The sequence below is a fragment of the Nostoc sp. genome (genome assembly GCF_036916575.1).
Taxonomy (GTDB): Bacteria; Cyanobacteriota; Cyanobacteriia; order Cyanobacteriales; family Nostocaceae; genus Nostoc.
The window spans coordinates 1-56945 of sequence record NZ_JBALGC010000104.1 but is presented as its reverse complement, the minus strand read 5'-3'; the positions used below and the strand labels follow the sequence as shown (position 1 = coordinate 56945).

At 42.4% G+C, this 56945-nt stretch carries 62 protein-coding genes, 1 tRNA gene and 4 pseudogenes (1 of these 67 running past the window's edge); 51 read left to right on the top strand and 16 right to left on the bottom strand.

Features of this window, described 5'->3' with window-relative positions:
• From rpsC to V7L29_RS21430, 32 genes and pseudogenes are all read left to right on the top strand, one after another.
• Positions 1 to 425, top strand: partial view of a 30S ribosomal protein S3 gene (gene rpsC / locus V7L29_RS21585; RefSeq protein ID WP_334690013.1) — the 3' portion only. 352 nt of this gene lie to the left of the window's left edge; 425 of the gene's 777 nt are visible here — the last part of the coding sequence; its start codon lies beyond the left edge, outside the window; its stop codon occupies positions 423 to 425.
• 104 nt (positions 426 to 529) lie between these two features.
• Positions 530 to 955 carry a 50S ribosomal protein L16 gene (gene rplP, locus V7L29_RS21580; protein WP_334690014.1) on the top strand — a complete coding sequence of 142 codons (426 nt, stop codon included), beginning with the start codon at positions 530 to 532 and terminating at the stop codon, positions 953 to 955.
• A gap of 3 nt (positions 956 to 958) precedes the next feature.
• Positions 959 to 1186 carry a 50S ribosomal protein L29 gene (gene rpmC / locus V7L29_RS21575; protein WP_334690015.1) on the top strand — a complete coding sequence of 76 codons (228 nt, stop codon included), beginning with the start codon at positions 959 to 961 and terminating at the stop codon, positions 1184 to 1186.
• 6 nt (positions 1187 to 1192) lie between these two features.
• Positions 1193 to 1441, top strand: a complete 249-nt coding sequence (gene rpsQ, locus V7L29_RS21570; RefSeq protein WP_100901244.1) for a 30S ribosomal protein S17 — start codon at positions 1193 to 1195, stop codon at positions 1439 to 1441.
• Between the two features lie 46 nt (positions 1442 to 1487).
• Entirely contained in the window at positions 1488 to 1856 is a 369-nt protein-coding gene (gene rplN, locus V7L29_RS21565; RefSeq protein WP_334690016.1) for a 50S ribosomal protein L14, read from the top strand.
• The gene (rplX, locus tag V7L29_RS21560; RefSeq protein WP_334690017.1) at positions 1856 to 2209 is read left to right on the top strand and encodes a 50S ribosomal protein L24; all 354 of its coding nucleotides are present in this window, start codon (positions 1856 to 1858) and stop codon (positions 2207 to 2209) included. Before rplN ends, rplX begins: the two co-directional genes overlap by 1 nt.
• 97 nt (positions 2210 to 2306) lie before the next feature.
• Positions 2307 to 2852: a 50S ribosomal protein L5 gene (gene rplE, locus V7L29_RS21555; protein WP_334690018.1), complete on the top strand. Its 546-nt coding sequence runs from the start codon at positions 2307 to 2309 to the stop codon at positions 2850 to 2852.
• Between the two features lie 23 nt (positions 2853 to 2875).
• Positions 2876 to 3277 carry a 30S ribosomal protein S8 gene (gene rpsH, locus V7L29_RS21550; RefSeq protein WP_109011927.1) on the top strand — a complete coding sequence of 134 codons (402 nt, stop codon included), beginning with the start codon at positions 2876 to 2878 and terminating at the stop codon, positions 3275 to 3277.
• Between the two features lie 186 nt (positions 3278 to 3463).
• On the top strand, positions 3464 to 4012 hold the full coding sequence (gene rplF / locus V7L29_RS21545) for a 50S ribosomal protein L6 (protein WP_334690019.1): 549 nt from the start codon (positions 3464 to 3466) through the stop codon (positions 4010 to 4012).
• Between the two features lie 2 nt (positions 4013 to 4014).
• Positions 4015 to 4377 carry a 50S ribosomal protein L18 gene (gene rplR, locus V7L29_RS21540; protein ID WP_334690020.1) on the top strand — a complete coding sequence of 121 codons (363 nt, stop codon included), beginning with the start codon at positions 4015 to 4017 and terminating at the stop codon, positions 4375 to 4377.
• Between the two features lie 160 nt (positions 4378 to 4537).
• On the top strand, positions 4538 to 5065 hold the full coding sequence (gene rpsE / locus V7L29_RS21535) for a 30S ribosomal protein S5 (protein WP_334690021.1): 528 nt from the start codon (positions 4538 to 4540) through the stop codon (positions 5063 to 5065).
• Positions 5066 to 5113: 48 nt separating this feature from the next.
• Positions 5114 to 5557, top strand: coding sequence for a 50S ribosomal protein L15 (gene rplO / locus V7L29_RS21530; protein WP_334690022.1), 444 nt, complete (start codon positions 5114 to 5116; stop codon positions 5555 to 5557).
• Positions 5558 to 5631: 74 nt separating this feature from the next.
• Positions 5632 to 6945 carry a preprotein translocase subunit SecY gene (gene secY / locus V7L29_RS21525; RefSeq protein ID WP_334690023.1) on the top strand — a complete coding sequence of 438 codons (1314 nt, stop codon included), beginning with the start codon at positions 5632 to 5634 and terminating at the stop codon, positions 6943 to 6945.
• Positions 6945 to 7496: an adenylate kinase gene (locus V7L29_RS21520; protein ID WP_334690024.1), complete on the top strand. Its 552-nt coding sequence runs from the start codon at positions 6945 to 6947 to the stop codon at positions 7494 to 7496. Before secY ends, V7L29_RS21520 begins: the two co-directional genes overlap by 1 nt.
• A 215-nt stretch (positions 7497 to 7711) precedes the next feature.
• Positions 7712 to 7936, top strand: coding sequence for a translation initiation factor IF-1 (gene infA, locus V7L29_RS21515; RefSeq protein WP_006276978.1), 225 nt, complete (start codon positions 7712 to 7714; stop codon positions 7934 to 7936).
• A 126-nt stretch (positions 7937 to 8062) separates the two neighbouring features.
• Positions 8063 to 8236 carry a translation initiation factor IF-1 gene (gene infA, locus V7L29_RS21510; RefSeq protein WP_334690032.1) on the top strand — a complete coding sequence of 58 codons (174 nt, stop codon included), beginning with the start codon at positions 8063 to 8065 and terminating at the stop codon, positions 8234 to 8236.
• Positions 8237 to 8353: 117 nt separating this feature from the next.
• On the top strand, positions 8354 to 8467 hold the full coding sequence (gene rpmJ / locus V7L29_RS21505; protein WP_015129703.1) for a 50S ribosomal protein L36: 114 nt from the start codon (positions 8354 to 8356) through the stop codon (positions 8465 to 8467).
• Positions 8468 to 8582: 115 nt separating this feature from the next.
• Positions 8583 to 8963 (top strand): 30S ribosomal protein S13, encoded by a 381-nt coding sequence (gene rpsM, locus V7L29_RS21500; RefSeq protein WP_069070762.1) that lies wholly within the window; start codon positions 8583 to 8585, stop codon positions 8961 to 8963.
• Between the two features lie 54 nt (positions 8964 to 9017).
• Positions 9018 to 9413, top strand: a complete 396-nt coding sequence (gene rpsK, locus V7L29_RS21495) for a 30S ribosomal protein S11 (protein WP_012410703.1) — start codon at positions 9018 to 9020, stop codon at positions 9411 to 9413.
• A gap of 400 nt (positions 9414 to 9813) precedes the next feature.
• Positions 9814 to 10761 (top strand): DNA-directed RNA polymerase subunit alpha, encoded by a 948-nt coding sequence (locus tag V7L29_RS21490; RefSeq protein ID WP_334690025.1) that lies wholly within the window; start codon positions 9814 to 9816, stop codon positions 10759 to 10761.
• Between the two features lie 31 nt (positions 10762 to 10792).
• Positions 10793 to 11143 (top strand): 50S ribosomal protein L17, encoded by a 351-nt coding sequence (gene rplQ / locus V7L29_RS21485; RefSeq protein ID WP_334690026.1) that lies wholly within the window; start codon positions 10793 to 10795, stop codon positions 11141 to 11143.
• Between the two features lie 145 nt (positions 11144 to 11288).
• Positions 11289 to 12137 (top strand): tRNA pseudouridine(38-40) synthase TruA, encoded by an 849-nt coding sequence (truA, locus tag V7L29_RS21480; RefSeq protein ID WP_334690027.1) that lies wholly within the window; start codon positions 11289 to 11291, stop codon positions 12135 to 12137.
• Positions 12138 to 12267: 130 nt separating this feature from the next.
• Positions 12268 to 12729: a 50S ribosomal protein L13 gene (rplM, locus tag V7L29_RS21475; protein WP_334690028.1), complete on the top strand. Its 462-nt coding sequence runs from the start codon at positions 12268 to 12270 to the stop codon at positions 12727 to 12729.
• Positions 12729 to 13145 (top strand): 30S ribosomal protein S9, encoded by a 417-nt coding sequence (rpsI, locus tag V7L29_RS21470; RefSeq protein ID WP_334690029.1) that lies wholly within the window; start codon positions 12729 to 12731, stop codon positions 13143 to 13145. Before rplM ends, rpsI begins: the two co-directional genes overlap by 1 nt.
• A gap of 163 nt (positions 13146 to 13308) precedes the next feature.
• On the top strand, positions 13309 to 13551 hold the full coding sequence (gene rpmE, locus V7L29_RS21465; RefSeq protein WP_334690030.1) for a 50S ribosomal protein L31: 243 nt from the start codon (positions 13309 to 13311) through the stop codon (positions 13549 to 13551).
• Between the two features lie 103 nt (positions 13552 to 13654).
• On the top strand, positions 13655 to 14752 hold the full coding sequence (gene prfA / locus V7L29_RS21460) for a peptide chain release factor 1 (RefSeq protein WP_334736757.1): 1098 nt from the start codon (positions 13655 to 13657) through the stop codon (positions 14750 to 14752).
• 393 nt (positions 14753 to 15145) lie between these two features.
• A pseudogene (locus tag V7L29_RS21455) lies at positions 15146 to 16153 on the top strand (IS982 family transposase).
• 127 nt (positions 16154 to 16280) lie between these two features.
• On the top strand, positions 16281 to 16667 hold the full coding sequence (locus V7L29_RS21450; RefSeq protein WP_334736756.1) for an Rpn family recombination-promoting nuclease/putative transposase: 387 nt from the start codon (positions 16281 to 16283) through the stop codon (positions 16665 to 16667).
• Positions 16668 to 16823: 156 nt separating this feature from the next.
• Complete coding sequence (locus V7L29_RS21445) at positions 16824 to 18518, top strand: ABC-F family ATP-binding cassette domain-containing protein (RefSeq protein ID WP_334736755.1); 1695 nt, start codon at positions 16824 to 16826, stop codon at positions 18516 to 18518.
• 221 nt (positions 18519 to 18739) lie between these two features.
• On the top strand, positions 18740 to 20338 hold the full coding sequence (gene gpmI, locus V7L29_RS21440; protein WP_334736754.1) for a 2,3-bisphosphoglycerate-independent phosphoglycerate mutase: 1599 nt from the start codon (positions 18740 to 18742) through the stop codon (positions 20336 to 20338).
• Between the two features lie 129 nt (positions 20339 to 20467).
• Positions 20468 to 20701 carry a preprotein translocase subunit SecG gene (gene secG, locus V7L29_RS21435; RefSeq protein WP_334692822.1) on the top strand — a complete coding sequence of 78 codons (234 nt, stop codon included), beginning with the start codon at positions 20468 to 20470 and terminating at the stop codon, positions 20699 to 20701.
• A 10-nt stretch (positions 20702 to 20711) separates the two neighbouring features.
• Positions 20712 to 21575 (top strand): peptidase, encoded by an 864-nt coding sequence (locus V7L29_RS21430; RefSeq protein ID WP_334736753.1) that lies wholly within the window; start codon positions 20712 to 20714, stop codon positions 21573 to 21575.
• Positions 21576 to 22211: 636 nt separating this feature from the next.
• On the opposite strand, the gene V7L29_RS21425 is transcribed toward V7L29_RS21430, so the two are convergent.
• The 5 genes from V7L29_RS21425 to V7L29_RS21405 all read right to left on the bottom strand — a co-directional run bounded on the left by V7L29_RS21425 (position 22212) and on the right by V7L29_RS21405 (position 28425).
• On the bottom strand, positions 22212 to 23357 hold the full coding sequence (locus V7L29_RS21425) for a glycosyltransferase family 4 protein (RefSeq protein ID WP_334692820.1): 1146 nt from the start codon (positions 23355 to 23357) through the stop codon (positions 22212 to 22214).
• Positions 23358 to 23711: 354 nt separating this feature from the next.
• Positions 23712 to 25352: an MFS transporter gene (locus V7L29_RS21420; protein ID WP_334692826.1), complete on the bottom strand. Its 1641-nt coding sequence runs from the start codon at positions 25350 to 25352 to the stop codon at positions 23712 to 23714.
• Positions 25339 to 26268, bottom strand: a complete 930-nt coding sequence (gene recO, locus V7L29_RS21415) for a DNA repair protein RecO (RefSeq protein ID WP_334692819.1) — start codon at positions 26266 to 26268, stop codon at positions 25339 to 25341. The genes V7L29_RS21420 and recO overlap by 14 nt, the downstream gene beginning before the upstream one ends.
• Before the next feature lie 127 nt (positions 26269 to 26395).
• Complete coding sequence (gene deoC, locus V7L29_RS21410; RefSeq protein ID WP_334692818.1) at positions 26396 to 27076, bottom strand: deoxyribose-phosphate aldolase; 681 nt, start codon at positions 27074 to 27076, stop codon at positions 26396 to 26398.
• A 170-nt stretch (positions 27077 to 27246) separates the two neighbouring features.
• The gene (locus tag V7L29_RS21405) at positions 27247 to 28425 is read right to left on the bottom strand and encodes a DNA cytosine methyltransferase (protein ID WP_334736752.1); all 1179 of its coding nucleotides are present in this window, start codon (positions 28423 to 28425) and stop codon (positions 27247 to 27249) included.
• Between the two features lie 286 nt (positions 28426 to 28711).
• Here V7L29_RS21405 and V7L29_RS21400 point away from each other — a divergent pair, with 286 nt between their 5' ends.
• Positions 28712 to 29983, top strand: coding sequence for a glycosyltransferase family 4 protein (locus V7L29_RS21400; protein ID WP_334736751.1), 1272 nt, complete (start codon positions 28712 to 28714; stop codon positions 29981 to 29983).
• 148 nt (positions 29984 to 30131) lie between these two features.
• Here V7L29_RS21400 and V7L29_RS21395 read toward each other — a convergent pair whose 3' ends face one another.
• Positions 30132 to 30401 carry a hypothetical protein gene (locus V7L29_RS21395; RefSeq protein WP_334736750.1) on the bottom strand — a complete coding sequence of 90 codons (270 nt, stop codon included), beginning with the start codon at positions 30399 to 30401 and terminating at the stop codon, positions 30132 to 30134.
• A 596-nt stretch (positions 30402 to 30997) separates the two neighbouring features.
• Between V7L29_RS21395 and rsfS the strand changes: the two genes are divergently transcribed.
• The 5 genes from rsfS (at position 30998) to V7L29_RS21370 (ending at position 34679) form a co-directional block, all read left to right on the top strand.
• Positions 30998 to 31456, top strand: a complete 459-nt coding sequence (rsfS, locus tag V7L29_RS21390) for a ribosome silencing factor (RefSeq protein WP_334736749.1) — start codon at positions 30998 to 31000, stop codon at positions 31454 to 31456.
• Positions 31453 to 31953 (top strand): CGLD27 family protein, encoded by a 501-nt coding sequence (locus V7L29_RS21385; protein ID WP_334692813.1) that lies wholly within the window; start codon positions 31453 to 31455, stop codon positions 31951 to 31953. Before rsfS ends, V7L29_RS21385 begins: the two co-directional genes overlap by 4 nt.
• 86 nt (positions 31954 to 32039) lie before the next feature.
• A complete protein-coding gene (locus tag V7L29_RS21380; RefSeq protein ID WP_334736748.1) occupies positions 32040 to 32993 on the top strand; it encodes an asparaginase in 954 nt (317 codons plus the stop codon).
• Positions 32994 to 33040: 47 nt separating this feature from the next.
• A tRNA-Met gene (locus V7L29_RS21375) sits at positions 33041 to 33117 on the top strand.
• 104 nt (positions 33118 to 33221) lie between these two features.
• On the top strand, positions 33222 to 34679 hold the full coding sequence (locus V7L29_RS21370; protein ID WP_334736747.1) for a YcjF family protein: 1458 nt from the start codon (positions 33222 to 33224) through the stop codon (positions 34677 to 34679).
• Between the two features lie 349 nt (positions 34680 to 35028).
• Here V7L29_RS21370 and V7L29_RS21365 read toward each other — a convergent pair whose 3' ends face one another.
• Positions 35029 to 36078, bottom strand: coding sequence for an anti-sigma factor antagonist (locus V7L29_RS21365; RefSeq protein ID WP_334692810.1), 1050 nt, complete (start codon positions 36076 to 36078; stop codon positions 35029 to 35031).
• A gap of 198 nt (positions 36079 to 36276) precedes the next feature.
• Between V7L29_RS21365 and V7L29_RS21360 the strand changes: the two genes are divergently transcribed.
• On the top strand, positions 36277 to 37074 hold the full coding sequence (locus V7L29_RS21360) for a 7-carboxy-7-deazaguanine synthase QueE (RefSeq protein WP_334692809.1): 798 nt from the start codon (positions 36277 to 36279) through the stop codon (positions 37072 to 37074).
• A 100-nt stretch (positions 37075 to 37174) separates the two neighbouring features.
• Here V7L29_RS21360 and V7L29_RS21355 read toward each other — a convergent pair whose 3' ends face one another.
• Together V7L29_RS21355 and V7L29_RS21350 are read right to left on the bottom strand one after the other, a co-directional pair.
• Complete coding sequence (locus V7L29_RS21355; protein ID WP_334692808.1) at positions 37175 to 37819, bottom strand: DUF3318 domain-containing protein; 645 nt, start codon at positions 37817 to 37819, stop codon at positions 37175 to 37177.
• Positions 37820 to 37896: 77 nt separating this feature from the next.
• Complete coding sequence (locus V7L29_RS21350) at positions 37897 to 38454, bottom strand: hypothetical protein (protein ID WP_334692807.1); 558 nt, start codon at positions 38452 to 38454, stop codon at positions 37897 to 37899.
• A gap of 706 nt (positions 38455 to 39160) precedes the next feature.
• Here V7L29_RS21350 and V7L29_RS21345 point away from each other — a divergent pair.
• The 4 genes and pseudogenes from V7L29_RS21345 to V7L29_RS21330 all read left to right on the top strand — a co-directional run.
• Positions 39161 to 39454: pseudogene (locus V7L29_RS21345) on the top strand (ABC transporter permease subunit); the annotation flags it as partial.
• Between the two features lie 14 nt (positions 39455 to 39468).
• Positions 39469 to 39666, top strand: a complete 198-nt coding sequence (locus V7L29_RS21340; RefSeq protein ID WP_334736746.1) for a hypothetical protein — start codon at positions 39469 to 39471, stop codon at positions 39664 to 39666.
• A 116-nt stretch (positions 39667 to 39782) separates the two neighbouring features.
• Positions 39783 to 40255 (top strand): annotated as a pseudogene (locus V7L29_RS21335) (hypothetical protein); the annotation flags it as partial.
• A 302-nt stretch (positions 40256 to 40557) separates the two neighbouring features.
• On the top strand, positions 40558 to 41442 hold the full coding sequence (locus tag V7L29_RS21330; RefSeq protein WP_334736745.1) for a LysR family transcriptional regulator: 885 nt from the start codon (positions 40558 to 40560) through the stop codon (positions 41440 to 41442).
• Between the two features lie 4 nt (positions 41443 to 41446).
• Here the strand turns inward: V7L29_RS21330 and V7L29_RS21325 are convergent, their stop codons facing one another.
• Positions 41447 to 42073, bottom strand: coding sequence for a retropepsin-like domain-containing protein (locus tag V7L29_RS21325; protein WP_334692805.1), 627 nt, complete (start codon positions 42071 to 42073; stop codon positions 41447 to 41449).
• Positions 42074 to 42296: 223 nt separating this feature from the next.
• Here V7L29_RS21325 and V7L29_RS21320 point away from each other — a divergent pair, with 223 nt between their 5' ends.
• From V7L29_RS21320 to V7L29_RS21305, 4 genes and pseudogenes are all read left to right on the top strand, one after another.
• Positions 42297 to 42512 carry a hypothetical protein gene (locus tag V7L29_RS21320; protein WP_334736744.1) on the top strand — a complete coding sequence of 72 codons (216 nt, stop codon included), beginning with the start codon at positions 42297 to 42299 and terminating at the stop codon, positions 42510 to 42512.
• A 73-nt stretch (positions 42513 to 42585) separates the two neighbouring features.
• Entirely contained in the window at positions 42586 to 43188 is a 603-nt protein-coding gene (locus V7L29_RS21315; RefSeq protein WP_334736743.1) for a helix-turn-helix domain-containing protein, read from the top strand.
• The gene (locus tag V7L29_RS21310) at positions 43107 to 43790 is read left to right on the top strand and encodes an IS630 family transposase (protein WP_442944230.1); all 684 of its coding nucleotides are present in this window, start codon (positions 43107 to 43109) and stop codon (positions 43788 to 43790) included. Before V7L29_RS21315 ends, V7L29_RS21310 begins: the two co-directional genes overlap by 82 nt.
• A 26-nt stretch (positions 43791 to 43816) precedes the next feature.
• Positions 43817 to 44752 (top strand): annotated as a pseudogene (locus V7L29_RS21305) (hypothetical protein); the annotation flags it as partial.
• A gap of 219 nt (positions 44753 to 44971) precedes the next feature.
• On the opposite strand, the gene V7L29_RS21300 reads toward V7L29_RS21305, so the two are convergent.
• From V7L29_RS21300 to V7L29_RS21280, 5 genes are all read right to left on the bottom strand, one after another.
• Positions 44972 to 46375 (bottom strand): ferredoxin:protochlorophyllide reductase (ATP-dependent) subunit N, encoded by a 1404-nt coding sequence (locus tag V7L29_RS21300; RefSeq protein ID WP_334736741.1) that lies wholly within the window; start codon positions 46373 to 46375, stop codon positions 44972 to 44974.
• Between the two features lie 286 nt (positions 46376 to 46661).
• Positions 46662 to 47450 (bottom strand): DUF5331 domain-containing protein, encoded by a 789-nt coding sequence (locus V7L29_RS21295; protein WP_334736740.1) that lies wholly within the window; start codon positions 47448 to 47450, stop codon positions 46662 to 46664.
• A gap of 32 nt (positions 47451 to 47482) precedes the next feature.
• Positions 47483 to 48349 carry a ferredoxin:protochlorophyllide reductase (ATP-dependent) iron-sulfur ATP-binding protein gene (gene bchL / locus V7L29_RS21290; protein ID WP_292774821.1) on the bottom strand — a complete coding sequence of 289 codons (867 nt, stop codon included), beginning with the start codon at positions 48347 to 48349 and terminating at the stop codon, positions 47483 to 47485.
• A 742-nt stretch (positions 48350 to 49091) separates the two neighbouring features.
• Complete coding sequence (locus V7L29_RS21285) at positions 49092 to 49346, bottom strand: TIGR02450 family Trp-rich protein (protein WP_334736739.1); 255 nt, start codon at positions 49344 to 49346, stop codon at positions 49092 to 49094.
• 38 nt (positions 49347 to 49384) lie between these two features.
• Positions 49385 to 49789, bottom strand: coding sequence for a hypothetical protein (locus V7L29_RS21280; RefSeq protein WP_334736738.1), 405 nt, complete (start codon positions 49787 to 49789; stop codon positions 49385 to 49387).
• 454 nt (positions 49790 to 50243) lie between these two features.
• Here V7L29_RS21280 and V7L29_RS21275 point away from each other — a divergent pair, with 454 nt between their 5' ends.
• The 3 genes from V7L29_RS21275 to V7L29_RS21265 are packed head-to-tail and all read left to right on the top strand — an operon-like array spanning position 50244 to position 53584.
• The gene (locus V7L29_RS21275; RefSeq protein WP_334736737.1) at positions 50244 to 51359 is read left to right on the top strand and encodes a DUF262 domain-containing protein; all 1116 of its coding nucleotides are present in this window, start codon (positions 50244 to 50246) and stop codon (positions 51357 to 51359) included.
• Positions 51359 to 52723: a DUF3696 domain-containing protein gene (locus V7L29_RS21270; RefSeq protein ID WP_334736736.1), complete on the top strand. Its 1365-nt coding sequence runs from the start codon at positions 51359 to 51361 to the stop codon at positions 52721 to 52723. The genes V7L29_RS21275 and V7L29_RS21270 overlap by 1 nt, the downstream gene beginning before the upstream one ends.
• A 3-nt stretch (positions 52724 to 52726) precedes the next feature.
• Positions 52727 to 53584: a hypothetical protein gene (locus V7L29_RS21265; protein WP_334736735.1), complete on the top strand. Its 858-nt coding sequence runs from the start codon at positions 52727 to 52729 to the stop codon at positions 53582 to 53584.
• A 36-nt stretch (positions 53585 to 53620) separates the two neighbouring features.
• Here the strand turns inward: V7L29_RS21265 and V7L29_RS21260 are convergent, their stop codons facing one another.
• Positions 53621 to 53887 (bottom strand): hypothetical protein, encoded by a 267-nt coding sequence (locus V7L29_RS21260; protein WP_334736734.1) that lies wholly within the window; start codon positions 53885 to 53887, stop codon positions 53621 to 53623.
• Positions 53888 to 54154: 267 nt separating this feature from the next.
• On the opposite strand from V7L29_RS21260, the gene clpB reads away from it, so the two are divergent.
• Positions 54155 to 56773 (top strand): ATP-dependent chaperone ClpB, encoded by a 2619-nt coding sequence (clpB, locus tag V7L29_RS21255; RefSeq protein ID WP_334736733.1) that lies wholly within the window; start codon positions 54155 to 54157, stop codon positions 56771 to 56773.
• Positions 56774 to 56945: the final 172 nt, after the last annotated feature.

The window sequence follows — 56945 nt, the reverse complement described above, 5'->3', positions numbered from 1 at the left end:
CTGATGCCTACCTAATTGCCGAATACATTGCTCAACAATTGGAACGCCGGGTTTCCTTTCGGCGGGTAGTGCGGCAATCGATTCAGCGTGCCCAACGCGCTGGTGTCCAAGGTATTAAAATCCAAGTCAGTGGCCGACTCAACGGTGCGGAAATTGCCCGGACAGAGTGGACTCGTGAAGGTAGAGTACCTTTACATACCTTACGGGCTGACATTGACTACTCTTATTGCACGGCAAAAACTGTTTACGGCATTTTGGGCATCAAAGTATGGGTGTTTAAAGGAGAAATTATTCCTGGACAGGAAGAAACTCCGCCACCACCCGCAACCCGCGATCGCGGGGATCGTGATCGTGAACGTGAACCCCGTCGTCGTCAACAACAACGTCGTCGCCAGCAATTTGAAGACCGCTCAAATGAAGGGTAAATGGGGACTGGGGACTGAGGACTGGGGACTGGGTAAGAATTCTCAATCCCCAATCCCTAATTCCCAATCCCTAATCCCCAATCCCTAGTACTCAGTAGCCAATCATGTTAAGTCCTAGAAGAACTAAATTCCGCAAACAACAGCGCGGACGGATGGAGGGACTAGCCACCCGTGGCAGCACCCTCAACTTCGGTGATTTTGCACTCCAAGCTCAAGAACCTGCTTGGATTACCTCCCGGCAAATCGAGGCTTCTCGCCGGGCAATGACCCGTTATATTCGTCGGGGTGGTCAAATCTGGATTCGGATTTTCCCTGATAAACCTGTAACCATGCGTCCTGCTGAAACCCGGATGGGTTCTGGTAAAGGTTCGCCAGAGTTTTGGGTAGCTGTAGTCAAGCCAGGGCGAATTTTGTTTGAAATCGCTGGGGTTTCTGAAGAAATCGCCCGTGAAGCCATGCGCTTGGCTTCATTTAAACTGCCCATAAAAACCAAGTTTATTGTGCGTTCTCAACCACAGGAGCAGGAGTAGGTTATGCCTCTTCCCAAGATTTCAGAAGCTAGAGAATTAAGTGACGATAAACTCTCTGAAGAAATTGTCGCTATTAAAAGACAACTATTTCAGTTGCGCTTGCAAAAAGCCACCAGACAACTGGAAAAGCCCCACCAGTTCAGACAGATCCGACACCGCCTAGCCCAATTGCTAACGGTAGAAACAGAACGCAAACGGGCAGCAATTCAATCGGCTAAAGAAGAAAAGTAGGAGATTATGGCAGTCAAAGAACGAGTTGGCTTGGTAGTGAGCGATAAAATGCAAAAAACTGTGGTAGTTGCCATAGAAAACCGCGCCCCTCACCCCAAGTACGGCAAGATTGTAGTTAACACCCAACGATATAAAGTTCACGACGAAGAAAATAAGTGTAAAGTAGGCGATCGCGTTCGTATTCAGGAAACTAGACCCCTGAGTAAAACCAAGCGCTGGAAAATCACAGAAGTCTTGAACGTCAAACCTACTTAAACCTCATCGTTGTTAGAAACTAACAACATCACAAGGGAGAATAATTGTGATTCAACCCCAGACTTACCTGAATGTCGCAGATAACAGCGGCGCTCGTAAACTAATGTGTATCCGCATCTTAGGCGGAGGCAACCGTCGTTATGGCGGCATCGGCGATAAAATTATCGCCGTTGTCAAAGATGCTACACCCAATATGGCTGTAAAAAAGTCTGATGTTGTGGAAGCAGTAATTGTCCGGACTCGAAAAGCTGTAAGTCGTGACAGCGGCATGAGTATTCGGTTTGATGATAACGCTGCTGTGATCATCAACAAAGACGGTAACCCCAGAGGTACACGGGTTTTTGGCCCAGTTGCACGGGAACTGCGCGATAAAAACTTTACCAAAATTGTTTCTCTGGCTCCGGAGGTGCTTTAATGGCAACAAAACAAGGTACGCCTAAAGTATTCTACAAAATGCACGTCAAAACTGGCGACACCGTACAAGTGATTGCTGGCAAAGACAAAGGAAAAGTTGGTGAAATTATCCAGGCACTTCCCCAACTGAGTAAAGTTGTTGTCAAAGGTGTCAACATTAAAACCAAGCACGTCAAACCCCAGCAAGAAGGCGAATCAGGGCGGATTATTACCCAAGAATTCCCAATTCATAGCTCCAACGTCATGCTTTATTCCACCAAGCAAAACGTTGCCAGTCGTGTTTGTTATACCTTTACCTCAGAAGGCAAAAAAGTCAGAAAACTCAAGAAAACTGGCGAGATTCTGGATAAATAGTCATTAGTCATTGGTCATTAGTCATTAGTAAAAAGATAAAAGACAAAAGACAATAAAAGTTCCCTGACCAAGCCCAGGGATATCAGGACAAAAAACTATGGCGACAACAAGACTCAAAAGCTTATATCAAGAGACAATCGTCCCCAAACTGATCAATCAGTTTCAATATACCAACGTTCATCAAGTACCGAAGTTGGTAAAGGTTACTATTAACCGAGGTTTGGGTGAAGCAGCTCAAAATGCAAAGGCGCTGGAAGCATCCATAAACGAAATTTCAGTGATCACTGGTCAAAAACCAGTGGTGACACGGGCGAAAAAGGCGATCGCTGGCTTTAAGATTCGTCAAGGAATGCCTGTGGGTATAATGGTAACCCTCAGATCCGAACGGATGTATGCCTTTTTTGACCGACTCGTTAGCCTGTCATTACCCAGAATTCGAGACTTTCGCGGCGTTAGCCCTAAAAGCTTTGACGGACGCGGTAATTATACTCTGGGTGTGAGAGAACAGCTAATTTTTCCAGAAGTCGAATACGACAGCATCGATCAAGTCCGTGGTCTGGATATTTCTATCATCACCACAGCAAAAAACGACGAAGAGGGACGCGCCTTACTTAAAGAATTAGGAATGCCCTTTCGCGATTAATAAGTTCATCTATAGAGGGAACGATGGCGGCTAACGACACAATTGCAGATATGCTGACGCGCATCCGCAATGCCAACCTGGCGCGGCATCAAACTACACAAGTGCCAGCTACAAAAATGACCCGGAGTATTGCCAAAGTACTACGGGAGGAAGGCTTTATTGCTGAAATCGAAGAAGCAGAAGAAGGGGTAAAGCGCAATCTAGTGATTTCCCTGAAATACAAGGGTAAAAACCGTCAGCCTTTGATCACCGCCTTAAAGCGAGTGAGTAAGCCTGGCTTGCGTGTTTACTCCAATAGAAAAGAATTACCAAGGGTACTGGGCGGCATTGGCATCGCCATTATTTCTACATCCAGTGGTATTATGACCGACCGTGAAGCGCGGCGTCAGAACTTGGGTGGCGAAGTGCTTTGTTACGTTTGGTAGTCATTGGTCATTAGTCATTTGTCATTAGTGAAAGACAAAGTACAAAGCGCAAAGTCAAAGCTGAGGTTTCCTCCGTTGGCGTAGCCCGCCGTAGGCATCAGACGCCACTTGCTTCAAGCCGGGAGACCCGTCCAACGCAGTGGCTTAACTTTGTAAGAGAGGACAAATAACAAAGGACAAAAAGTCATGTCTCGTATTGGTAAACGTCCAATTACTATTCCCGCCAAAGTTCAAGTGGCGATCAATGGTACGAATATTGTGGTGAAAGGGCCGAAAGGAGAGCTTTCTCGCACTCTAGCAGCTAATGTCTCACTCTCTCAAGAGGGAGAAATATTACAAGTCAACCGTCGGGATGAAACTCGTACCTCAAAGCAGCTACACGGCTTGAGTCGCACTTTAGTTGCCAACATGGTCGAAGGAGTTTCCCAAGGTTTTCAGCGCCGTTTGGAAATTCAAGGTGTTGGTTACCGGGCACAAGTTCAAGGGCGTAACCTAGTTTTGAATATGGGTTACAGCCATCAAGTGCAAATTGAACCACCAGAAGGAATTCAGTTTGCCGTAGAAGGTACCACTAACGTCATTGTCAGCGGCTATGACAAAGAAATCGTAGGTAACACAGCCGCCAAAATTCGTGCCGTTCGTCCACCAGAACCTTATAAAGGTAAAGGCATTCGCTATGCCGGTGAAGTGGTCAGACGGAAAGCTGGTAAGACTGGTAAGGGTGGTAAGAAGTAGAAATGAAACTTACTCGTAGAGAATCAAAAAACCGTCGTCATCGACGTGTTCGTGGCAAAGTTATTGGCTCACCGGAACGTCCGCGTCTAGCAATATTTCGTTCTAATGAGCATATTTATGCCCAGGTAATTGATGATACTCAGCATCAAACCATAGTGGCAGCATCGACTGTAGAACCAGAGTTGAAATCTAGTTTAGCGTCAGGAGCAAACCGCGATGCATCAGTGCAAGTTGGTAAGTTGATCGCAGTGCGATCGCTAGAAAAAGGTATCACCAAAGTAGTCTTTGATCGCGGTGGTAACTTATATCATGGTCGTGTCAAAGCATTAGCTGAGGCAGCACGCGAGGCTGGTTTAGATTTCTAAAGTCATTGGTCATTAGTCATTGGACATTAGTCATTGGACAAATGACAAAGGACAAATGACAAAAACAGAAGTCAGAAGCTCAGGCTTCCTAAGATCAGAACTTCTCCTAAGGGAGACGCTGCGCCAACGGGGACAAATGACATATAAAAGAGCATAAATTATGGCAACAGAGCGTAAAAGTAGAACAAAGCGTACCAAAAAAGAAGAAACCACTTGGCAAGAGCGGGTAATTCAGATCCGACGCGTCAGCAAAGTCGTCAAAGGTGGTAAAAAACTCAGCTTCCGAGCGATCGTTGTCGTTGGTAACGAACGCGGTCAAGTTGGTGTAGGAGTAGGCAAAGCCTCAGATGTAATTGGCGCCGTCAAAAAAGGCGTAGCCGACGGCAAAAAACATCTCATTGATATCCCAATCACCAAATCCAACTCCATCCCCCATCCTATTGATGGTGTCGGGGGCGGTGCAAAGGTGATTATGCGTCCAGCCGCACCTGGTACTGGGGTAATTGCTGGTGGTGCTGTGCGAACTGTGCTGGAATTAGCAGGAGTTCGTAACGTCTTAGCCAAGCAACTTGGCTCTAACAATCCGCTCAATAATGCTAGAGCCGCAGTCAACGCCTTATCTACACTGCGTACTCTTTCTGAAGTTGCCGAAGACCGCGGTATTCCTATTCAAAATCTCTACATTTAGTAGAGTCACATTTACAGAGATGTTGTGTAAATAAGTACTAATCACATCATGAGACTCAACGATGTTAAGCCGCAAAAAGGCTCAAAAAAACGCAAGCGGCGTGTAGCTAGAGGTATTTCTGCCGGTCAAGGTGCCAGTGCTGGTCTAGGTATGCGAGGTCAAAAATCTCGCTCTGGTAGTAGTACACGACCAGGTTTTGAAGGTGGTCAACAGCCATTGTACCGCCGTTTACCTAAGCTGAAGGGCTTTCCGATTGTGAATCGGAAAATTTACACTACGATTAATGTAGAGAAGCTAGCCTCCCTTCCCGCTAATACGGAAGTAACTTTGACCTCCTTGAAAGCAGCAGGTATCCTTACTGCTGTCAAGGGACCATTGAAAATTTTAGGTAACGGGGAATTGAGTACTCCGCTCAAGGTACAAGCGGCAGCTTTCACAGGTACAGCTCGGAGCAAAATTGAGGCAGCTGGTGGGAGTTGTGAAGTCTTATGAGTGAGCCAGAACAGCGCACTTAAATGCAAGCCAACTCGCACTCAGCGCCTGGTTCACTATAAAGGTAGCACTCTATGATCAGTCGAGACAAAGCCCCAACGGCTCAAGAAACTTTTATGCAGATGGCACAAGCAGCTGGGCTTAGAGGTAGGCTGCTTGTCACCGTCGGTATTTTAATTTTGGTTCGCCTGGGCATCTTTTTGCCCATACCAGGAATTAATCGAGAACGGTTTCATGAAGCTATATCGGGAAATAATTCCGTATTCGGTTTATTGGATATATTTTCAGGACGCGGACTTTCGACTTTGGGAGTCTTTGCATTGGGAATTTTGCCCTTCATTAATGCGTCTATTATTATCCAATTACTGACCGCTGCAATTCCATCTTTAGAAAATTTACAGAAAAATGAAGGTGAAGCAGGGCGGCGGAAAATTTCGCAAATTACCCGCTATGTGACTGTGGGTTGGGCAATTATCCAAAGTACAGCTTTTTCGGCATTATTCCTGCAGCAATTTGCCTTAAACCCAGGCCCAATCTTCGTAGCTGAAACCGCGATCGCTCTGACTGCTGGTTCCATGTTTGTAATGTGGGCATCAGAACTAATTACAGAACGTGGTATTGGAAATGGAGCATCATTGTTGATTTTTGTCAATATTGTGGCGTCATTACCAAAAGCTTTAGGCGATACTATCGATTTGGTACAAGTCGGCGGCCGGGAAACAGTGGGTCGCGTAATCGTGCTAATCTTAGTTTTCCTAGCAACCATTGTTGGTATTGTGATTGTACAGGAAGGAATGCGCCGCATCCCGATTATTTCGGCTCGTCGCCAAGTAGGTCGTCGAGTTTTGGCAGAGCAACGTAGCTTTTTACCCTTGCGGCTAAATCAAGGCGGTGTGATGCCAATTATTTTTGCTGCGGCCATCCTTAGTTTGCCACTACTGATTGCCAATTTCGCCAAGAATGCCGAATTGGCAAATATAATTAACACTTATCTAAGTCCAAGCGGTTCTGGCTCTTGGGTCTATGCCTTGGTCTACATGATTTCCATCATTTTCTTCAGCTACTTTTATTCTTCGTTGATTCTTAACCCAGTAGATGTGGCGCAGAACTTGAAGAAAATGGGTTCTAGTATTCCTGGGATTCGTCCTGGTAAGACGACTAGTGAGTATATCGAGCGTGTGTCGAACCGACTCACGTTTTTGGGTGCTATCTTTTTGGGCTTGGTCGCTATTATCCCAACTGGTGTGGAAAGCGCTTTAGGAGTACCCACCTTTAAAGGACTGGGTGCTACCTCTTTGTTAATTTTGGTTGGTGTGGCGATTGATACGGCAAGACAAATCCAAACTTACGTCATCTCTCAGCGCTATGAAGGAATGGTGAAACAATAGTGACGCGACTAATCTTCTTGGGGCCGCCTGGAGCTGGTAAAGGAACACAAGCTAAGACCCTAGCTGACCATTGGCATGTTCCCCATGTTTCTACGGGTGATATATTGCGCCAAGCACTGGAAAAGCAAACCCGTTTGGGCATTAAAGCTCAAAGTTATATGGATAAAGGGGAACTAGTACCTGACATTTTAGTGCAAGAAATGGTACAGGAACGGCTGAGTCAGCTAGATGCCAAGCCAGGTTGGATTCTCGATGGTTTTCCTCGGACTGTCAAGCAAGCAGTTTTTCTTGAGGAATTACTCGAACAACTAGACCAGTTTGGTGAAAGAGTAGTCAGTCTGGAAGTACCAGATGAGGTAGTAGTAGGGCGTTTACTTGGACGGGGACGAAAAGATGATAACGAAGAGGTGATTCGTCGTCGGTTAGAAGTTTACCGCTCTGAAACTGCACCCTTAATTGATTATTACCGCGATCGCCAAAAACTTTTAACAGTAAATGGCAATCAGTCCCAAGAAGATGTCACTGGTGAACTCCAAAAGGTAATCGCTTGATGATTATGGAAATTATAAAGATAAGGAGGATGAGGCAAATCAGGTAATATTTTCTTCCCCTGCTCACTCATCTCCCCCATTTCCCCCTAGCAAGAAGCAGAGCGATTTTAGCTAAGATATATTAATAAACTGTTGATATATTTCTTAAAATGTGTTCTCTTGCAGATGAAGCGCTGCAACTGAACACGAAATTGTTGAGTTGAGGAAAAAACAAATTGTCTAAGCAAGATTTGATTGAAATGGAAGGCACGGTTACAGAGTCCTTGCCCAATGCGATGTTTCGCGTTGACTTGGACAATGGCTTTAACGTGCTGGCACACATTTCCGGCAAGATTCGCCGCAATTATATCAAGATTTTGCCCGGCGATCGCGTCAAGGTGGAGTTAACTCCCTACGATTTGACCAAAGGCAGAATCACCTATCGCTTGCGTAAGAAGTAAATGCAACTAAAATCTTCATCGGAGGTAAGCAAATTATTGATTAAGCCAGAGGCGATGCAAATACAAGCCAGTGTTGCACAGTTATGATCTCGTGACAGCTTTTTAGTTAAACGAGACGATGGCTCAATCGTAAATGCCCAAAAGTTCCGAGTCCAAATAGACAATAGTGATTCCGTCTTGGCATATCTTCCCGTCAACCGTCAATATATCAAGATTTTGCCCGGCGATCGCATCAAGGTGGAGTTAACTCCCTACGACTTGACCAAAGGCAGAATTACTTATCGACTACGAAAGAAGTAAGTATATGTAGAGAATCTTACCATAAAACCATTTTTTTGACTGTTTACTAGTCACTTAACTGGATTAATTTCCCTAGAAATGCTATAATTTTATATTTGGAGTCAAAGAAGAAAAGGCATGAAAGTTAGAGCCTCAGTCAAGAAAATCTGTGAAAAGTGTAATGTGATCAAACGTCGTGGTCGCGTCATGGTGATTTGCGTGAACCCCAAGCACAAACAACGTCAAGGATAACGCTCTAACCAACAGAGTGAGTTGCAGGACGCATATCATCATTAAAACGAAAAGACGCGATTAATCACGTTTTTCCAACCAACAATAATTGCGAGAACAATAGGGAGAGTTCATTGTGGCACGTATTGCCGGAGTAGACCTTCCACGCGATAAGCGCGTCGAGATCGGTCTGACTTACATCTACGGAATTGGGTTATCACGCTCTCAAGAAATTATAGCGGCTACTGGTGTGAACCCAGACACCCGCGTTAAGGACTTAAGTGATGCCGATGTGACAGCCCTGCGAGGGGAAATAGAAAGCAACTATCAAGTTGAAGGCGACTTGCGGCGCTTGGAGTCTTTGAACATCAAGCGCTTAGTTGACATTGGTACTTACAGAGGTCGTCGTCATCGCATGGGCTTACCAGTCAGAGGACAAAGAACTCGCACAAATGCCAGAACCCGTCGAGGCAGAAGGCAGACAGTAGCTGGGAAAAAGAAGGCTCCAGGGAAATAATTTTGCAACGCTTGCTAATCCGAGCAAGTTTTACCTTAAATCAACTAAACAAGTATGGCGAGACAACCAACTAAAAAATCCGGGAGCAAGAAGCAGAAACGGAATGTGCCCAGTGGCATGGCCTACATCCAGTCTACTTTCAACAATAGCATTGTCACCATTACCGATCAAAATGGAGATGTCATCTCCTGGGCTAGTGCTGGTTCTAGCGGTTTTAAGGGAGCAAAAAAGGGAACTCCCTTTGCAGCGCAAACTGCTGCTGAAAGTGCAGCCCGTCGAGCCATTGATCAAGGAATGCGCCAAATTGAGGTAATGGTCAGTGGGCCAGGAGCAGGTAGAGAAACCGCTATCCGGGCACTTCAAGGAGCAGGACTGGAAATTACACTCATTCGGGATATTACCCCGATTCCTCACAATGGTTGTCGTCCACCCAAGCGCCGTCGAGTTTAAACACCAAGATTTGGGCAGTGAGGACGAAACAGTTACAGCCGCAATGACCGCTTGGGCGGATAACGTGCAAACTGTCATTGGGTGAAAACTTGGGCGACCAGAAGCGCGTCAGATTTTCCTACCGTGAAAGCTGTTAAACTTCGGGCTACCCAAAATATTATGAATCAATTTTGGATTTTAGAGTTGCGATTTTAGATTAAACCCGACTACAAGGGTACAGGGCCTCGTGGATTTTAAGTTGATGATTTAAGATTTGTTGCGCCTACCAGAGGCGGAGCATGAACCAAAGAAGCATAATCCAAAATCCAAAATCCAAAATCCAAAATCGAAAATTGGCAGTCAATTCGGGAGGCAATTGATTTGTCTGCTAGCAGCACCTTAGAAAAAGGGAGGCTCATCCGTGGCGCAGTTTCAAATTGAATGTGTAGAGTCGAATACTGAGGAAAGTCGGAACCATTACAGTAAATTTGTTTTGGAACCTTTAGATCGCGGTCAAGGAACAACTGTTGGTAACGCACTGCGGCGGGTTTTACTGTCTAATTTAGAAGGTACAGCAGTTACAGCAGTGCGGATTGCAGGCGTTTCACATGAGTTTGCCACAGTTCCGGGCGTGCGGGAAGATGTGTTAGAAATCCTCATGAGAATGAAGGAAGTTATCCTGAAAAACTATTCTTCGCAGCCCCAGATTGGTAGATTACTCGTTAGCGGACCAGCAACAATCACTGCGGCGCATTTTGATTTGCCCAGTGAAGTAGAAGTCATCGATCCGACCCAGTATGTAGCTACCCTCGCTGAGGGAGGAAAACTGGAAATGGAATTTCGGATCGAGAAAGGCAAAGGCTATCGTACCGTAGAGCGAGGACGTGAGGAAGCCACATCATTGGACTTTCTCCAAATCGACTCGATATTTATGCCGGTGCGAAAAGTAAACTATAGTGTTGAAGAATCTCGTGGGGACGGCTTGATTCCAAAAGACCGACTACTGTTGGAAGTTTGGACAAATGGCAGTATTTCCGCCCAAGAAGCCTTATCTTCAGCCGCTGGGATCTTGGTAGATTTATTCAACCCGTTGAAAGATATCTCCCTGGAACCAACAGATACAGGTTCGGATATTCCAGACGACCCAACTGCCCAGATACCCATCGAAGAGTTGCAACTTTCTGTGCGGGCATACAACTGTCTCAAACGGGCACAAGTTAACTCTGTGGCAGATTTGTTGGATTATACCCAAGAAGACCTCTTAGAAATTAAAAACTTTGGTCAGAAGTCAGCAGAAGAAGTCGTGGAAGCTTTGCAGCGACGCTTGGGCATCACCCTGCCAATGGAAAGAGGCTCTAAACACCCTTAAGAAAACAGTTCATAATTCATAGTGCATAATTATGCGTCACCGTTGTCGCGTCAAAAAACTCAGTAAACCTGCTGATCAACGCCGTGCTTTACTGCGATCGCTCACCACCGAGCTGATCCGTCATGGTAAGATCACCACCACTTTAATTAGAGCTAAAGTTCTGCGAAGTGAAGTGGAAAAAATGATTACCCTAGCCAAAAACGGCTCGTTGGCAGCACGCCGGGAAGCTCTTGGCTATATTTTCGACAAACAACTGGTTCACGCTCTGTTTGAACAAGCTCCGACTCGATATGGTAATCGTCAGGGCGGTTATACCCGCATTCTGCATACCGTACCGCGTCGTGGTGATAATGCTCAAATGGCAATAATTGAATTGGTTTAAGTCATTAGTCATTAGTCATTAGAGACGCGATTAATCGCGTCTGTACAATGGTCATTAGTGAATGACAAAGGACAAAAGACAAATGACAAACAGAGAAGTCTGAGCTAAGGCTTCCTTAGATCAGAACTTCAAAGACAAAATCTGTATGTTAGAAAGCCACCAGCCTACACAAACTCATCGAGTAGCCTTGGTAATCCAATACCTGGGCACTCATTTTCATGGCTGGCAACGGCAAAAAAAACAGCGGACAGTCCAAGAAGAAATAGAAACAGCGATCACTACTATTCTTGGGCATCATGTGACACTACACGGTGCCGGGCGAACCGATGCCGGTGTCCATGCTGCTGCTCAAGTAGCCCATTTTGAAGCAACAGGTTTAATTCCGCCTCACAAGTGGGCAACAATTCTCAACAGCTATCTGCCGCCAGATATATTAATCAGGGCTTCGGCTAGTGTAGATAACCGTTGGCACGCTCGCTTTAGTGCAGCCTATCGACGGTATCGCTACACAATATACACTGAAGATCGACTTAACTTGTTCGTCAGACCCTTCAGTTGGCATTATTATTATGCACCCCTGGATGAATTTTTAATTCAAGCTGCTCTGAAACCTCTCTTGGGAAAGCATCACTTAGCTGCTTTTCAGCGTGCAGGCTCGAAGCGATCGCATTCCTGGGTAGAGGTGCAAGCAGCAGAGTGTCGTCGCAGTGGGCCATTTATCCATATTGAAATACAGGCAGATGGATTTTTGTATGGCATGGTACGGCTGTTGGTAGGGATGCTAGTACAAGTAGGTTCTGGACAACGGACACTTTCTAGCTTTACCGAACTCTGGAAAGAACAACGCCGGGAAGAAGTGAAACACGCCGCACCGCCCCAAGGCTTATGCTTGTTGCGAGTCGGCTATCCAGATTTTCCCTTTCCAAAAGAGATTTGGTATGACACCTTGCCAAAGTTCGTCATTAGTCAAGAGTCATTAATCATTGGTTCTTAGTCATTGGTCATTAGTCATTGGTCATTAGTGTAATAACAAAGAACAACTGACAAAGGATAAAGGACAAATAACAAATGATAAAGGATAAATGACTAATGACAAATTAAAAATGATAAAGGACAAATGACAAATGACAACAAGTAAAACATACCTTCCTTCTCAAGCTTCCCTTGAGCGTGAGTGGTACATAGTAGATGCCACCGATAAACGCCTCGGTCGCCTCGCCAGCGAAATCGCCCAGGTTTTAAGAGGCAAAAAGAAACCCGAATATACACCCCACTTAGATACAGGTGACTTCGTAATCGTCATCAATGCTGAGAAAGTAGCAGTCACCGGCAAAAAACGCACTCAAAAGCTTTACCGTCGCCATTCTGGTCGTCCCGGTGGGATGAAAACGGAAACTTTCGCTAAACTGCAACAGCGTTTACCAGAGCGGATTTTAGAACATGCTGTTAAAGGTATGCTACCTAAAAATAGTCTGGGTAAGCAGTTATTCACCAAGCTGAAAGTCTACGCTGGCCCCACGCATCCCCATGATGCTCAAAAACCTAAAGAACTACAAATTAGTACAATTCCTGGAGAAGAAAATTAATGGTAGTAGCAAACGCCAATAGCGGTCGCGCCGTATACTGGGGTACTGGTCGTCGTAAGAATGCAGTAGCACAAGTACGCTTGGTTCCAGGCACTGGTCAACTGACTGTGAACGGTAAAGATGGAAACTTGTATTTCCAATTTAACCCCAACTACCTGGGAGTGATCAAAGCACCCCTAGAAACTCTGGGACTAGAAAACGAATATGACATTTTGGTGAAAGCAGAAGGTGGCGGCTTGACAGGACAGGCAGATTCTGTTCGTTTGGGAGTTGCTCGTGCTTTGTGTCAACTAGACCCAGACAACCGCCCACCTTTGAAAACCGAAGGTTACTTAACTCGTGATCCAAGGGCAAAAGAGCGGAAAAAATATGGTTTACATAAAGCCCGGAAAGCACCTCAGTACTCTAAGCGATAAGCGATTGGGGACTGGGTACTGGGTAGAGGAGATTAAGTATTAGAAAAGTCGGTTTTTTATCTCTTTCCCAGTCCCTAATCCCTAGTCCACAGTCCCCAATCCCTAACTCCAATTGAAACCTGAAAGTTATAATTGATAAAGATAGATTCATCACAAAAGAACAATGGCTAAATCTGATATTCACCCCAAGTGGTATCCAGATGCTAAAGTTTACTGCAATGGTCAAGTTGTTATGACCGTTGGCTCTACCAAGCCAGAATTGCACGTAGATGTTTGGTCTGGAAATCACCCATTTTACACTGGTACTCAGAAGATTATTGACACTGAGGGTCGAGTGGAGCGCTTCCTCCGCAAGTACGGCATGAGCAGCACTCAAACATCTGGCGACGAACAAAAGAAAAAGTAGCGGGTTGGCTCTGCTGTTAACGACGGCCCTGCATCAGCTGGGTCGATTGTCATTTATATGCTCGAGCCAATTTGTTATTTTTTAAGGAGCGATCGCACTCGTCATGGCTGAATCATACTTACTAGACAAACTAAAATCTGTTGAACAAACCTTTAATGAGTTAACACGTCGTCTTGGCGACCCCGATACCGCTAGCAATCCTGATGAGTATCAACAAATTGCTAAGTCTCGTTCTTCTTTGGAAGAGGTAGTTAATACTTATGAAATTTGGAAAGCAGCCCAAGAAGACTTAATCGGAGCGCGTGAAGTTTACAAAGAATCTGCGAGTGACCCAGAGTTGCAAGAAATGGCAGCACTGGAAGTAAAAGAACTTGAAGAAAAAATAGAACATTTAGAGTCTCGCTTGAAGGTCTTACTGCTACCACGCGACCCCAATGATGAAAAGAATATCATGTTGGAAATTCGCGCAGGTACTGGTGGCGATGAAGCAAGTATTTGGGCTGGCGATTTGATGCAAATGTACACCCGCTATGCCCAGAGTCAAGGTTGGAAAGTTTCTCTAGTGAGCGAATCTCGTGGAGAAATGGGTGGCTGGAAAGAGGTCATTCTCGAAATTAAAGGTAATGACGTTTACAGCCAGTTAAAGTTTGAAGCTGGAGTGCATCGTGTGCAGCGCGTGCCGGCAACTGAATCTGGGGGACGGGTTCATACTTCCACAGCTACCGTGGCGATTATGCCAGAGGTGGATGACGTGGAAATTCACATTGACCCAAAAGATATTGAAATGACTACAGCTCGTTCTGGCGGTGCTGGTGGACAAAACGTCAACAAGGTGGAAACAGCCGTTGACTTGATGCACAAACCAACAGGAATACGCATTTTCTGTACAGAAGAACGCAGCCAGTTGCAAAACAAAGAACGAGCGATGCAAATTCTGCGGGCGAAGTTGTATGAAATCAAGTTAAGCGAACAACAAGAAGCTGTAACTTCCATGCGGCGATCGCAGGTTGGTACTGGATCGCGATCAGAAAAAATTCGCACCTATAATTATAAAGATAACCGCGCTACCGATCACCGCTTAGGTCAGAATTATTCCCTTAACCCTGTTTTGGAAGGTGATTTAGAGACGCTTATCCAATCTTGCATATCTCTAGACCAACAAGAACGTCTCGCGGAGTTAGCGACTGCTGCCGCTAACTAATTCTTGCTATTAAAATTACTGTAAAACAACTTATTGTATTGTTGTTTTTAACACATATAGGTGGTTTTCTAATACTGCATCGAGTGCATCTTCTATTTCACTGGAATAATGGTAATAGCTAAATTCGTACTTCATAAGGTAATTTAGCCTCGCCCATTCTTTCAGAGTTTAGTAGGTATAAATTAACGTGAGTTCGACGGGTTGAAAAAGCCAAAAAGCATGCTATGTATAGATTTAAAAACTAGGCATACAAAAAGGCGATCGCTACGATTGATGGAAAATCGGTAAAAAAGTCACAAAAAAAGACCGAGACTAAAAATATCTAACAAAAATGGGGTCTCGGCTGTCTTGGAAAGTTCTGATCCGAGGAAACCTCGGCTCAGACTTTCCGCTATGTCTACCATTGTATCTCGACTTGACATCACACAAATTTTCTGTAATGTAGATGACTTCTGTAACCAGTGGGAAAACTTGTGGCAGCAAATACCACAGTTACCATCGACAATAGGAGAGCGTCGCAGTCAGTCGCGGATGTGCGTATCAGAAGTGATGACAATAGTTATCGCTTTTCATGGTAGTGGTTATCGAACCTTTAAGGAATTTTATACATTGCACGTACTTCCTAGTTGGCGTAGGGCATTTCCCAATTTAGTTAGCTACAACAGATTTGTGGAATTAATGCCTTCTCTTACAAAGTTCTGATCGGAGGAAACCTCCGCTCAGACTTTGCGCTGGTGCAAAATGGCTGTTGTGCTGTTTTTTGAATACAAGAACAGGAGAAATTACCGGAATTAGTTTTATTGATTCAACTCCAATTAATGTGTGTCATAATTGTCGCGCCCATGCACATAAAGTATTTAAAGGATTAGTAAATTGGGGTAAAAATTCTGTCGGTTGGCACTTTGGATTTAAACTTCATTTGATAATTAATGAGCGGGGCGAATTGCTGGCATTTAAATTAACTCCTGCCAATGTAGACGACTGCAAGCCAGTGCCAGAAATGACCCAGGATTTGATTGGTAAAATTTTTGGTGACAGAGGATATGTTTCACAAAAATTATTTGAGGAGCTATATGAGCGAGGCTTAGAGTTAATTACCAAATCCAAGAAGAACATGAAAAAGCGCAAAGTCTGAGCGGAGGTTTCCTCCGATCAGAACTTTGTAAGAATCGCTTAGTCAAATTGCTGGATAAAATTCTGTTACGTAAGAGAGCAGTCATTGAGTCGGTGAATGACCATCTCAAAAACATCTGTCAAATTGAACATTCTCGGCATCGTAGCCCTTTTAACTTTTTGGTGAATTTGATCGCAGGATTGGCTGCTTATACATATTTACCTCAAAAACCTTCTATTGACATTTACCCAAAAGACTTGCCTGCTCTACCTCCTGCCATTTTTTAGTTCTGTTGAACTCACGTAATCTTAGCGATCGCTCTTTAGTGCCCTGTTTCTCGCGCTTTATATCTAGCAAGCTTTTCGGCTTTTTCTAACCGTCGAACTCACGTTAAATTAACTTTTCCACTTCTTTTTGCCAAGGTGCAAAAATCCGGTAGCTTTTGTCCAAGCAAAAAAGTTGGTAGACAGAACTAAGCTAGAGATAAACTCACCACTAAAACAGCAGCAATTATTAGAATTTATAGAGACTATTTTGGCTTACAAGTTTCCCACAATAAGTAGGGAGGAGATGGAGCAAATGTTTGACTTAAGCGAGTTAAAGCAAACCAGATTTTATCAGGAAGCCTTTCAGGAAGGTGTTGAACAAGGCATTGAACAAGGTGAAGTTAGAGGTGAGCTTAAAGGGAAACTAAAAGCAGTACCAGTAATGTTGGCAGCAGGTTTGACTGTAGAACAAGTAGCAGAAGCGTTAGATTTGAATGTCGAAGAAATTAGACAAGTAACACAAAGCCAACTTTAAGATAGATGTGATAAATTTTATCCGTGGCTCAAGCCAAATCTGGTTTACGGCTCCCCAGACTTGATAGCGACGAATTTATAGTTAATTTTTGTTAATATTAGAGGCGGTGTTAGTACTTCGTCCTCAACCACCCACTCCCTACCTGAGAGAAACTTAATGCTGCGACTAGAACATATAAGTAAAATTTATTCCACAGGCGAAGTTCTCAAAGATATCAACTGGGAAGTTAAACCAGGCGATCGCATTGGCTTAGTCGGTGTCAACGGTGCTGGAAAATCTACCCAACTCAAAATTATCTCTGGGGAAATTGAACCTACTGCTGGCGAAATTATCCGTCCTAATAGCTTACATATAGCTTACCTCAACCAAGAGTTTGAAGTAGACCCCACCCGCACCGTTAAAGAAGAATTTTGGACTGTTTTTAAAGAAGCCAACGAAGTACAGTTATCTCTGGCGCACATACCACGAGAAATGGAAACGGCTACCCCAGAGGAACTGGAGCGACTGATCGACAAGTTGGATCGCTTGCAGCGTAAATTTGAAGCCTTGGATGGCTACAACTTAGATGCACGCATCGGGAAAATTTTACCAGAAATGGGGTTTGGGCTAGAAGATGGCGATCGCCTCGTCAGTGCCTTCAGTGGTGGTTGGCAGATGCGGATGAGTTTAGGTAAAATCCTCCTGCAAAAACCCGACTTGTTGCTGCTGGATGAACCGACTAACCACCTAGATTTAGAAACCATTGAGTGGTTGGAGAATTACCTCAAGGGGCTGATTACGCCAATGGTAATAGTCTCCCATGACCGAGAGTTCCTTGACCGCCTCTGCACGCAAATTGTGGAAACTGAACGTGGTGTTTCCAGTACTTACCTTGGTAACTACTCAGCATATTTGTCACAAAAAGCCGAAAGTCAATCAGCACAACTTAGTGCTTACGAACGCCAACAGAAAGAATTAGAGAAACAGCAAACCTTTGTTGATAGATTCCGCGCCAGTGCTACCCGCAGTACCCAGGCAAAAAGCCGGGAAAAGCAACTCGAAAAAATTGAGCGCATTGAAGCACCTATAGCTGGAGTAAGAACTTTACACTTCCGCTTTCCACCTGCACCCCGCAGTGGACGCGAGGTAGTAGAAATTAAAGACTTAACTCATATCTATGATGATAAGATTTTGTTTTTGGGAGCAAATCTCTTAATTGAAAGGGGCGATCGCATAGCATTTCTTGGCCCCAACGGTGCCGGAAAATCTACCCTTCTGCGCGTGATTATGGGTATGGAACCACCCACAGAAGGTAGCGTTAAATTAGGCGATCATAACGTTATCCCCGGTTACTTTGAGCAAAATCAAGCTGAAGCTTTGGACTTGAAGAAAACTGTCATGGAAACTATCCATGATGAAGTTCCAGACTGGGATAATCAAGAAGTCCGCACACTTTTGGGACGATTTTTATTCACTGGTGACACTGTATTTAAGGCAGTTGGGGCATTAAGTGGAGGAGAAAAAGCTCGTCTAGCGTTGGCAAAAATGCTCTTACGTCCCGCAAACTTACTAATTTTAGATGAGCCGACAAACCACCTAGATATTCCAGCTAAAGAAATGCTGGAAGAGGCACTACAAAACTATGATGGCACGGCAATTGTAGTCTCTCATGACCGCTACTTTATTTCTCAAGTAGCAAATAAAATCGTCGAAATTCGTGATGGAGAATTTCGCGTCTATTTAGGAGATTATCATTACTATCTCCAGAAAATTGCCGAAGAAAAAGAACAGGCAAAGTTAGCTGCAATAGAAGCCGAAAAAGCAGCGAAAAAAGCTGCTAAAGCTGCTAAAGCTGCTACAAAAAGGAAATGAAAAACTAGAAAAGGATTTAGTAGTAGCACGAAAATGCTACTACTAAGTAACAACTCCTTATTAGCGTTTAAAAACATCACAGGAAAATTACTAAAATTAAAAAAATATTTAAAAAGACTGCAAGTCCTTTATAAAAAAAGTTAATAAGCAAAAATTCACTTGCGGCGTGGATTAGCAGTGGTATCATTCGGGTATTACAAAAAGTAAAGGGCAATTTTACTATGACCAAAGCACCTGTTGCTCCTGTGGTGCTAGTCATTTTAGACGGATGGGGCTACTGCGACCAAACGCGAGGAAACGCCATTATTGCTGCCAAAACTCCCATCGTGGACAGTTTATGGGCAGCTTACCCGCATACCCTCATCCACACATCAGGAAAAGCCGTAGGGTTGCCAGAAGGTCAAATGGGCAACTCGGAAGTTGGTCATTTGAATATTGGGGCTGGGCGAGTGGTACCGCAAGAACTTGTACGCATCTCCGATGCAGTCGAAGACGGCTCTATTGCTTTAAACCCAGCACTTGTCAAAATTTGCCAGGAAGTTCGTTCTCGGAATAGCAAGCTGCATCTAGTCGGGCTTTGTTCTGAGGGAGGGGTACATTCGCATATCACCCATCTATTCGGACTACTTGACTTAGCCAAAGACCAGCGAATTTCAGAAGTTTGTATTCACGCCATCACCGATGGTCGTGACACCGCCCCAACTGAGGGTATAAGAGCGATCGCGCTGCTACAAGATTATATAGACCGCACAGGAATTGGGCGCATAGTTACCCTCAGCGGTCGCTACTACGCGATGGATCGCGATCACCGCTGGGATCGGGTCAAACGCGCCTACGACATGATGATACAAGATAGTGTTGGTAATGGTCTCAAGGCTGTGGAAGTCTTGCAAGCATCTTACGACTTGGGGATAAAAGATGAATTTGTCAACCCAATCCGAATTGCTCCCGGCGCAATACAACCAGGGGATGGGGTGATATTTTTCAACTTCCGCCCCGATCGCGCCAGACAACTGACTCAGGCTTTGGTCAGTCCCACATTTCACGGTTTTGAAAGACAGCAAATCACACCGTTGTCCTTTGTCACCTTTACGCAGTATGATTCAGACTTACCCGTGGCTGTAGCCTTTGAGCCTCAGAACCTCAATAATATTCTGGGAGAAGTGATAGCCAATCATAGTTTGAATCAGTTCCGCACCGCCGAAACAGAAAAATACGCCCACGTCACCTATTTCTTTAATGGGGGTCTGGAAGAACCTTTTGCCGGAGAAGATCGGGAACTAGTAAGCAGCCCGATGGTAGCGACTTACGATCACGCCCCAGCGATGTCAGCAGCAGCAGTTACAGATGTAGTGATCGCTGCGATTCAAAAGGGTACATATTCCCTAGTTGTAATCAACTATGCTAACCCAGACATGGTAGGGCATACTGGTCAAATCGAAGCTACCATTACAGCAGTTGAAACAGTTGATCGTTGTTTGGGACGCTTGTTAGAAAGCGTTATCAAAGCTGGCGGTACAACAATTATTACTGCCGACCACGGCAACGCTGAGTATATGCTAGATGAAAGGGGTAATCCCTGGACAGCTCATACCACTAATCCAGTCCCGTTGATTTTGGTGGAAGGAGAGAAAGTCAAAATCCCTGGATATGGTACAAATGTCGAACTGCGAAGCGATGGCAAGCTATCCGACATCGCCCCGACAATTCTAGAGATTTTACAACTGCCTCAGCCACCAGAAATGACAGGGCGATCGCTGCTGAAAACAGCAGAATATGAGCTACAACGCACTCGCACCCCCGTGCAAGTAGGGCTGTAAAAGAGTTAGGAGTTAATAGTGAGGAGTTAATAGTGAAAAGTGATGAATTAAAACTTTCCTAACTCCTAACTCCTAACTCCCAACCCTGACTCCTGTTTTTTAAAACTTGTTATAAATGAGATTCCTACCATGACAGCTTCTAATATTGTGCAAGGCATTTGGGCATTTTCCGCCACTGGTTTGATTATCTTGGTTTTACTGCATAGCCCCAAAGGTGATGGCATTGGAGCCATTGGTGGACAAGCGCAGTTGTTTACCAGCACCAAGAGTGCAGAAAATACCTTAAACCGAATTACTTGGGCATTAACAGTAATTTTTCTTGGTTTAACAGTAGTTTTAAGTGCTGGTTGGCTGCCTAAATAAGGATAAATCAATGGGGAGAAGAACCCAATACGCGATACTTAACACCCTAATAAATTTAATTTCACGGCGGTTAATTACAGCTCTTGCCTTATTTATTGGCACAGCGCTGTTAATCGTTTTTACTAATCTCCAGTTGAGCTATGGGTTTACAATCATACCAAAACATCCATATTCAGACTTAATAATCTCTCTCCCCATCTTATCTTCCCCAAAACCTCATCCTTTACCGTTTACACTTGCACAATGGCAAGATAGCACTAACAGTGGTGATTACTTTTCCCAAGTCACAACAACCCAAGTTGGTTATTTAGTCTGGTCACAATTTCCCGTTCGAGTTTACTTAGAACCACCAAAAGCTGTCAGCGAAAAACAAGCTCAAGCATGGGTTAACGGTGTCTTGCAGGGTGTGCAAGAATGGAGTACTTATTTGCCTTTGACAATAGTCGAACAGCCAGAAATTGCTGATATTACAATTGTACGAAAAGCGCCACCTCTACAAATTTCCCCTGGTAGTAATATACCCCGTGCGCGATCGGCACAAACTACTTACGAGTTATACACCAGCAACAAAGTTTTATTCCACCGCTTCACCATCTTTTTAAGCCCAAGTCAAACAGGTGAGTATCTCATTGCAGCTACCCGCCACGAATTCGGTCATGCACTGGGAATTTGGGGTCATAGTCCGCTACAAACCGATGCTTTATATTTTTCTCAAGTTCGTAACCCGTCGCCTATTTCTGCCAGAGATGTAAATACTCTAAAGCGGGTTTATCAACAGTCAACAAGTTTAGGATGGTATTTAGTGGATAATTCAAAATCTTCTTCACTTGCTAGAAGAGATGCTGTAGCAGGTGTCCTTTCAAAGCATTCCTAATATTTTCATTACGAATATTAGATAACGGGACTTAAACATTTTTTCGGGATAAACAAGCCTCAAACCCTTGCAGGGTAAGGGAAATACACCAAATGCTCAAAAATAGCCCAAACCCAGATATATCAATCAACTAAGCCTAACGATGTCAAAGTCTTTCTGTATATAAATTTGAGGCGATTTTTTGAGTGTTTTTTGTCTAAGTCCCAATAACAGGACTTAAACATTTTTTCGGGATAAACAAGTCTCAAACCCATACAGGGTAAGGGGAATACATCAAATACTCAAAAATGACCTAAACCCAGATATATCAATAAATTAAGCCTAACGATGTCAAAGTCCTTCTGTATATAGATTTGAGGCTCTTTTTTGGGTGTTTTTTGTCTAAGTTACAATAAGAAATTAAAGCGAACACCGTCTGTTCTTTGAGTATTAAGAATATTTTCAAGCTGCTAAAGTTCTACTCGCCAAATATCGGGATTTCGCCACTCTTCTGCGCTGATTATTGGAGCAAGGTTAAAACCGAATATAAAACTGATGAAGAAAAGCTAAACTGCACCTGATGCATCTGGAGACCAGTGATGAGCGTAAAAATGCGTAGGCGCAGCCCGCCGTAGGGATAGCACTTTTTCCCTTTCTCTAAGCTCTGCGACTTAGCGGTAGAGGTCGCTGTGCTAAAACTTGTTTATAAAGTTCTTCCAGTAGAGTAATATTTTTACTGAGGGTATAGCGGTCTAATACACGCTGTCTGGCTTTTTGCCCCAGTAAGGTTGTTAACTCTGGATGGTCTTGCAACACTGGTAAGAGGGTTTTTAACTGTGATCGCGCTGTTTTGGTACTAATAACTACACCTGCGCCCTTTTCTAATACTTCTCCATCTGCACCCACATCTGTTGCTAAACAAGCCAAACCACATGCCATTCCTTCTAACAGAGATAGGGATAAACCTTCTACCAATGAAGGCAAAACAAATACATCTGCGCCTCGCAAAATTTCAATGCGTCGGTTTTCATCAGCGACAAACCCCAACCAGATAATACCGTATTCTGAACCATAAAATGGCTCTAAGGAAGACTTCAAAGGGCCGTCACCAACAATTAGCAACTTACTACCGGGCTCCATTGCAGACTGCTTCCAAGCCCGGAGTAGGGCTTCGACATTTTTCTCTGGGGCTATTCGGCCCTGATAGACAAACAAGCGTTCAGCTTTAAATTTTGCTTTAACTTGAGAAAATCCTGGAGAATACTTAGCAGTATCAACACCGTTGGGAATTACGGCAATATTTTCTTCCCGCACGCCCATCCGTGCCAATAATTCTCGCTGAATTTGGGAAAATACAATCACGCGATCGTAGTTAACTAAAAAAGGTGCGTAGAGCTGATAAGCCAAAAGTTGTGTTCCCGATATCAGCTTTGCCCCTTTGCCAGCAAACGGTGTGTGAAAAGTGGCAATTAGGGGCAACCTCAGTTCCTCACAGATTTCTGGTAGAACAAAGTCTAGAGGAGATAAAGTCAAGGAAGCATGGACTATATCTGGCTTGATTTCTCGTAGTGACTCTGTTAAAAGTTTGGTCGCTTTAAAAGTGGGAATTGTATAAACCTGGGACTTGTAAATGAAAGGGAGAGAAACCTCTCGAAGATTCGGCCAATTGTCAGGTTCAGACTCTTCCTGGGCGAAGTGAAGAAAGCTAACTTGATGTTCCCTATGCAAGGCGTTTGTAACTTCTCGACTGTAGGTGACATTGCCGCAAAAGGGCGATTTTTTTCCAATCCAGGCTATACGCATTCTTTATTTAGCTGTAAGAAAAGCGGGTTTGATCTATTACTTTTGTGTCCTTGGTGATTTTTATTTTATCTAGCTATACTTGCTGGTTTTTTTATTTATTAAAAATTCCCATAAGACTCTAGTTTAAAAAGCTTATTCTCAGCTGATTAAACCAGTAGATTTATGGCTTTATTTCTTCTACTTATAAGTTGTTAATCTCTGATATTTAAACAACTTATTCTGACTAATGTCAGATTCATATCCAGCAAGTATGTGATAAATTTTCACTGACCACAGTTTACCATGAACACAAAAGCTTTAAGTAAATTACTAATTAGTTCCAGGTAATGAATAATAACGCCTGTTAGCTGATGACTACTTATGTGAGTTATACCAGGTTAATATACCTCCTGAAAAGACAATCGCAGCTAATCCCAAAAAAACTACCTGTAATCCCAGAAAGGTTTCTGCTACACCTGCTAATGCTAAAGGTAAGGAGAGGGCAATATTAATGACATTGTTCTGCAAGCCAAAGACTTTACCACGCATTTCTGGAGGTGTTTGTGTTTGGATTGTGGTTTGCATAGGAATTGCCACTAACGCCCCAAAGATACCTAATAGTGCCACCAATAACAAGACTAGCCACAGTTGGGTTGTAAATACTGATAGACCAATCAGGGATGCTGCCATACCCATACAACCGCACAGACTTAGTTGGGTATAAGAGAAGCGTTGACCAAATTGACCGAGAATTGTTGCTCCAGCAGCGATGCCAACACCGCCGGCTGCTAGTAAAAAGCCGAACTGGGAAGCTTTCATGTTGGGAATTATTTCTGCCATGCGAACGGCTAGAACAGTTAATGCTGCAAAGACAGAAAACAAGATAATCAGCTGAAGCAAAGCATTGCGAACACGCTGATTTGCTTTGAGGTAGGCAAAACCATCCCGCAAGTCAGAGAATACGTGGGGAAATTCTGTATCGGGGTCGTGGTGTTTTTCATTAGTTGCCATGAGGAATAAAATTAGTCCAGCGATCGCATAACTACCACCTACTAAAAATTCCTTACCTAAACTACCACTACCACCAATTTGCAGCCAAAGTCCATCGGCGATCGCTAACAACGGTTCTCCGACGGCAAACCCAACAATCACTGATGCCATCATCGTTGTCGTGTAAAGCGAATTTGCCGAGAGTAAATGCTGTTCTTCTACTATCAAAGGAATTGCTGCCTGTTCTGCCGGTGCAAAAAACTGCGTCAGTGTGGAAACTAAAAAAGTTACACCCAGGATGATTAGAAAACCTACTGGCAACACTCCTATTGGTTGCCAATCATGAGTCAACCACAGCAGGAAGGGAATTGACAAAACCAGGACGCCGCGCCAAATATTCGTTGCCACCAGCACAGCCTTTTTCGACCAGCGATCCACAAACACGCCAGCAACAGAACCAAATAATACGGCTGGAATAGTAAAAGCCATCATCAAGGCTGATACCCAACCACTAATACTCTGATTACTACCCTGAAACTGAGTATTAATCAAAGCAATCATCAGCACCAAATAAACTTTATCTGCTAGTTGCGAGAAAACTTGACCGCCCCAAAGAGCCAAGAAATTAGGATTTTTTAATACAGGCAAAAACCCCTGCGGTGTTACATTCTCCGAAACAGTTTCTCCAGATAAACCAGACCCATCTAATTTGGGTGGTTCTTTTTCTGAAGGAGAGGTTGCTGGCAAACTCTGCTCGTTGCTATCTACCTCAGCAATGGTTAATTTGTCCTCAGATTGTGTTTCTGATTGACTTGGAACATCAGTTTTTGGGATCTCCTCTGTCCAACTTTGATCGTTTTGAGAAACGTCTTTTGGGGACATTTCTTGGCTATTGATTTGACTAGGTGTACACTTAGAAACGGCACTCAAGTGATTCCTGACTGTAGAATCTAATGCCCTATTTTGTTTTTTAACGAGGCTTGGTGACAAAGGCAGGATTTTTTTATCCAAATCAGACGGTTGCATCATGGTTGGCAGCAAAATAAGAATCGATCAAAGTTGCAGAGCGAATAGGGCGACCTAATTGAGACTGAGCATACTGGCGCAAAATCTGCTCAACAGATAACCAGTTATGATCTCTAACACCATCAATTTGCATTATCTCTGGTTGTGACAGATGTTGAAGCAAAGCCAGTTCCATAGCACCCAGACGACTAGAAATCACAGGTATTTCTTGTCGATGCACAATAACTGTTTGGGAGCCAGGTTTTGGAGGTGATGAGATAATGTGCTGATTGGATGATGGAGAAAAAGATAAATTTCTTTGTATCCCCCTCTCCTTGTCTGCCTCTGTTCGTAAACGTTTCCAAGCTTCTAAGCAAACTGTTCCACCCGCAGGGATGCTAAATCCTACCTGCCAGTTGGGGTTTGTAAAGTCTGGCTTAAGGGAGCGCCCAGATATGCAGCAGACTTGCACTTGAGGCGTCACTCCTGCTAAGGCTAAAAGGTGAAACACCCCATGAGCGAGATGAGCCAAAACACCAGATGCATTTGCACTAGACAACGCCTCCAATCGATGGAGATGTTCATTGAACAACTCATAAAGTTCTTCTTGAGGTTGTTCGCTCAAAGCTTGACACAAGACTATTTCTGCTAAATACTGGCTGGCTGCCAATTTTCCCAAATCTTTAGCTAAACCAGGATAAGTTTTTAACGTCTGTGCTTGAGTAATTTTATCAAGCGATCGCCCTTTCGCAATCAATAGTTCATTCACAACAAACATACCACTCCTGCCGCCCAGGCTGGAGTTGTGCTTACGTGCCCCTGGAGCCACTGCTCGAATCAGACCGAACTCTGGTGTCAAAATCGTCACTATTTTATCTGATTCTCCCAGCACCTGGGTTTTAAGATTAATCCCGGTTGCTTTGTAGGTTCTACTCATTAGTCATTAGTCATTAGTCATTAGTCATTAGGACAAATAGAGAAGTTTTATCTGAGGCCAGAACTTCAAACACAAATGACATAGACGCGCCCGCGGCTTCCCGCAGGGTAGGACGAGAAACAAATGACTATTCACCCTTTCCCAGGTTATCGCGCTGGCGGATCAAATCGATACCGCGAGATGTGCCTAATCTAGTCGCACCGGCTACGATTAAGTCTAGGGCTTGATTGATAGTATGGATACCACCCGAAGCCTTAATTCCCACCCTTTCTTTTACCAATTCCCGCAAAAGTTGCACATCTGCCACTGTTGCACCACCATTCCAACCTGTACTAGTTTTTAAGAATGCCGCTCCCGCCTCCATAGCTATTTCAGCAGCTATTTTTTTCTCCGCATCTGTCAGCAGGTTGGTTTCCAAAATTACCTTAACAGTTTGCCCAGTTTCTTCACAAATTTCGGCAATCTCTCGGTGAACTTCTTCAGTTTTACCAGCTTTCAACCAGCCCAAGTTCATTACCACATCCAACTCAGTGGCCCCACTATCCGCCGCTTCTTGAGCTTCATACAGTTTTACTGCTGAAGTCGTAGCACCAGCAGGAAACCCAATTACCGTACAGACTTTCGGGTTCTTGCCGTGGAGGAGTTCGACTGCTTGTTTGACATAGGCAGGGTACAAGCAAACCGCCGCAAAATTGAATCTGTATGCTTCTTCACACCACTGCTTAACCTGCTCTGGAGTAGCCGTTGGCGTTAACAGGGCGTGATCTATGAATGGCGCAATATCAATGTCCGGATAGTCTGCTGCCATCGTGTTTTCTGCCAGTGATTGTTTATTAAAGTTTATAAAAAATTAAAACATTTCTTATATATATATTAAACCATATTTATTACGAGTTTATTCTGAAAACAAGCTGCTGACTTCTCTTAGATGTTGGCTTTGTAGATGTCGCGGAATTACTGTAAGTATTTAAGTTGACATTAGGCAGTCGTAAGGTGAGGAATATCAACAGCATTTGTCACACCAGTTCCTAAGAAGTTAATAATAGTTTTGGCTAAGGCCTTCGATGCTAAGTATGGTACGCCATTACCAATAGTCTTAAACATATTTGTGAGCGACATATTCTCTGGAAGTACAAAGTTTGCGGGCATAGATTGTATGGCTAAAGCTTCCGCCACAGATATTCGCCGGATTTTATAGGGATGCAAATGTACTTCATTATTTCCATAGCAAGCTGTTGGAGAGTAACGCCATCTGTGAAGACGCTTGAAAGACTTTTTAGAATCATCTCCTTCATCAATAGCAGCAAATCTTGTGAACCCTGCCCTTGGTTGAAAACAGTTTTCAGTATTGGGATGCTTCAGAACGTTATTTTTTTTAAACCAGTATTCTACGGTGAGTTCTTGAGGGATGCCATCTGGACAAGGCTTTATGGAATTTTCTTGGAATGGTTCGCACTTACGCCAAGGATAAGCAAAAACATTTTTTTGAGGATATAAAATGTGATCGTCCCACGGAAAATATACCTCAGGTAGTAAATTTTCATTTTCAATTTTTATTCCTCTATCCTGGAGAAAATTATTTCGGAAACCAATGAGAATAATTCTTTCTCTATCCTGGGGTACACCATATTCAATAGTATTAATTAACCGCTCTGTTAATATATAGCCTGCTTCGAGTAATTGTTGCTTGAGTGATTCAAAAAATAAACGGTGCTTTGTTGTTCTCCACAACCCTTTAACGTTCTCAAATAAAAAAAAATCTGGAAGATTGCGGCAAATTAATTCAACGTAAGAAGCGGAAAGCTTGCCATTATCTCCTAAACGCCCTCTATTTTTCCCACCAATAGAAAAATCAGGACAGGGAGGCCCGCCAATGAAGCCCACAATATTATTAGATTTGCGGCAGTCTTGTACTAACTCCTGGAGGTGCTGTGTTTGTAAACCTTGGAGAAGTTGGGTTACGTCTCCTGCTTCTTTGTCATGATACCCGTATTCTGGCAACGGTAGATTCAGAACCTGCCGTGAATAGCGGTATGCAGCCATGAATGAGGAAAAAATTTCATTGACGTAAACAATATTAAAACCGCTGGTTTCAAAACCTAAATCTAGGAAACCTGAACCAGCAAAAAAGGAGAAAATACAAGGGCGATCGCTCATTCAATAACTAGTATTGTGAAACAGTCTTAATTAATATCGGAAAATATAGCATTTATACCTACGTACCATTCAGAATTAAACATTTTAAATACTACTTAAATAGTAAAAAAAATTCACAGTTTCCCTAAGTATTTAATATCAAAGTTTACTCAATCTTTAAGGAAAATCCCTGACAGAAAAAGAGTCTGAAGTCACAATTAAATATAGGAGTTTTCAAGCTCCAAATCATGTTTAAGACAAATATTTGTCATTAAATAAAAAACCGGGTTACTTCGGACTAATTTTTATGCGGATTTTAATTTACTCCTACAACTACTATCCAGAGCCAATTGGTATTGCCCCACTGATGACCGAATTAGCAGAGGGACTAGTGAAGCGTGGGCATCAAGTACGCGTAGTTACCGCTATGCCCAACTACCCTGAGCGTCAAATTTACCAGGAATATCGGGGCAAGTGGTATGTCAACGAATACAAAAATGGCGTTCAAATTCAACGCAGTTACGTTTGGATTCGTCCCCAACCCAACCTATTAGATCGGGTGTTACTAGATGCTAGTTTCGTTGTCACTAGTTTTGTGCCTGCCCTGATCGGTTGGCGCCCAGATGTTATTCTCTCAACATCGCCATCCTTGCCAAGCTGTGTACCAGTCGCTCTTTTAGGATGGTTACGTGCTTGTCCTGTAATCTTAAATCTACAAGATATATTACCAGAAGCAGCAGTCCACGTCGGTCTACTGAAAAATAAATTGCTTATACAGTTATTTACAGTGTTGGAAAAATTTGCTTACCACACTGCTAGTAAAATTAGCGTCATCGCCGATGGGTTTGTGGACAATTTGCGAGCTAAGGGCGTAGAAGCTAACAAAATTGTGCAAATTCCCAACTGGGTTGATGTAAATTTTATCTGCCCTTTGCCTAAAGAAAATAACCCTTTCCGCGCAGCACATAATCTGAATGGCAAATTTGTAGTACTTTATTCTGGTAACATTGCCCTAACCCAAGGCTTAGAAAGCGTCGTCAAAGCTGCTTCTGAGTTGCGCCATATCCCAGATATTGTTTTTGTCATCGTTGGAGAGGCAAAAGGTTTACAGCGATTGCAACAAGAATGTCTAGACTGCGGTGCAGATAATGTTTTGCTACTGCCATTTCAACCCCGCAAATATTTGCCACAAATGTTGGCAGCTGCCGATGTTGGCTTGGTGGTGCAAAAGAAAAATGTTGTATCCTTCAATATGCCGTCAAAAATTCAAGTGCTACTTGCCAGTGGAGGGGCCTTGGTTGCCTCTGTCCCTGATAACGGTACAGCAGCAAGAGCCATCAGGCAAAGTGGTGGCGGAGTTATCGTTCCTCCAGAAGATCCCCAAGCTTTAGCAATGGCAATTTTAGATTTGTATCAAAACCCCGAAAAAGTCAAAACTCTAGGTTATAAAAGTCGCCAATATGCGGTTGAACACTATGCTTTTGAGCAAGCTTTAAATCAGTATGAGTCGTTGTGTTACTCATTAACAGCAGATCGTGGAGCAATTCAGTCCACAAGAGTTAGAAAACAAGAAGTTTAATCTACGGCAATAGAGTTAGATTACATACCCCCGCCTTCAGTGCGATTAGACTTGTGAAAGTTGCAATTTTACCCTTAATATCTAAATAGCAACAGATTTTGAGGGGAGTTAATTATATTGAAAAATATATAGCAATATACCAATACGCTTAGGTTAAGGAAATGTATCTGTTGAGGCAGGCACAGAGAAGTCTGAGCCGTACCACTTCGTGGAAGCAAGCTACGTGGAGCGTCTCTAGGAACGGCTTTTGACCTTCGCGGACTCGTTGGCGCAGCCTCTGGTAAGGTTGAGGCTGCGCTATCGGTTGGCGTAGCCCGCCGTAGGCATCAGAACTTCTCCTGTTGGAGACGCTAGGCAAACTCCAGGAAGCAAGAACAGAGAAAAAAGGCTTAACCCAAGCGTATTGAGCAATAGACAAGGGAGTTTTCGGGACGTTGTTGAACCAAAAATCCCATAACTTTACTTCATTCAATCTGTGGGAACACCAATTTTTTATCCATACTAAAGGAGTGCTTTAGTATCCCGTAATACTAACTAATACACATATGCCAATCACACTTTTGGTAGACCAGGCATGAATCTGCTGTGTTGTATTGTAGTTTTTAGTAGATAGCCTAAAGCATAGATGTGGGGTTACTTGCAAATTATTAATACAGCATAACGGAAATAACTATCTAGTTGAAAAAGGTAACAAAACCTTAATTTACATGCTTTGTTTGCTTGTGCCTTATGCTTGCACTAGCTTTACATCTTAGGCTGTTTGATTAGTCTGCGATTATTTTTGCCGGAAATTATTGCTGGGAAGCTATTGGTTGATTTAATGCTGCACAATAGCCATCCGCAACTACTGATTGCTGATATCGAAATCTAAACAGTCAATTATCAAACTAACCCCCATAGACACTTGTTTTTTGTTAGTATTCAAAAAAACCTATTGACACATTTTCAGATCAATTGTTTGTTTTTTGTAAAAAAATATAAACAATTGTTTCAAAAAAAAGCACCTGAGGTTTAATGACTGATTATTTCCAAGGAAATTTCCCATTACAATCTGTCCCACTCACGAAGAGTGTGGTAAAGAGCCACGCCCAAACCGAAGAATCGAGCAAAAAATTAGCTGCAACGATAGCCGAAGCTGCATCAGACCGTAAAGCAGGTGAGATTGTATTGCTCAGAGTAGCAGATGTATCTTACCTGGCGGATTACTTTGTGATGATGACTGGCTATTCAAGGGTACAAGTAAGGGCGATCGCTCAAGCAATTGAAGGAAAAGTTGAAACTGAGTTGCAACGGCATCCCTTAAGGACAGAAGGAAAAGCCGAGGGGAGTTGGATACTACAAGACTACGGTGATGTGATCGTTCACATCATGATGCCCAAGGAACGGGAGTTTTATAATTTAGAAGCGTTCTGGATTCATGCAGAACGTATTTCCCTTCCAGAATCTGATCAGGGTGAAAGTAAGCCAACATGATTAGGTCTTCGGTTTCAAATTGCCCAGTTCCCACAGACCAACAACCGCTCAATGAGTATGAAGAGTTAAAAACTTCCTGGCTGTTTCGTGATAGCACTTTAGATTGGCGCGAGTATATCACGAAAATTGTTTGGATTTGGGGTTTATCTTGGCTCTTAGCAGGGCCTGTAGCTGCGGCAAGTTTTCCGCCTCACAAGTATATTGCACATTTTATCCTCTGTGGTGCAGCCGGAGCGAGTGTCGGGGTAGTGCTAGCACTGGTAAGGTTGTACTTAGGCTGGTTCTACGTGTGCGATCGCCTTTGCAGTCCCACAGTCTTTTATGAAGAGTCAGGCTGGTACGACGGTCAAACTTGGACGAAGCCACAGGAACTCCTCAACCGCGATCGCTTGATTGTTTCATACGAAATCAAACCGATTCTGCGGCGGTTGCAATTTACCTTTGCTGGCTTGGCGGGAATGTACGTTATTGGTACTATAGTTTGGCATTTGTTTTAAAAAGTCATTAGTTATTAGTCATTAGTCATTAGCTAAAGACTAATGACTAATGACTAATAATTAAAAAAGGTAATAAATATAAACCCATGACAATGGGAAAACGAACTCAAGCCACAGCACTGGAAGTCCGGTTGCTGCGGGAAGGTATTATTGAATCTAGGCATATAGTCCAAGCTGTTGTATGCGACGAACGAGGACGGGTTCTAACCGTTGCCGGAAATTCTGAAACTGCTGCATTTATCCGTTCAGCCCTCAAACCATTTCAGGCACTCGCAGTCACCACCACAGGTACACTGGAACGTTATGACCTCAGTGATCGCGACTTAGCAATTATCACGAGTTCCCACAGAGGAACAATAGAGCAAGTCCGACAGGTCTTTAACATCCTTTGGCGGGCCGATCTTGACCCAACTATCCTCCAATGTCCGATTCCTGAAGGTAAGCAGAGTCCTTTGGAGTACAATTGCTCTGGTAAACATGCAGGGATGTTAGCCGTTTGTCAGCAACGCCATTGGCCCTTGAATAACTACTTGGATCGCAAGCACCCAATACAGCAATTAATTTTAGGCAAAGTAGCAGAGTTGCTGCGAATGCCAGCTGAAGAATTTATCAGCGCTCATGATGACTGTGGCGCACCAACTTATCTGATGCAACTTGGTCATATGGCGTCTTTATATGCGTTGCTAGCCTCTAGTACCAATTTGGATATGGAGCGCATCGTCCGTGCTATGACTCATCACCCCGCTATGGTAGCAGGAGATGGAGAATTTGATACGGAACTGATGCGTTTAACTCCTGGAGAACTGGTCAGCAAAGCTGGTGCCGAAGGAGTGCAGTGCATTGGTAGACTCGGTGAAGGCATGGGATTGGCAATTAAAGTCATGGATGGGGCAAAACGGGCAAAACATGCCGTTGCTATTCACCTACTCCAGCAAATGGGTTGGATTAGTCCCAGCGCCGCAGAAAGCCTTTCAGAAAAGTTTGTCACCTTAGGAAAATACAAGCGTTTAGAAGTAATTGGAGAATTATCATTTTTATAGTTGCCAAACTCTTGACTATTAGGTTATGCTATAAAAGTCAAGAGCGACGCGGGATAGAGCAGCCTGGTAGCTCGTCGGGCTCATAACCCGAAGGTCAGTGGTTCAAATCCACTTCCCGCCACCAAATAAAAGATAAAACAAAAACCCTACAATCATTAAAGATTGGAGGGTTTTGTTTTATTTTGATCTATTCTGGAAGAAATAGCCATCCAAAAAGTGCGGAGAATCATGGTTGTGAAGTTGCAGCGACCAATTTTAGTGGGAGGATTGGGACTGTCCTTTTCTCTGTGGATGTTACAAAGTTGGCATCATTCAATAATGCAGGTGGGTGAGTTTAGTTTATTGAGTGCCTTAGCTGTAGGCGGTGGTTTGTGGTTATTTCAACAAAATCGCCCGAAAAACAGTTTAGAGCAGCTAGATGCTATATTCGTTGATCGGGCGGCTGTGGAAAGTGCGATCACTAAAACTGAAGCCGTAATAAACCAACTGGCGCAAGAAGCAGAAAATCATACAGCCTTAGAGATACTCAGAGAACAAGTTGCCCAATTGTTGTTGGAATTAGACAGGCAAAAAATTAAAGTGGCTGTGACTGGCGGGAAATCTGTGGGTAAAAGCACTTTAATTCAAGTACTAAAGCAAAATTTAGAGACACAAAATCTGGTGTCTTTAGAAGAGACAGCACCTTTGTTTAGAGAAGCGGGTGACAATTCAGATGCGGCTATTTTGGCAGAAGTAGCAAAATCTGATTTTGTTCTGTTCTTGACAAATAGTGATTTGACAGACTCAGAATTTCAAACTTTACAGCAGCTAAAAGCAGCAAATCAGCCTACAATCCTGGTTCTCAACAAACAAGACCAGTATTTAGTCGATGAAAGCGCCAGCATCTTGCTGTCATTAAAACAGCGGATGCAGGGAAATGTAGTTGCAACTGCGACCTCTCCTATTGCCATCAAAGTACGAAAGCATGAGGCTGATGGTTCTGTGCAAGAGTGGATGGAACAACCAGCACCAGATATCCAGCAGTTGACGCAGCAGTTGGATGAAGTTTTGGCACAGCAGGGACAACGGCTGGTTTGGGTAACTACGATGAGGAAAGCCAGTTTGTTGAAAGTTGAGGCTAAAAACTGGCTGAATGGAACCAGACGCGATCGCGCCACCCCAATTATTGAACAATATCAGTGGATAGCTGCCGCTGCTGCCTTTGCTAACCCAGTCCCAGCCCTTGACATCCTAGCGACTGCGGCAATTAATGCTCAGATGGTAATGGATTTGGGTAATATCTATCAGCAGAAATTTTCCCTGGAACAGGCACAAATCGTAGCTGGAACAATGGGAAGTTTGATGCTGAAACTGGGTTTAGTTGAACTTTCTACAAAGGCTATTAGTACTATTCTTAAGAGTAATGCCGTTACCTTTGTTGCTGGTGGTGTCGTGCAGGGAGTAAGTGCAGCTTATCTGACTAGAGTAGGAGGGTTAAGTCTAGTTGAGTATTTCCAACAGCAAGAAATAGCAATAGATTCTGGGACTAATTTGAATTTAGAGAATTTGCGGCAAACGTTGCAAAAGGTATTTGGGCAAAATCAGCAGATGGGTTTTTTGCAGGGGTTTGTTAAGCAAGGCATGAAGCGTTTGTTGCCAGAGGTGCAGCAGGTTGAAGTAGTTGGTGTTCAGAAGGCGGTGGGTTAAGTTCACGCAGAGGCGTAGAGGCGCAGATTTTTTCTTAACGTCTTTGCGCCTTTGCATTAGGCTGAAAAATATAGTAATCGTTACCACTCCTGTTTTGAGGATAGGTAAATCATGAAAATGCCTTATCTTACTAACACAGAAGGTGTTTTTAAAAAAGATTTGTTAGAAACTATAGCAATCCGAATATTACTTCAATCTAGCCAAAGAAGCTAAAACTAACAATAACAAACCAACTTAATACAAAACTGTAGGTAAACCTAAAATTTACCCAAGCCCTAAATGGACTTGGGTGTATTTAAGAATTATCGTGATTGGGAGTTACCAAAAAATTGTGAATAAAGGTAGTTAGCTAAACAGCACCACTGTTTCTGTTAAACAGCATAGCTATAGTTTTGAAAATTAGCTTTAAATCGTACACCAAACTCCAATTTTTTTGATACTGCAAATCCAGGCGAATTACATCTTCAAAACTACGGACTGTAGAACGTCCATTTACTTGCCATTCGCCAGTCATACCAGGTTTAACATCTAAACGTTGCCACTCTGGTACTTCATAGCGTTCCACTTCATCGGGTGTAGGTGGTCGAGTACCTACTAAACTCATCTCTCCTTTGAGGACATTCCAAAATTGGGGTAATTCATCAAGACTAGTTCGCCGTAAAAAGCGCCCTACCTTGATAATTCTGGGGTCATTCTCATTCTTGAAAAAGGCACCTTGCACTTGGTTTTTGACTTGGGATTTCTTGGCTTCCGCATCCACATACATAGAGCGGAATTTCCAAATCTTAAACCGCTTTCCCATCCAACCACAACGGGTTTGACTAAAGAAAATGGGCCCGGGATCATTAATTTGAATAGCGATCGCAATCGGAATAAACAAAACTCCTGTAATTAATAAACCGATCACTGACCCGACAATGTCTAATAACCGCTTCATCCAAGATGCCACAGAAGGGTGAGTAGTGGGTAACTGCTCTACTTTACGGGAAGTTGTCTTCCGATTATCTACTAAGTCTTCTTGTTCTATTAGCGACCCATCGTCCACAGGCTCTAAAGGAAAAACCTGATCCAATCCTGTGAGTTTTAGGACTGACATTACCTGAGGTGTTACATTCTGCAGTGTTAATGTAATCCCTTTCACCTGAGCGTATTTAAGATTACTGACCAGCGCACCTAAACCACTACTATCCATAAAAGTAGTTTGGTGAAAGTCAATGATGATTTGCTTGGGATGTGAATTGGGCTGGATTAAGCCTTGGCAGGTTTGTTTAAAGCCTAAAGCCTCCAGCACACTCAACCGCCTGGGCACCTGCACTATAGCCGTATCGTTTAAGGAATTAACTGGAAAATCGACCTCTGTCGGTTGGCTAGTCATGAAGCTCTGCACTTTCGTTGCCATGTATAATGTAATCTGCCAAACATTATTTTGTCCTAAAAAATTACCTAACCTAATATTGAAATCAGTAGTAATAAGGACTAATCGCTATTTACCGGGGCTGAAATTGGAGATCGCCAGCGACGATTCACAATAGAACAAGAAGCCAAAAAACATCCTTGCTGTTGTGCCGACGCAGCGCGATCGCGTTGCTCTGATCAAATGATTGCTAAAACTACGGTTACACCTACTGCACGCCTGATTGAGGTATTTTCTGCCATTCAAGGGGAAGGACTGAATGTAGGGACACGTCAGATTTTTATTCGTTTTGCTTTGTGTGATTTGCACTGTCACTTTTGTGATAGTGCCCACACTTGGAATGCACCTGCTACTTGTCGGATAGAGCGATCACCTGGATTGCGCGACTTTGAAATCCACTCTAACCCAGTCCCATTACCTATCTTAATTGAATGGGTGGAACGACAAAATCTACCTTGTCTACACGATAGCATTAGCTTAACCGGGGGTGAACCACTTCTTCATGCCCCATTTTTAATGCAGTTTCTACCCCAAGTGCGAGCCATAACTGGTTTACCCATATACTTAGAAACCGGCGGACATCGCCCAGAACAACTGGCGATGATTCTTCCCTACTTAGACTCTGTTGGGATGGATTTCAAATTGCCCAGTGTTAGCGGCGAAAGTTATTGGCAAGAACATAGTAAATTTCTCCAATTATGTCATGATTCATATTTAAATGTTTTTGTCAAGATAATTGTGTCTCAAAACACAGATCCCGCCGAGTTGGAAAGTTCAGCTTTGCTGGTGGCAGAGGTTAGTCCGGATATCTCAGTATTTTTACAACCTGTTACGCCTTTGGTAGCATCTGAACAATTCTCCCCAATACCTGTACTTTCCCCTACGGCTGATCAAGTTTTGACATGGCAAGCTTTAATGAAGCGGTTTGTCAAGTATGTGCGTGTGATACCTCAGACGCATAAAATGCTGAACCAGCTTTGAAGAGTGAAGAGTCAGGAGTGAGGAGTTAGTAGTTAGAAGCTTGGAGTTCATTCATAACTCCTAACCGGAGGCGGAGCGTCTCCGCTTTGCTCCTAACTAATTAGAACCCACCCTCATCTGTAGTTTTAGATTTAGCTTTTGCCTTATTGGCACTGCGTTTGAGTGCAGATAGTCTTGCTTCGTATCTCGACCGTTGGCGCTTACTAGGAGTATTGTCAATCAGGGTTTTCAAGGCACTACCAAGACTCTTGTAGGCATTGGGGAGGCTATAACCAAAACGAGTTGCCAAAGCGATCGCTTTCTCATCAGCATTGAGCAATTCTTTTAGTTGCTTTTCTCCATTATTTTTTTGGTATAGTCGCCAGCCTGACACACCACATAGCGACAAAGCTAACACCAGCAGCAATCCATCTTGTACCCACAATTCGCCTACAGCACCACCTAAACCGATGGCTAGTGCTGCCATTTCCCAACCATCTTTAGGAATTGTGTCATTTTGAACGCGAGCAACTTCATGCCAGAACAGCAGATTACGCTGATCCATTGCGAGGGCATCCCATTTCACAAGGTCAATTTGAATTTCTACCTGGTCTTTACCAATTTCTTCGCAACGAACCAGGGGTGGATTGACCTCAGTTGTGCCTTCAACCGTGACCCAGCTCTGTAATTCTGGCGGTAGTAAGCCTTTCAACCGCCGGAGTTCACTCATTTCCGCTTTGGCAGAGGAGGTTGCATAGGATGTCATAATATCCAGCCCCAGAAAATTTCAGTATATAGTGAGGGTATCACTTTGGAGTATAGCTATTTAAGTGATGATCCGTCTCACTCACTGGGAAAACTTCCTCGTTTTTTTCGCGCCTCCATTGCCTTTTCCAGCAAATCTAGTAATCCTGGGGCTTCTTCCTGGATACTGAGTAACAGTCTTTCCCCAAGTTCAATATTCCCCGGATCAAGACCTGTTATCATCACTTCTTTCAGGCGAGGTATCGCTATACTATCCACAATTTGAATTAACCCACTCAGACAACGGTGAAATTGTTTTTCTGTGAGAATCGAGTCTTCTAGAGGAAACTCAATAATGGCACGGATTTCGCCATCGGATGGGTCAAACTCCCATTGCAACATTTTGGTTTCCCAGGAAATAGCAAGCATTGTCTGTAGGATAGCTCCCTTGTAAGGATGATCTTGAATTCCTGCCAGAACTTGAGGGGCAAATACCCGGAAAAATTTTCCCTCTTCATCCAACTGGACAACTATTAGGAAATCTTCTAGGTTATCAGCCTCCACACCTGTTATAATTCGGTCTTCTTGATCATCAAAACGGTAGTCCCAACCAAGGTTGTCTAAATAGTTGGCAATCTGTTTGAGGTTAGCTCCCATAAAAGCCTCATAAGGAACGTGGAGCAGCTGTTAACAGACCTAGTTTAACCTGCTAGGGGTAGTTGTTTAGGTTGGTGTGGCTACTTCTAATCACATAGAAGTATGCAATTAGGGCACGGGGCAAAACAGTTTCTCTTTTCCGAGTTCCGAGTTCTGAGTAAAGAAGTGAGATTCCCTACTCAGCACTCAGCGTTCGACTGAGGGATCACGCCGAAGTCACTCAAAAGTTTTGAGGGGCATTGGGCATTGAAGATAGAAAAAACAGATGATCATTCGGCGCTGTGAATTATATTTTATGAAGGACTATTACTGATTATTAAAGAAGCGATAATCACTTTTTTTAAGATTTTACTCAGTCAAGTATATAGCACTAACTAACTTAAATTTTAATACTATCTTCTAGGTTTAATGAATGTATTGCTAGAGCAAGTATGGTGGCAAGATTTGAAACAGTTATCGAAAGATGAAGCCAAGTTGAGATAATTTATACATAGCATCTGAGGCTTTTGAAAATATAAGTAAAAACTTAAACTACCGCTTTTAAAAGCGAATAAATATAGCACAGAAGCTGGTACAGTTTTATATTACAAGCAACAAATTGTTTTCACGGAATGATTGTAGTGAGCAATACATTTTTGATGTCTAGTATCAATGAAGTTTATGCGTAAATCAGCTTTAATTCTAGCGATCGCCCCCCTAGTCTTTGAGATCGCTAGGATTAAAACCAGGGTTGGTGATGCGGCTGGTGATTTTTCCTCAAGCTTTGCGGGTAATAATTCCACCATTAACGAGTCAGTATCTTAATTTAACGAAAAATACCAGTTTAGCGATCGCCATCGGCTACCCTGATATTTATTTTGTCGCCTCCACCACTTTTAACCAAACGGGGAAAGCCGTAGAAGTGATATTACTGATTATGCTCACCTATCTCACCCTGAGTTTGACTATCTCCATAGTTATGAATTTGTTCAATCGCACCGTGCAAATTAAAGAGAGATGAGGGAGATGGAGGAAATGAGGAAACTGTTGAAGCTGACATTTAAACCTTTGAACTCGGAAGTTGAGCCTTTGAACTCGCAAGTTGAGCCTTTGAACTTGCAAGTTGAGCCTTTGAACTCGCAAGTTGAGCCTTTGAACTCGCAAGTTGAGCCTCTGAACTCGCAAGTTGAGCCTTTGAACTCGCAAGTTGAGCCTCTGAACTACGCAAGTTAAGCCTCTGAACTCGCAAGTTGAGCCTTTGAACTCGCAAGCTGAGCCTTTGAACTCGCAAGTTGAGTCTTTAAGAATGACAAATGACAAATTCTCAATTAACTTAGCTACGTAAAAACCTGTTTAGTACTTGGTACAACAGCTTGTTAACTGTTGTCTGTTTGGTATTGCTGTTTTGGGTAGTACGAGGAGTTCTAACTTGGGCAATAACTCAAGCACAATGGGCGGTAATTCAGGTTAATTTACGTTTATTTTTAGTTGTAGGTTTCCGCAAACGCTATATTGGCGAACTTGGATTGTGCTGGCGATCGCTTCGACTTTAGGCGCAATAACTGGGGGTGTATTCTTTGGCAAGCAACAGTTAACAAAGCGTGGAATTACTTTGTTTGCTTTCATCATTGGTGCTTTGTTAGTCGTTTTACCACTGGAATTTACATCCCGCCTCTGGTTATTGGCAGAAAACGTGCGCGGTGGACTCCAATCAATTCCTCGCGGACAAATTGAAGCAGCGATTGCACTAGGATTAAATACACCTTTGGTAGTGATATTAATTGCCCTACCTCAAGCCTTACGTAGCGTTATTCCTGCGATCGCACTCAGCGGCTCATAACATTGATAAGAAACGGAAGCTTTGATATTAGTAAACCCAGTTTCTTGCAGCAAAGCGCGTAACTCTCTACCTACGTAAGGATTACCATTATTCTGCTGCTGGAGCCACTTGTAATAAGAAAGTGATTTGCCATAAAATTCGTCGCATTGCTCGAATAGCCTGGAGTATACTTCTCTGGCATCGCTCTGACTCCCTACGATATCTGTATGAGTATCATAGGCAGGTAGTTTTCAGATGTCCAAGATATATTTAAATAAAATTGAAACTTATAAAATATCAAAAAAATGGAATTGCGACACCTGCGCTACTTTATTGCTGTCGCTGAAGAACTGCACTTCAGTAGAGCCGCCGAGCGATTGCACATTGCTCAACCTCCCTTAAGCCAGCAAATTCAGCAACTAGAGGCGCAATTGGAGGTAGAACTGTTTCAGCGCAAAACCAAGCGACAGGTACAGCTAACCGAAGCTGGACAAGTGTTTTTGCAAGAAGCTTATCAACTTTTGGCTCAACTGGAAAAGGCAATTGAGCTAACTCAAAAAACGGGAAGAGGTGAAAAGGGACAACTACGAATTGGGTTTACTAGTTTAGTAACTTACAATTTGCTTCCTGTGATTTTGCGGCGGTTTCGAGAACAGTTTTCAGAAGTAGAGTTGGTATTGCAGGAATTAACCACAACTCAGCAGGAACAAGCGCTACAGGAACACCACATTAATGTAGGCTTTGCTCATCCACCGTTAGAAGACAACACACTCAATCAAGAGTGCATTCAACAAGAAGCTTTAATTGTGGCTTTGCTAGAAACTCATCCCTTAGCTGAACAACAGTGTATCTCAGTGCGATCGCTAATAAACGAAAACTTTATCATGTTCCCTCGCCACCTGGGTTTTGGACTTTACGATCAAATCGTCAGCCTTTGCCAGCAAGGAAATTTCAACCCAAAAGTGACTCAAGAAGCGATTCAGATGCAGACAATTATTGGATTGGTGTCAGCGGGAATGGGGATTGCGATCGCCCCATCTTCATTGCAAAATCTTCAAAGGGTTGGTGTAGTTTATCGTACTGTAGAGGAGAAAACACCATTAGTAGAAACGGCTATAGTGTGGCGAGAAGAAGATATGACACCTGTACTAAGGGAATTTCTGCAAGTTGTCAGAAGTATCTGTGGTTAACTGATTAGTTGTCTGCACGCCATGTAAAAATAATTTGTTCATCAGCTTGCCTAAACTCAATATTAAATTTATCAAATACAACTTCTCTTCCTAAAAGTAATTGCTCTCCACCTGTATTAGTTTGTAACCATGCCACAGCAGCAATAAAACTGTGTTCATCAATTGTCATTTCAACATTACGTAAAACATACTCAACTCTTCCGCCAATGGTTTCTGCTAATAATTTTGATTCTGCATCAGCCAAGGCATAGCCTAAATCTTGACCAACTTTGAAGGAAATTAAACTTAATTCAGCACCAGAGTCTACTAACATCGTTGTAGACATTTCTATATCTTTATGCTTCAGTTTTATATGATAATTTGGCTGCCAGTCATGCCGAGCAACTGTACGAAAGCGAATTGGTAGAATTTGGATAGAAGCAGTGCGAAGCGGTACTAAGTAAATTGAAAATATCTGCTTTGACGCTTCTGCCAATTCTAGAACTTCACGCAAATTCTCACTATGAGCAATTAAGCCATTAGCATTGTAAGCAATATATTGATTTTTATATAAATCTAATAACATTTGGCGATTCTGGTTTAACCACTTCAGCATTTGCTGGCTTTCATCGGCAGAGGGTGTTTTATTCATAGATTTTGGTGACAATTTCAGCCATTTTCTACTGGATTGCCTTTAACTTATGATTGTATCTGCGATCGCTCTGCATCTTCTGGTTAAAAAGAGCGATCGCTATTGCACAAACTACAACTCAAATTGGGAATACTTAGTAAAGCGCGGGTATTTGCTGTGCAGAATCGAAGCGACTGGCTACCAGACATCGCGCTGCTGAAATTTTAGCAACTAGGAAAAAATTGTGAGTTTACCAGTTACAGTCACCTTTATGCTTGCTGATTGGATTGTTAAAGGGCTAAGAGATGAAACTTTTGAACGAGTTGGGGGTGTAATTAGGGAAGTAGGCAGTAAGCGAGTAATTACTTGGTTAAGAGAGGTTAACTCACTACCTCCTCAAGAAATATTTTTAGCTACTCAAAGAATTTTGCAGGTAACTAGTACAGGTCGGCGGAAATAAACAGACCATATTCGTGGGAGAATAAATAATCAGGTTAAAACCCGTTTGGGGGGGCGTATTAAGAACTGAGGGTGTGACTAGATTAACTCCTAAAATATTAAATTTAAGCGATGGTGAGCGTGATCAACTCCAACAGTTGATTAACAGACACAACACGCCACAACAGATAGTGCTACGAGCCAAAATAATTCTCATGGCATCTGAGGGTGAAAATCATCGTGAAATCGCCCGGAATTTAAACATTAATAGGCAGATGGCTCGTTTATGGAGAAACCGATGGTTGGAAACCGAGGGTAAAGAATTATCGATTTTTCAAAGATTACAAGATCAAGAGCGTGTTGGTACACCAGTAAAATTTAGTATGGAACAAGTAATCGAGCTGTTTGCATTGGCTTGTTCTCCACCATCCGATTACGGACGACCAATAAGTCATTGGACACCAAGAGAACTAGCGGACGAAATCATTAAACAAGGGATTATTGAAAGCATATCCGTCCGCCATATTGGAAGATTATTAGAAGAAGCAGAACTTAAACCCCACCAGAGTCGCTACTGGTTAACCCCCCCCCTGTGGACGAAGAATTTGACAAAAAAGTGGAAAATATTACTGGTTTATACATCAGTGCGATTGAGCCTAATGTTCACGGGGAACGTACAATATCCATTGATGAAATGACAGGTATTCAGGCTACTGAACGCTTAGAAAAAGACTTGCCAATGCGACCAGGCAAAGTCGAAAGAAGGGAATTTGAGTACATCCGTCACGGCACACAAAGTTTAATTGCCAGTTTTGATGTTGCTACTGGTCAAATTGTCGAGCCGACCTGTGGAGATACAAGAACAGAAGTTGATTTTGCCCTTCATATTCGTCGAACGATTGAAACTGACCCCCAGGCTAAAAAATGGAATCTGATTATGGACTGCCTGAACACTTATCAGTCTGAGTCTCTGGTTCATTTGGTTGCAGAAAAAGAAGGTTTGGATATTGACTTGGGTATTAAGGGAGAAAGTGGCATCCTGAAATCAATGAAATCCCGCGCTACTTTTTTGAGTGACCCAACACACCGAATTGTGTTCCATTACACGCCTAAACATTCTTCGTGGCTCAATCAAATCGAGATTTGGTTCAGTATTTTGGTTCGCAAGTTACTCAAAAGAGCCAGTTTCCTCAGTCAGAATGATTTGAAAAATCGAATTCTCAAGTTTATTGACTACTTTAATCAAACAATGGCTAAACCTTTTAAGTGGACATACAAGGGCAAAGTTTTGGCTATTTAATGGTCTGTTTATTTCCGCCGACCTGTACTAGCGCAGTCAGTATACTTAATCTGGGTGTCTCAGTTATAGGATTTGTTGTAATAGCACAACGACTTAAGGAATTAGAACAACGTTTATAAAAAGCACAAAAAGTGTTGAATAATATTAATCGTAAAATTGACCTTAGTTTCTATGCAAATTTTCGTACTGCAATCGAATTAGCAACTAATGCTTTTACGATGACCAAAATTGAAAATCGTAGAAGCAGCGCACTACAAGCTATTAACCGCTTTTTAGAAGCAGAGCATATTTATACTGAATACACCGATATCGAAATTGAGCAAAAAAGCCAAATTGCTGATGAATATCTGCTGACTTTATCTTTAGCTTACCTAGCTGAAGCACGTTGCTATTTAGAATTAGAAGAACACACTACAGCACTTCGTCGCTTTCAAGAAGGGTCAATAGTTATTCGTTCTCGTATTCAGAAATATGTTAAGCTTCTGCTTACTTTTAACCCAGCAGTATACTTACAGCCTCAGTTCAGAGGTCAGATTGATTTGCGGAGGCTAACCCGAATTTACCAATGGCTCGATCCAACTTTGGATGAAAATGCAGTCTTTGATATGCAACGGATGAATCTATTCATGTTGGCTCAAGACCCGAATAACTGGAAGTGGGTAGAATCAATACCAGCAGCAATTTGGTATTCCAAAGTAGATTGGGTAGGCAAAGCAATTTGGGATGATCCTAAGCCGCAGATTTACGCACGTCTTCCTAAAACTTTGGAGGTAGTGGAATCAATGATTGAAACTAATCGCAGGTTTGAATCTTACCAAACAGAAGTACAAGCAATATCCCAATTAGGAATCAGCTTTCATGACTGGCTTAAATTAACTCCGTCAACAGAAATTAAACCAGACGGTGCAGAATTAATGTACATCATTCCATCCAAACCTTTAGAGTTACAGCTTTCCATCTGATATCCAATCGGGTAGCATCTAAATGATTATAAAACCGCAGAGACGCTGAGAGCGCAGAGGAAGAGGAAAGAGGAATAATTCCGATAAAACGGATTTGATATGAATTAAGTTCTCTTTCTTCCTCTGTGTTCTCTGCGCCTCTGCGGTTCATAAAAAAAAGGCGAACCCAAAAGTTCGCCCTAACATACTATTTTGCTGTTGCTAAATCCAAACCCAAATCTAAATCTTTGCTTCTTCTCTCACCAATTTATCCCAACCCAAATCTTTCAAATTATTATTCCGACGCAACGGACGAGTCACCAATTCTAAAATGTCACGCGCATTTGTAAAGCCGTGAATTTGAGCAAAAGTAAACTCCACAGACCACTTAGTATTTATACCGCGTGCTTCCAGTGGGTTAGCGTGAGCCATACCAGTAATTACCAAATCTGGTTTCAACTCATAAATTCGCTGAAGTTGATTGTAATTATCCGGCTTCTCTACAATCTTTGGTAGGGGTGAACCCATTTCCTGGCAAGTTTTCTCCAGCAATGCTAACTCAGCACCTTGATAGCGCTTATCCATATAGGGTATGCCGATTTCGTGAACAGTCATCCCACAACGGATTAAGAATCTTGCTTGGGAAATTTCCAGCAAGTTATCACCCATGAAGAATACAGATTTACCGCGAATCAGTTTCACGTAATCTTCCAAGCCAGCCCAAATTTGCGCTTCCCGTTCATCTAAACCCTTGGGAGTAATACCAAACACCGAGCAGATTTTTTCAATCCAAGCGCGAGTGCCATCGGGCCCAATGGGGAAGGGTGCGCCAATCAGTTTACACTTGCGGCGGCGCATTAAGGTGGTAGCAGTGCGGCTGAGGAAGGGGTTGACACCAGCGACATAATACCCTTCTTCCAGTACTGGCAGTTCAGTAAAGCGCTTCGCAGGAAGCCAGCCGGAAACTTTGATACCTTGTTTCTTCAGTTCCAAGGTTAACTGAGTAACTACGGGGTCGGGAAGGGAGCCAAAGAGAACTAAGGGTGGATGATCCACGTACTCAGATTCATCTTGGGCGACATCTTCTTTCTTCTTACCAAAGTTGAGCAATTTAGCGATCGCATTGCGTTCGTTCTTCTCTGTTTCCGCCACTGGAGCCTTATCAGGACAACGGTTAGCCATTGCTGCTAATACGGTGTCTTCCCCTTGGGTGAAGGCGTAATCTAGACCATTTGCCCGCGCTACAACGATGGGAATCCCAATTTCGGATTCTAGTTTCGGTGCCAAGCCTTCCAAATCTGTTTTGATAATTTCGGTAGTGCAAGTGCCAATCCAGACAATTACACTAGGATTGCGATCGCGTTTAATCTGCAAGCACAACCGCTTTAACTCTTCATAATCATTCAGCTGTGCAGAAATATCGCCCTCTTCCAACTCTGCCATTGCATAGCGGGGTTCCGCAAAAATCATTACCCCCATCGCATTTTGCAGGAAGTAGCCACAAGTTTTTGTCCCAATCACCAAAAAGAAGCTATCTTCAATTTTTTGATATAACCACGCCACGCAGCTAATTGGGCAAAAGGTATGGTAATTTCCAGTTTCACATTCAAAGTTTAAAGCTTCTGGTTGTTGAGCGACAGTCATTTTGTTTTTTCTCCCCTTGATATTTAATGGCAGATCGACCAATTTTAGATTTTAGATTGATAATTTTGGTGAAGCAGCGCAGTGAGCCAGCGCGTTGGGCGGGTTTCCCGACTTGAAGCGACTGGCGAACCCGTAAGGGTCTTGGGGGTTTCCCCCATGAGTGACTGCTGAACCCGAAGGGATTGAAGGCTGGGACAACTAAAGTATCCTCTGTCTAACGACAATTTCCCTAATTCCTAATCCAAAACCCAAATCTAAAACTTAAAATTACGAAGAACGGCAATAATTAAGCGTTGGGGAAGAGACGGGCAATTTCTGATTCATCAAAAACGCCTGCTGGCAGTTCTTCCCCTAATAAATCGTTATTTTCTTCAGCCTTTTGTAAAGCTGTTTCATCACCCCAGACATCTGATAACACGTCTTTAAACGCATTCTCATCTAGTGGACTATCCTCAAGCGCCTGGTCGTCATCCAGCTTTACTTCGTTTGCAGCTGTTGTATCGAAGGCAATTTCCCCAAACTCATCAGCTTCTAGACTAGGGACTTGGAGAGACTCATCTTTTGAGTCGTGTCCGTTGGATAAAGAAATATCGCCAAAGGCATTTTCGGTTTCCTCCAACTCGCTGATCCCCAGGCTTTGATCATCAGAATCCACTATTGCGAACTCTTGAACTACCGCCACCGACCCAAAGCCATTTGTATGAGAATGTGTCAATGTTTCATCTTCAAGCTTTTCGTCAATGATCGCTGTTGCTTTTCCTACGTATTTCTCTGCTTCTGGGTTGATCACAAAGCGGTTACCGAGAGCGAAATCTGGGTCAAAATGCAAATCCAGCACCTCAATCAGCGTATCGGCGTCAGGATTAAGTTTGGCAAAGGGCAACATTAACTGCGCTAGCTTTGGCTCTAGGGCGTTAAGAACTCCCAGGATGAGGTAAGAAGGTGGTCGCTTCCCGCCATCAGGGGTGTACACTGATTCCACTTCCATGTGCAGGCTAATCCAGTCCCGATTATTCTGGAAAAATTGCAACCACTTTTGCTTTAATGAATCTGTAAAGCTGTGAAAGAAAGCCATATTATTGTCCCCCATCCTGAGAACTTGGTGATTTATACAATCATCAAGTCTAGTTCCTCTTCTGAATTAGGAACCTGGGGTTTACCCGGATTTAGATAAAAATCAGACAACAAAGAGAACAACTCACGATCTGGTGAATCATTAGGTACAACACCTTCGGGACGCGCCAGAATTTGGTCGGCGATGTTGAGATAGTAATCGCAAACGTAGTCTAGAGAAGGATCTTGCTCTGCCATCTCAAACAAAGTCTTGCCTTTCACACGGGAAACACGGATATCTTCAATCAAAGGTAAAACTTCCAAAACTGGCATTGGCACAGCTTCTATATATTTTTCAATCAAGTCGCGCTTGGAGGTGCGGTTGCCAATTAACCCAGCTAGACGCAGTGGGTGAGTTCGGGCTTTTTCGCGGACTGAAGCAGCAATGCGATTAGCAGCAAACAAAGCATCAAAGCCGTTGTCTGTAACAATCAAGCAGTAATCTGCATAGTTGAGTGGTGCTGCAAAACCACCGCAAACTACGTCACCCAGAACATCAAAGAGAATTACATCGTACTCATCAAAGGCGTTGAGTTCTTTAAGTAATTTCACGGTTTCGCCGACTACGTAGCCGCCGCATCCAGCACCCGCAGGCGGGCCACCAGCTTCTACGCAATCAACACCGCCGTAGCCTTTGTAAATCACATCTTCCGGCCAGACATCTTCGTAGTGATAGTCCTTTTCTTGGAGGGTGTCGATAATTGTCGGAATCAAAAACCCAGTCAGGGTAAAGGTACTGTCATGTTTGGGGTCGCAACCAATTTGCAGCACTTTCTTGCCACGTTTAGCTAGGGCGACTGATATGTTACAGCTAGTTGTGGATTTACCGATACCACCTTTTCCGTAGACTGCTAGTTTCACTTTTATTTGCCTCTTATAGCTTCTTGTCAAACTTGTGGCTCAAACATTTGCCTTCACCTGTCCTGAGATGGCGATGCGTGAGGTCTGTGATTGTCATTATTGGGCAAATTACATAGAAAGGAAAGTGGCTCTTAATTTGTAAAACGGTCTAATATCATGAATTAAAGCTTAATCATAAGTCTTTGGAGTTCTATCAACCTCAAAGATTTTATTAGCTCTAAAAAAATTTAATAAACAGTTTTTATTACTTATTTTTATAAAAATAGTTACAAAATACAAAAAACTGTAATTGGCTTTTTTGAATGGTTTTCCTAGAATTAGCTGATCCTCATACAACGTGTTTTCAGGGTATTGGGGCACAGGGTCAAGGGTAAAGAGAGACATAGGCAGCGCTATGCTAGAAATATCGATGAAATTTGCGTTAGCGTAGCTCACCGTACCCCTACGGGGAAGCAAGCTACGCGTAGCGTCTCGTAGAGAAGGTATCGCACATAAATTGGTAGTTTTCAGTGGGTAGCCAAGACCCTTTAATTGCTGCTTGAGAGTAAGTTAGTGTGATTTTGTAAAAAATTATTAAATTGCCAAATATTATCTAAGCTGATTAAAATCATTTAGATGTGTTAATTAAAACCTCGTTTCCGGGTTATACTTATAAATGCGTGTTATTGATCTGCTGCCGCCAGTGAAGAAGGGGGCAGCCCACTAATGGGCATTCCCAGTCACTGACTGGGAACGAGGCAAATCAGGACACCTCAGTTTCAAGTTCCTGGATTTCTTGTAATGTTTGCCAGCCAGCTTGCCACTGGGAGCTATCTTGTAATAATTTGGCATTTATCCAGAAACGGACTTTAGGATCGCAAGCAGCAACCATTTCGGCGTAAACCCACTTAGCCTGATTTTTCCGGTTAACAACTTGGAAGTGTCGCCAGCCATCAACTTTTCGCTGTGCTGTCCACTTAGAACCAACTAGGTAAGGAAATTTCTGTTTTTTAGTCATTTGTTATTAGTCATTTGCCATTGGGCATGGGGCATGGGTTATTGCCCTTGTCCCCCACTCCCCCTCTTGTAAGATGTCACCAAATCACCATTACGAGTAAATTTCTGACAATGCAACTCACTATCTTGCTGGACACATAGCGAAAACCATCTGATATGGCTCCAGCAAGTGTTGATGTTATTGGTAATTTTGCGCTTTTTCTTGGAAAGGCGTTGTCTTACGACTTCGTTAGGGCAAAGAATTTCTAACGTGCCCGTACCATCTTTGTAATTGACGATGCAAAATAGACAGTCTTGCAACATAGCACGGCTGCTGCTGTCGAAGAACCGCTTAAACCTCTGTAGATTTTCCCCTTCAGTCATTTGGCTGATGGGTTTTATTTTCAAGAAATCCTCATCCTCAAAGTCAAAGTCATCATCTTCAAAGTCGTAGGGGTCAATCATTTTCAGCATCCACTAGGCGACCTGGAATTATGGTAACTCTGTGTGGAGGCAAGGTCAGTAGATCACAAACTTTCGGAAACTGACGCAATCATCAGGGTTTCAGGCATCGTAAATTTGGTGGAAGCAGCGTTAGTTTCAGGGCGGTCGCTTTGTGTTAACTCAGGGTGTCGCCTGAAATGCTGATTAATCGGTTATTTTCTCATGTCTAGCTGTTTTGTTGAAATGCCCATGTGGTAGGGGTTCTAAAAAACTTTGTGATCTACGATTACTTAACTATTATCGATCTTTTCTAAGTGAACGATATTTGCAGTGGTTCAGATGCGATCGCCATTCAGTTAGTAGAGGGCATTCTGGGCGGCTAGGAGATGCCATAATCAAAGTATCAGGTGCTTTAAGATCCACTGCGAGTCCCAACTATATCGCGTATATCAGCTAACAAAAGGAGTAAAGATAAATGGATATTGAAGTACAAAATAGTGATGTAATTGAAAAAGATGAAGATACTGCTGAAGAAGATAGAACTGATAATGGGGGGTTGTATCCTTATGACCCAACTCAAGCAGATATTGACATCAGAGGAGATCTTCAAACAGTTTTCGAGTTAATGAGGCAATATGATAATAAAAAACTGATTATTGATCCTGATTTTCAACGTAATTTAGTTTGGACACCAGAAAAGAAAAGTAAATTTATTGAAACAGTAATACTTAACTTTCCGCTACCTCATTTGTATGTTAATCAAACTGTAGAAGGTAAGTATATTATTGTAGATGGGTTACAAAGAATATCCACATTACACGAATTTATTAATGATGAATTTAACTTAACAGGCTTAGAAGCTTTAACAGATTTGAATGATTATAATTTTTCAAAACTCAAAGATTTACCGGGTGACTATCAAACGAGAATAGAAGATAAAAAACTTTATATATACATTATTAAACCTTCTGTACCAGCCAAAGTTGTTTACGATATTTTTAATAGAATTAATACGGGTGGGACATATCTTGAGCGTCAAGAAGTCCGAAACGGTATTTTTTCAGGAAAATCTACTACACTCCTCAAAGAGCTATCAGAAAAAGACTATTTTAAAAGAGCTATTGATTATGGAATATCTCCTAAAAGAATGAAGGATAGGGAAGCTATTTTGCGCTACTTAGCATTTAAAACTTTTGATTATGAAACAGAATATCAGGGTAAATTAAGCGATTTTTTGGAGAATGCAATGAAAAAAATTAATCTAATGACAGAAGAACAAATAGAGGTTTTAAAAAATGATTTTATGAGAGTTATGAATTTAACTTTTGAATTTTTTGCTAAAAGAAACTTTCGTTTACCTGCACAAGAAAGGAGAGGAAGAATAAATATTGCTATTTTTGAATCTGTTTCTTATTTTTTCTCAATTAACAGTGATAATTTTTTACAAGAAAATAAAAAAAATATCCAAGATAACTTTGATAAGTTACTACAAAATACAGAATATATTGATGCTATAAGATATGCTACGAGTAGTAAAGCTAAAGTAATTACTAGATTTAAACTTGCACAAGAGGTTTTAGGAAGCGTATAGTGATAACACAAATAGAATTAGAAAACTTTAAACTTTTTAAAGAAAGAACATCTTTTTTATTAGATCAAATAACTCTGTTAACAGGGATAAATGGATGTGGTAAGTCTACGCTTCTTCAGTCTTTGCTATTAATGAGGCAATCTATTGAGCATAATGATAGTGCGTCTCAAGTGGTATTAAATGGTAGTTGTGTCAACTTAGGTAGCTTTACAGATATTAAAAACAGTAGTACTTCCAGAAATGAGTCAATCAAATTTATATACCATTATGAAGATAAACATATTCTGAATCCTTATCAAGAATATAATCTCAAGCTTCACGGCTACGCAGAATATGATTTTGAGGAAAATTTTGAAGATGATATGGTAACTCAGATAAGCAATATTACTTTTTCTGATCAAGGTATCATAAATTTTAATGGAAAAAAATCTGATTATGGATTTGAAGGAGTATATAAAAAGATTAAAGATTCAAATATTTTTAATATAAATAGATTTGATTTTAATGAAGGAAAGCGAGGTGAATTACCAGAGCTAGTACCGGAACGAACAGGCTCTTGTCGTCTTCTTAATTTATTACCTTTCTATGGTGAGGGATATGATTTTAAAACCCCAGAAAAATACAACCTCAGATTGGATGTATATTCGTTGCATAAATCTCTGTACTTTTACAAGATACATTACATTTCAGCAGACCGTTTAGGACCACAAGAATCTTATCCTAAAGCTACTTTGAACAAATTTCCAAATGTAGGAGCCAAAGGAGAATTTACAGTTAACTTACTCTATAAAAAGAGAGATGATTTAATCAATGAAAAGTTATGTCTAGGTCAAGATGCAAAGACTCTATATACTCAAACAGAAGAATGGCTTAATGAAATTTTTAATGGAGCAAAAGTCGAAATTCCTAGTTCTGACAGTAATATACTCGAACTTTTATTTAATACGAATAACTCAAAAGACCGTTTTAAACCAGCTAACGTTGGATTTGGATACCATTGCGTTTTGCCTATTGTTGTTTCAGGATTGATTGCAAAAGAAGGAGAAGTGTTAATAGTAGAAAATCCGGAAGCGCATCTGCATCCTAGAGCGCAATCTCGATTAGCCCAATTTTTAGCCAGAGTGAGCAGTTGTGGCGTACAAGTTTTTATTGAATCACACAGCGACCATATCTTGAATGCCTTGCGGATAGCCGTTCTTGATAAAATTATCACTCCCAAAGATTTAAGTATATTATATTTCCAGCGAAATCCAGAACAGCCAGTAGTGCAAATTACTGTTCAGCCAGATGGAGGAATTGAAGAATGGCCAGAAGGATTTTTTGACCAAATGGATAAAGATTTCTCTAGGCTTTTTGGAATGTAAGTAATGGAAATATTTATTAACGAAGTATCCCTAGAAGGACAGTTTATAACAGAGGCAGAATTCCGAGATGCTATAAAGATTTTTAACTCTATTTTTGAATTAATCAATCAAAGAATTAAAGATAAAGAACTTTATAAAGAAGATAGCAATATATATGCTAACTATGAAGCAATCAAAGGATATAATTTCAAGGCTAGTCTTAATCAATTGAAAGATAAATCCTTGAAAACTGCTTTTATTAATATCGTCTTCAATAAGTCAAATCCCAAACAATGGCGTACAGAGCAGTTGCATTCTTCAGAAGATTTATTTGATTGCTTAACTATTGACAATGATTATAAAAATGTTGGTGATACTTCTTTAGCGGAAGTAGCTGAACGAAAAATTCAAAACGGAAATAAGGAATACTTGTTAGTTAATTTTATTAATTCTAATTTTCAAATAACTCACCCACATATTATTAACTGTTGTTTAATTACAGTTATTAAAAATAATTTAGAGGAAAATCAGATATGTATAGATGGTGTTGATAGTAAACTAGCACTGGAATATTGGTTAAAAAATAAATTAAATTTAAGCTCATTAGAATATTCTTTAGATGTTACTGAACCTCCAAGAGATGAACAAACGATTTTACGAGATACGACAAGATTTAGAAAAACCTCATTTAGGTATGATGGAAGATTTATTTATTGTGAATTGACTACATCACGATATTGGTATGTAGACAATTTACATGAGGGTAAAGCTGCTCATTTAGAAGTTTTTGATAAAAGACGATTTCATATTGGAGAAGCTGACTTGCAAGGTAATATTGACACTACTAAAAAAGATAAAGACAAAACTATTGATTTATCCTGAGAAATGCTTGCTTCTCAGCTATTCACTTTAATATCACTACATAGCTTCCATTACTCGCAACTGCACTGCAAAACCACGGTGAAGTCGTTGCACCCTCTCTACCACCGGATAAATCTGCAAAAACCCAAGTTCTATCGGTTCCACTGCCAAACTCAACATTGCTGACTTTAAATCTCCTCTCACATCAGGAGGCGCTATCAGCGAAACCGATGCACCTTGCTTAAACGCTTCCTCCACATGTTCTTGCCAGTCGGGTTCATCCAGCCAAACTGTAAGATTGCCCACTTGCAAAACATCCAGCAAAATTTTTCTATCAGAGAATATTTAAAAGGGTATTTTGCTCTCATAGTTGATACAGCGAAGCATCTCAGTACATGGCTAGAAGCTTGAGAATCGCAAATGGAAAGTTGGAACTAGGGGAAAATACGACTTTCACAAGACGTGAACACCGATCTAGGCGATCGCTATCCTGTTCTTACAATATCTATTGAGAACATAAATTTTCTTTACTTGGTGTTCTAGTGGTAACCTGCGACAAGCCACTGCACCTCTACATTCCTGAAAAAGCCTATGCAACCTACTAATCCTAACCAATTTACAGAAAAAGCCTGGGAAGCGATCGCTCATACTCAGGATATTGTTAAACAATATCAACAACAGCAGATAGAAAGCGAACATCTGCTGAAAGCACTGCTAGAACAAGATGGACTAGCCAACGTTATCTTTACTAAAGCGGGTGTTAACCTGCAAAAACTGCGTGAACGCACTGAACAATTTTTCCAACGTCAGCCGAAAGTGTCCGGTAGCAGCAGTTCTGTTTACTTGGGACGCAGTTTAGATACACTTTTAGACCGAGCAGACGGATATCGCAAAGAGTTTCAAGACGAATATATTTCAATTGAACACTTATTGCTGGCTTATGCTAAAGATGACCGCTTTGGTAAAGGTTTATTCCAAGAATTCGGTTTAGACGAAGGCAAGCTAAAAAATATTATTAAACAAATTCGTGGGAGCCAAAAAGTGACCGACCAAAATCCAGAAGGCAAATACGAAGCACTGGAAAAATACGGGCGTGACCTTACAGAAGCCGCCCGAAAAGGTCAACTCGATCCAGTGATTGGGCGGGATGATGAGATTCGTCGGACTATCCAAATTCTCTCTCGTCGCACTAAGAATAACCCTGTGTTAATTGGTGAACCGGGTGTTGGTAAAACTGCGATCGCCGAAGGATTAGCACAGCGGATTATTGCCGGTGATGTCCCTCAATCCCTCAAAGACTGCAAGCTAATTGCTTTAGATATGGGTGCTTTGATTGCAGGGGCAAAATTCCGGGGTGAATTTGAAGAACGTCTGAAAGCAGTATTAAAAGAAGTTACTGAATCTATCGGCAAGATTGTTTTATTTATCGATGAAATTCACACTGTTGTCGGCGCTGGTGCAACCCAAGGCGCGATGGATGCTAGTAACTTGTTAAAACCAATGTTGGCGCGGGGCGAATTGCGCTGTATTGGGGCGACAACTTTAGATGAATACCGCAAACATATCGAAAAAGATGCCGCACTAGAAAGACGCTTCCAGCAGGTTTATGTGGATCAGCCCAGTGTAGAAGATAGTATTTCGATTTTGCGCGGGTTGAGAGAACGTTATGAAAACCACCACGGGGTGAAGATTTCTGATAGTGCTTTAGTTGCAGCAGCCGTATTGTCGAGTCGATATATTAGCGATCGCTTCTTACCAGATAAAGCCATTGATTTGGTAGACGAAGCCGCAGCTAGACTGAAAATGGAGATTACCTCCAAACCAGAAGAACTCGACGAAATTGATCGCAAGATTCTGCAATTGGAAATGGAGAAGCTATCGCTGCAAAAAGAAAGTGATGCAGCTTCTCGTGAACGTCTAGGAAGACTGGAAAAAGAAATTGCTGATCTCAAAGAAGAACAAAGAACGCTGAATACTCAATGGCAGTCTGAAAAAGATATCATTGACAAAATTCAATCTGTTAAAAAAGAGATTGAACAGGTCAATTTAGAGATTCAGCAAGCAGAACGCGACTACGACCTTAACCGTGCTGCGGAGTTGAAATTCGGCACTTTAACCAGTTTGCATCGCCAATTGGAAGCAGTAGAAGCTGAATTGGCAAACACTCAAAGAAGTGGTAAATCACTATTACGGGAAGAAGTCACAGAAGGTGATATTGCCGAAATCATTTCTAAATGGACAGGGATTCCGCTCAACAAGTTGGTGGAATCAGAGAAAGAGAAACTGCTGCATTTAGAAGATGAACTTCACCGCCGGGTGGTTGGACAAGAAGAAGCAGTCACAGCCGTAGCGGATGCAATTCAGCGATCGCGTGCTGGACTGGCTGATCCCAATCGTCCCATCGCTAGCTTTATTTTCCTTGGGCCTACGGGTGTGGGTAAAACGGAGTTGGCGAAAGCGCTGGCGACATATATGTTCGATAGCGAAGATGCGCTGGTGCGAATCGATATGTCGGAGTATATGGAAAAACACGCCGTCTCTCGCTTAATCGGTGCACCTCCAGGATACGTGGGTTATGAAGAAGGCGGACAACTGACAGAAGCGATTCGACGTCGTCCTTACTCAGTGATTCTTTTCGACGAAATCGAGAAAGCACACCCCGATGTTTTCAATATCTTCTTGCAAATTCTTGATGATGGTCGCGTCACTGATGCCCAAGGTCATAAAGTGGACTTCAAGAACGCTATTATCATCATGACCAGCAACATCGGTTCGCAGTACATTCTTGATGTCGCCGGGGATAACGCCCACTACGACGAAATGCGCCGTCGAGTCATGGAGGCGATGCGAAATAGCTTCCGTCCAGAGTTCCTGAATCGGATTGACGAAATCATCATCTTCCACGGTTTAGATAAGAAGGAATTACGGCAAATTGTGTTACTGCAAGTGGAGAGACTACGTCAAAGACTTAGCGATCGCAAAATCTCTCTCAAGCTCTCGGATGCTGCACTTGACTTTTTAGCAGAAGTAGGATATGACCCCGTATATGGGGCGCGTCCACTGAAGCGGGCGATTCAGCGGGAGTTAGAAACTCAAATTGCTAAAGCTATCTTGCGCGGTGAATTCACCGATGGCAATACCATCTTTGTAGATGTTCAAAATGAGCGTCTTTCTTTTAGTCGCTTACCCGTTGAGGTGTTTACCAGCTAAATTTAACTAATTCGGCGGCTTATATACTAATCGCCTAATTAGCTTACAGCAGTTTTCATGTATTTGAACCACATCTTTCGTAGGGGCACAGAAAAAGCTCATAGGTGTCAACTTAACGTGAAAGCTAGATTTGGCGAACTTTCCAGGTTTGACCCTCACCCCCAACCCCTCT

Coding starts and splice junctions, on each gene's coding strand:
- rplP (WP_334690014.1), top strand. CDS start 530: ATGTTAAGTCCTAGAAGAACTAAATTCCGCAAACAACAGCGCGGACGG.
- rpmC (WP_334690015.1), top strand. CDS start 959: ATGCCTCTTCCCAAGATTTCAGAAGCTAGAGAATTAAGTGACGATAAA.
- rpsQ (WP_100901244.1), top strand. CDS start 1,193: ATGGCAGTCAAAGAACGAGTTGGCTTGGTAGTGAGCGATAAAATGCAA.
- rplX (WP_334690017.1), top strand. CDS start 1,856: ATGGCAACAAAACAAGGTACGCCTAAAGTATTCTACAAAATGCACGTC.
- rplE (WP_334690018.1), top strand. CDS start 2,307: ATGGCGACAACAAGACTCAAAAGCTTATATCAAGAGACAATCGTCCCC.
- rpsH (WP_109011927.1), top strand. CDS start 2,876: ATGGCGGCTAACGACACAATTGCAGATATGCTGACGCGCATCCGCAAT.
- rplF (WP_334690019.1), top strand. CDS start 3,464: ATGTCTCGTATTGGTAAACGTCCAATTACTATTCCCGCCAAAGTTCAA.
- rplR (WP_334690020.1), top strand. CDS start 4,015: ATGAAACTTACTCGTAGAGAATCAAAAAACCGTCGTCATCGACGTGTT.
- rpsE (WP_334690021.1), top strand. CDS start 4,538: ATGGCAACAGAGCGTAAAAGTAGAACAAAGCGTACCAAAAAAGAAGAA.
- rplO (WP_334690022.1), top strand. CDS start 5,114: ATGAGACTCAACGATGTTAAGCCGCAAAAAGGCTCAAAAAAACGCAAG.
- secY (WP_334690023.1), top strand. CDS start 5,632: ATGATCAGTCGAGACAAAGCCCCAACGGCTCAAGAAACTTTTATGCAG.
- rpmJ (WP_015129703.1), top strand. CDS start 8,354: ATGAAAGTTAGAGCCTCAGTCAAGAAAATCTGTGAAAAGTGTAATGTG.
- rpsK (WP_012410703.1), top strand. CDS start 9,018: ATGGCGAGACAACCAACTAAAAAATCCGGGAGCAAGAAGCAGAAACGG.
- rplQ (WP_334690026.1), top strand. CDS start 10,793: ATGCGTCACCGTTGTCGCGTCAAAAAACTCAGTAAACCTGCTGATCAA.
- truA (WP_334690027.1), top strand. CDS start 11,289: ATGTTAGAAAGCCACCAGCCTACACAAACTCATCGAGTAGCCTTGGTA.
- rplM (WP_334690028.1), top strand. CDS start 12,268: ATGACAACAAGTAAAACATACCTTCCTTCTCAAGCTTCCCTTGAGCGT.
- rpsI (WP_334690029.1), top strand. CDS start 12,729: ATGGTAGTAGCAAACGCCAATAGCGGTCGCGCCGTATACTGGGGTACT.
- rpmE (WP_334690030.1), top strand. CDS start 13,309: ATGGCTAAATCTGATATTCACCCCAAGTGGTATCCAGATGCTAAAGTT.
- prfA (WP_334736757.1), top strand. CDS start 13,655: ATGGCTGAATCATACTTACTAGACAAACTAAAATCTGTTGAACAAACC.
- V7L29_RS21445 (WP_334736755.1), top strand. CDS start 16,824: ATGCTGCGACTAGAACATATAAGTAAAATTTATTCCACAGGCGAAGTT.
- gpmI (WP_334736754.1), top strand. CDS start 18,740: ATGACCAAAGCACCTGTTGCTCCTGTGGTGCTAGTCATTTTAGACGGA.
- secG (WP_334692822.1), top strand. CDS start 20,468: ATGACAGCTTCTAATATTGTGCAAGGCATTTGGGCATTTTCCGCCACT.
- V7L29_RS21430 (WP_334736753.1), top strand. CDS start 20,712: ATGGGGAGAAGAACCCAATACGCGATACTTAACACCCTAATAAATTTA.
- V7L29_RS21425 (WP_334692820.1), bottom strand. CDS start 23,357: ATGCGTATAGCCTGGATTGGAAAAAAATCGCCCTTTTGCGGCAATGTC.
- V7L29_RS21420 (WP_334692826.1), bottom strand. CDS start 25,352: ATGCAACCGTCTGATTTGGATAAAAAAATCCTGCCTTTGTCACCAAGC.
- recO (WP_334692819.1), bottom strand. CDS start 26,268: ATGAGTAGAACCTACAAAGCAACCGGGATTAATCTTAAAACCCAGGTG.
- deoC (WP_334692818.1), bottom strand. CDS start 27,076: ATGGCAGCAGACTATCCGGACATTGATATTGCGCCATTCATAGATCAC.
- V7L29_RS21405 (WP_334736752.1), bottom strand. CDS start 28,425: ATGAGCGATCGCCCTTGTATTTTCTCCTTTTTTGCTGGTTCAGGTTTC.
- V7L29_RS21400 (WP_334736751.1), top strand. CDS start 28,712: ATGCGGATTTTAATTTACTCCTACAACTACTATCCAGAGCCAATTGGT.
- rsfS (WP_334736749.1), top strand. CDS start 30,998: ATGACTGATTATTTCCAAGGAAATTTCCCATTACAATCTGTCCCACTC.
- V7L29_RS21385 (WP_334692813.1), top strand. CDS start 31,453: ATGATTAGGTCTTCGGTTTCAAATTGCCCAGTTCCCACAGACCAACAA.
- V7L29_RS21380 (WP_334736748.1), top strand. CDS start 32,040: ATGACAATGGGAAAACGAACTCAAGCCACAGCACTGGAAGTCCGGTTG.
- V7L29_RS21370 (WP_334736747.1), top strand. CDS start 33,222: ATGGTTGTGAAGTTGCAGCGACCAATTTTAGTGGGAGGATTGGGACTG.
- V7L29_RS21365 (WP_334692810.1), bottom strand. CDS start 36,078: ATGGCAACGAAAGTGCAGAGCTTCATGACTAGCCAACCGACAGAGGTC.
- V7L29_RS21360 (WP_334692809.1), top strand. CDS start 36,277: ATGATTGCTAAAACTACGGTTACACCTACTGCACGCCTGATTGAGGTA.
- V7L29_RS21355 (WP_334692808.1), bottom strand. CDS start 37,819: ATGACATCCTATGCAACCTCCTCTGCCAAAGCGGAAATGAGTGAACTC.
- V7L29_RS21350 (WP_334692807.1), bottom strand. CDS start 38,454: ATGGGAGCTAACCTCAAACAGATTGCCAACTATTTAGACAACCTTGGT.
- V7L29_RS21340 (WP_334736746.1), top strand. CDS start 39,469: ATGAGGAAACTGTTGAAGCTGACATTTAAACCTTTGAACTCGGAAGTT.
- V7L29_RS21330 (WP_334736745.1), top strand. CDS start 40,558: ATGGAATTGCGACACCTGCGCTACTTTATTGCTGTCGCTGAAGAACTG.
- V7L29_RS21325 (WP_334692805.1), bottom strand. CDS start 42,073: ATGAATAAAACACCCTCTGCCGATGAAAGCCAGCAAATGCTGAAGTGG.
- V7L29_RS21300 (WP_334736741.1), bottom strand. CDS start 46,375: ATGACTGTCGCTCAACAACCAGAAGCTTTAAACTTTGAATGTGAAACT.
- V7L29_RS21295 (WP_334736740.1), bottom strand. CDS start 47,450: ATGGCTTTCTTTCACAGCTTTACAGATTCATTAAAGCAAAAGTGGTTG.
- V7L29_RS21285 (WP_334736739.1), bottom strand. CDS start 49,346: ATGACTAAAAAACAGAAATTTCCTTACCTAGTTGGTTCTAAGTGGACA.
- V7L29_RS21280 (WP_334736738.1), bottom strand. CDS start 49,789: ATGATTGACCCCTACGACTTTGAAGATGATGACTTTGACTTTGAGGAT.
- V7L29_RS21275 (WP_334736737.1), top strand. CDS start 50,244: ATGGATATTGAAGTACAAAATAGTGATGTAATTGAAAAAGATGAAGAT.
- V7L29_RS21265 (WP_334736735.1), top strand. CDS start 52,727: ATGGAAATATTTATTAACGAAGTATCCCTAGAAGGACAGTTTATAACA.
- clpB (WP_334736733.1), top strand. CDS start 54,155: ATGCAACCTACTAATCCTAACCAATTTACAGAAAAAGCCTGGGAAGCG.